The following is a 57,671-nucleotide window of genomic DNA, read 5'->3' as shown; positions in this document are numbered from 1 at the left end:
CGCGGCGACGACGACGGCGTGCTCGAACGCCGCGTCACCGCCCATGTCGGAGAGCTCGGCGAGCGTGTCGCGATCGAGCTGCTGGTACGAGGCACGGCGGACGTCGAGGAGCACGGCGGCCTCCGGCGGCTGGGCCTGGGTGGTCTGCCGGACGTGGAGCTCGCCGCGGCGCGCGCTCTGCCCCCAGTGCACCCGGCGCATCGGGTCGCCGGGGCGGTAGACGCGGAGCTCGCTGTCGTCGGCGGATCCGCCCTGCCCCGTCCTGCCCTCCTCCGCGGACACCGCCCCCGCGAGCACACCCGTGTCGATCGCGGACAGGGGTGTCGTGCGCGGGACGACCACGACCTCCTCGGCCGGAGCCACCATCCGGTCGATGCGGAGCAGGCCGAACGGGTCCTCGACGCGCACCGACGTCGGTCCCACCACCGGACGTCCACGACGGACCGCGATCGCCTCGACCTCGAGCCGGGCCGGCGGGAGGTGCGCGCCGACCTCGACGATGGCGACGGGGTCGGAGACCGCGGCGAAGTGGTCGTCGAGCCGTTCGCGGACGAGGAGCCTCGACGACCCGGGGAGTCCGACCATCCGACCGGTCACCTCGACGGTCTCGCGGAACACCTCGCCGGTCTGCACGACGGTGCGACCGCCGCGACGCCGTGCCCGGATCGGGGCGGCTCCGGCGAGCGCGACGACGATGCCGAGCATCAGCACCACGACGAGCAGCAGCCCCGCGGTGACGGCGATGCTCGTGGTGGCGACGAGCCCGGCACCGACGAGACCGATGCCGACCGCGAGGACCGTCCATCCGCGGGTCGTCGGACGTGGGAACGGGGTCGTGCGGACAGCTCGGAGCACCCGCCACACGAGGTCCGTCGACAGCCCGTTCGGCGAGACGTTCGGCCGTGCACTCGGCGGCGTGGTCGAGCGCGGCCCGGGGCCGTGCGTCGGTCGATCGGTCACCGGGGGCCCCAGCCGTTCAGGAACGCACGGGGGCGGCGCCGAACGGGACCGCGGTGTCGGCGACGAGGCGGAACACGACGTCCTTGGCGGTCTCGTCCGCACCCGCGGCGAGGCCGCGCGCGAGTGGCACGAGTCGATGCGCCAGGACGATCGGCGCGAGCGCAGCGACGTCGTCCGGCGTGACGAACCCGCGCCCCTCGAGTGCGGCACGGGCGCGCGCGGCCGATGCGAGGTGCAGCGTCGCGCGGGGACTCGCGCCGAGGAGCAGGTCCGGGTGGCTGCGCGTCGCCCGGACGAGCTCGACGATGTACGCCTCCACGTCCGGCGCGACGTGGATGTTCCGGACGGCATGCGTGATCGCGGTGAGCGTCTCGACGTCGACGATCGGTCGGAGCACCGCGAGCGGGTCTCCACCCCCGCGCGTGCTGAGCATCTCGCGCTCGGCGTCGACCGACGGGTACCCCATCGCGATGCGTGCCATGAAGCGGTCGCGCTGCGCCTCCGGGAGGGGGTAGGTCCCCTCCATGTCGATCGGGTTCTGGGTGGCGACGATCATGAACGGGGACTCGAGGCGCCGCGTCACGCCGTCGACCGTCACCTGGGACTCGGCCATCGCCTCGAGCAGCGCGGACTGCGTCTTCGGGCTCGTCCGGTTGATCTCGTCCCCGATGACGACGTTGGCGAACACCGGGCCGGGCGAGAACCGGAACGATCCCGTGGCCTGGTCGTAGATGTTCACGCCGGTGACGTCCGAGGGCAGCATGTCGGAGGTGAACTGGATCCGGCTCACCGTCCCGCCGACGGACGCGGCGAGCGCCTTCGCGAGGACGGTCTTGCCGACGCCAGGGACGTCCTCGACCAGCAGGTGGCCCTCGGCGAGCATCACTGTCAGGGCGGTGCGGATGGCCTCGGTCTTGCCGTCGATGACCGTGCCGACGGCCGCGACGATGTCGGCACCGATCGCGCGGATGCGGTCGACGGGGAACGGTGTCGATTTTGGCACCGAGCAACCTCCAGGCTGATGATCGTCGGCCCGGAGCGCGCGTGGCCGCGGCAGCTCCGGCCCGGACGGGGACGTGTCCGCGAATGCTACCTCGGCGGGGTGGAGGGGTCCCGAGGATGCGTCTGCTGGCCCGTCTCGGCCGTGGTGCAGCCGTCGACTCGAGCGGCCGATCGGGTCAGCGGTGTTCGACGCCGCTGAAGTCCGGGCTGCCGTCCGGTCCTGCCGGGAGTGGCGTGCCGTCGACGTACCGCGGCCACGCGAGGACCCGGAGTCGCGGCGGTTCGGGCTCGTACCGGTGATCGTCCGACGCGCGTCCGCTCGAGGTCGCGGACGGAGCGGAGGGGTCCTGTCTTGTCGCGGAGGGGTTCGGCGCGGGTGTCGCACCCCAGCCGTGACCGACCGGAGTCGATGGGCGGACGGAGGTCGGGCCTCCCGTCCGGTCGTGCTCGCCCGGCTGCCATGCGATCGGTGGCGTCGCCACGTCCTGCGGCGTCGCCGCGGACTGCGTCCCCACGTACAGCGGCGTCGGGACGTACCGCGGATCGACGGTCCCGCCCTGCGGCCAGGTCGGACGCGGCCCGAAGAGCGCGTTCGAGAGCGGGACGAGCACGGTCCCGAGGACGACCAGGATCGCGACGACCCAGAGCAACCGCCAGAAGGACTCGCCGAAGTGCGTGTTCGGGAACAGCAGCGGGATCGACACCAGGGCCGCGAGGAGCGCGATGAGCCCGACGGTGACCTTCGCCACCACCTGGAGCACGGGCTTCCGGAACCGTCGGTGGATGTTCAGCAGCAGATGCACCAGCAGGAGCGCCGCCCGTGCCACGACCACCAGCCCGATCCACTGCCAGAACTGCGTCCCGATCGTCCAGATGGGGTCCTCGTACCGGGCGGAGATGCTGTCCGGACGCAGGATCCAGATCTTCACGAGGCCGACGACGAGCAGGTACATCGACGTCACGACGCTGGCGAGGGCGAACGTGCTCGACCGTCGTGACGACACGTCGGCGTCGTACCAGGACAACAGCGCGAAGACCACGACGACCAGGATCATCAGGAGCAGCTGGAGACCGACCGTCCCGAAGTCCCCGATCAGGACCGCGACCACCCCGACGAGTCCGGCGGCGATCACCGCGCCGATGATCGTGCGGAACACGAGCGGACGGACGCGCGCCCAGACGTCCGGGCGGTGAGAGTCGGCGGGCTGCGTCGGCGGATCCTGCGTGGGTGCGTTCTGTGACGTCGGCGTCGACATCGGCTGGTGTTCGTTCACGGCGGGTTCCTCCTGCGTCGTCGTGGTCCTGGAACGCTACCGTGCGGCGGGCTGCGGGCTGCGGGACGGGGTTCTCCACAGACCGGCCGTGGATCGACATCGGAACACTGATGCACAGGGATCGACCGCGGAATGCGGACCTCGGCGCACGACGACCATCCCCGGTGCGAGGATCGCCTGCATGACCACCCACGAACTCGACAGCACCCGCGCGACCACGATCGACGTCCTCACGGCCGAACGAGCACCGGTCCTGCGGGTCGAGGACGGCGACACCATCACGGTGCGGACGCTCAGTGCGGCCGGCTACACCGAGCCACTCTCCGAACCAGGCGGGGACGCCCCCACCCTCATCGAGAGTCGTCGCGGCCACTGCCTGGTCGGCCCGCTCGCCGTGGCCGGAGCCCGCCCCGGCCAGGTCCTCGCCGTCCGCTTCGACGCACTCGTCCCCGACACCTGGGGCTACACGGGATCCGGCGGCGTCGACACGATCGTGAACCGCGCGCTCGGACTCGTCGACGACGCCGACCGCGGGCCACTCCTCTGGACGATCGACGACCAGGGCGGCACGGCGACGAGCCAGGTCGGCATCGGGGTCCGGACCGCGCCGTTCCTCGGCCTCGTCGGGCTGCCGCCGGAGTCGACCGGCGAGCACTCGACGATCCCGCCCCGCACCGTGGGCGGCGGGAACATCGACTGTCGGGAGCTCGTGGCCGGCTCGACCCTGTACGTGCCGATCACGGTGCCGGAGGCGTTCCTCCACGTGGGCGACGGACATGCGGCACAGGGCGACGGCGAGGTGTCCGGCACCGCCGTGGAGTGCGGCATGACGACCACGATGACGGTGTCGCTCGTGGACGACCCTCCCGTCGCCGGCATCCACGCGGAGACCCCCGCTGGCCGGATCACGTTCGGCTTCGATGCCGACCTGAACGTCGCGACCACGACGGCGCTCGACGCGATGACCCGGTGGATCCAGGCGCTGCACGGCGTGACGAAGGGGCAGGCTCTCGCCCTCGCGAGCGTCGCGGTGAGCATGCGGGTGACCCAGGTCGCGAACGGCACGTGGGGCGTGCATGCCCTCCTCCCCCTGGACGCGCTGATCGCGCGCTGACCAGCGGCGCGCACGCGCGGCCACCGGAGCCGACCCGCAGACGGACTGGAGGCACGGCACCAGGCCGCCCCGATCCTCCCGTCCGCCACCGGTTCCGGTGGTGCGGCATGATCGTTTTGCACAATTCGTGATCCACTCTTGCGCGCTTCTGATCATTCGGCGTACCGTTCCACCACATTCACGCATCGGTGGCGGCGATCAGGGCTCGTCGGGACTATCGGTGCACCACGAGGGGATCTCCATGTTCCGCCGTTCCGCAACGATCGTGCTCGCTGCAGCCGCAGCGATCGCACTCGGCGTCCCGACCTCCGCGTCGGCCGCCACCGACCTCCATCACGGCCCCGGCCCGGGCCCGAGTCCCTCGACCACGACGGTCTCCTACGCCGCGAGCGACGCGGTCATCGCGAACCCCGAGCGCGGGTTCGACCACACCACGGAGACGCACTACCGCGCCGACGGATCCGGGTACACCCCCCTCGACCTCGCGACGCTCCGGTCGTACCGTGCGGACGGCATCACGCAGATCGTCCGTGTGTTCTACATGGAGAAGTTCGCGAACCAGGCGCAGCTCGATCCCGCGTGGCTCCGACTGGTCCAGCGCGACTACGACACTGCGCGGCAGGCCGGCGTCGGGGTCATCACACGCTTCGCCTACGTGCAGGGCGGGGACTACCCCTACTCAGCGCCGTACGGCGATGCCGATCTACCGACCGTGCTCGGTCACATCCGACAGCTCACCCCGATCCTCCGACGGAACGCGGATGTCATCCCCACCCTCCAGGAGGGCTTCATCGGGCTCTGGGGAGAGGGCTACTACACCGACCACTTCGCAAGTGACCCCACCAACCCCGGCGTCCTGACCGACGCCGACCAGGCCGCGCGCCGGCAGGTACTGCAGGCGGAGCTCGCGGCACTGCCGTCGAGCAGGTCGGTGCAGGTCCGCACGATGGCGATGAAGCAGGCCGCCCTCGGTGTGCCGTCCGGGACCGCGGGCGCACTCACTCCCGCTGAGGCGCACGACGGATCGGCGAAGTCGCGGATCGGACACCACAACGACTGCTTCCTCGCCTCCCCCGACGACTTCGGGACCTTCCTGACCGACCCGCTCTCGCTCGACCAGGACTACCTGGCCGCCGACTCCCGGTACGTGCCGGTCGGTGGTGAGACCTGCGCGGTCGATGCGCCCCGATCCGAGTTCCCGTCCGCGTCCGCAGAGATGGCGAAGTACCACTACAGCTACCTGAACAGCGACTACAACCAGGACGTGCTGAACACCTGGGGCACCGCAGGACTCACCGAGACCGCGAAGCGCCTCGGCTACCGGTTCACGATGACCTCGAGCACCGTCGAGAATCGCGGACGGACCCCGTCTGTCTCGGTGTCCGTGCGGAACGACGGCTGGGCAGCGCCGTACAACGCACGCCCGGTCGACCTCGTCCTGACGAACGGTCGCCGGAGCGTCACGGTGCCGGTCCGGACCGACGTGCGCTCGTGGCAGCCCGGTCAGACCGTGACGGTCGCTGCGCAGCTGCCGCACCTCTCGCGCGGCAGCTGGTCGGTCTCGCTCGCGCTCCCGGCGGCCGAGCGGAGCGTCTCCGGCGACCCGGACTTCGCCATCCAGACGGCGAACGTCGGAACGTGGGACGCACGCACCGGGCTCAACCGCCTGAACCAGACGGTGACGGTGCGGTAGGTGTGGACCATCGGCCCCGAGCTGCTGCCGCGGCTCGGGGCCGATGTCGTCGGTCGGTGTGGGCGTGCGCGGTCGGTGTGGGCGTGCGCGGTCGGTGTGGGCGTGAGCGGTCGGTGTGGGCGTGAGCGGTCGGTGGGGGCGTGAGCGGTCGGTGGGGGCGTCCCTTGGGGTCCGCGTCGGCGGTCCCCCGTACGGTTGTCCCGTGCCGACGACCAGCGACCAGCTCACCCGCCGTCTGCGAGCTGCGACACCGATCGACCGTGAGTCCGTGCTCCTCATGCTCCGGAACCACGCCATCCCCGGCGCCGAACGACTCGAGCACGACGGCACCCGACTGACGCGACTGCTCACGGTCGACGGCGTGGATCGTGCGGTCACGGTCGTGGTCGACACGGGTCACATCGACGTCGAGATCGACGACGGCGACGACGGCGACATGGACGGCGACGCTCTCGATTCCGTCGCGGCGAGAGTGTCCGCGTGGTTCGATCTCGACACGGACCTCGATGCGGTCTCGGCCGCGTTCGACGACGATCCGACAATCGGCCCACTCGTCCGAGAACGACCGGATCTCCGGGTGACCGGGTTCCCCGACGGCGCCGAGTCCGCGATCATGCACGTCCTCGGCCAGCAGGTTTCGATGGGGGCCGCGCGGACGTTCGGCGGGCGACTCGTGGCGGCGTTCGGGTCCCCCGGCCCGGCGGGCCTCACGCGGTTCCCGACGCCACAGGTGCTCGCCGGACTGCCGCTCGAGGAACTCCGCGCGGCAGTCGGCATCACGAACGCGCGGGCGCGAACGGTGCAGGAGCTGGCGCGGGCCCTCGCGGCGGGTCTCCGACTCGACCCGATCGGCTCGGACGGTCGACGGCTCGATGCCGGCACGCTGGCCGCAACCCGTCGGACGCTCCTCGCTCTGCCGGGCATCGGTCCGTGGACGGCGGACTCGATCGCGGTCCGGGTCCTCGGCGATCGCGATGGGTTCCCGTCCGGCGATCTCGTCCTCCGCCGGGCGATGGGTGTCCGGACTGCGCGCGAGGCGGACGCGCTGGCCGAGCGATGGCGTCCGTGGCGTGCCTACGCGCTCTTCCACCTGTGGATGCACGCGATCGCTCCGACACCGGTCCCCGCGCCGGCACTCACACCGGCACCGGCACCGGCACCGGCACCGGCACCGGCAGCGGCACTCACACCGGCACCCGCGCCCGCGCCCGCGCCTGCGCCGTAGGCTCGCACGGTGGCATCCACCCTCTCCTGCATCGGTCTCGGCGCCGCCACCCGCGAGCAGTTCGGCGAACTCATCGCCCGCATCGGCGCAGCCTCTGACGCCTCGACCACCGTCGACGGCGTCACGGTCCACCGGTGGCGCGACGCATCGGGTGCCGAGGTGTCGCTCGCGCTCGACCAGGACAACGAGCTCGCAGAGATCGTGCCGACGCTCGACGTCACGAGCGTGCCGCGACTGCCCGTCGCGCACCTCGGCGACCTCGGACGCGGACCAGCCCCGCTCTGCCACGCCGCCGTGTTCGAGGACGGCGAGCAGGTCACGGCGCTGGCGTTCGACACGGCCCAGTCCTGGGACCTCGGCATCCGAACCATCGCGCCCAGGTTCGACGCCCATGTCGTCGCGCTCGGAGTCGCCATGACCGCGTACGCGGATGAAGCCGACTTCCTGGCGGCCTCGTCATCCGGAGCGAGCGCCGCAGCCCGCTTCGCGCCCGAGTCGTTCATCCCCTCCGGCATGTTCGGGAACACCCCGTCCGCGCAGAGTGTCCTGAGCGGCACCGTCCTCAGTGCCGAGCGCCGGACGAACACCCTGTCGGGGCAGGACTTCATCGTCGTCGAGGTCCGGACCGTGGGCTTCACAGCCGCGGTCTGCCTGCCGATCGACGACTTCCCCGAGCTCCCCACCGTCGGCGGGATCCTCTCCGGTGGATCGCACATGACGGCCACGCTCGTCTGAGCCCGAGGCGGACGAATCCGACAACGGATGAACCCGACTACAGGCGAGCCCGACAACGAAAAGCCCCGGCGGACCATGTCGGTCCTGACCGGGGCTTTTCGCAATGTTCACGATGTCCGCGGAGACGGAGGGATTTGAACCCTCGGTTCCCTTGCGGGAACTCCACCTTAGCAGGGTGGTGCACTAGGCCGAACTATGCGACGTCTCCATGCGCGTCCGCAGGCGAACGCGCGACAACCATCATACGGGAGGCACGGGGCGGGCCGAAACCACCGCCTCCCGTCCGGCGCGCCGCGCCCGACGAGACCCAGTCTCCGGCCCCGCCCCGCCCCGCCGTCAGTACTTGAACGCGACGCTGCAGGTCTGCTCGTCCGCCGACTGCCCCTGCAGTCCGGTGATCGTGTCGGACGTCGCGGACGGACTCGGCGCGGCGGTCGCGTCCCCGGATCCTGCCGCGGTCTCCCCGCCGGATGCCGAACCACTACCAGCGGACGCCGACGCTGACGCAGCACCGGATGCCGAACCCGAGGCAGAACTGGACGCGGACGCGGACGCCGACGCGGACCCCTGACCCGCGGCCGACGAGCTCTCCGAACCGATCCCGGTGCTCCCCGCCGCGAGGCTGAACGACTCGTCCGCGCGGATCCGGTCGAAGAGCTGCTCGGCGAGGAACGTCGTGGGCTGCACCTTCCCCGCGAACACCCCTGTTCCGTCGGTCGTGCCCGGGTACTGCACGAAGTTCACCTGATCGAGCGACAGGTGTTCGAGCGCCCGGCCCATCTGCACCATCGTCTGCACGTTGTTGAGACTCTCGGACAGCTTCATGTTCGACGTCGCCGCACGCGCGAGCTTGTACAGCCGCGGGAGCGAGCCGAGCGTGTCGTTGCTCTTCACGGTGCGGAGGAGCGACGACAGGAACACCTGCTGGCTCGAGATCCGGCCGAGGTCGCTGCCGTCGCCGACACCGTGCCGCGTGCGCAGGAAGGCGAGCGCGTCGGCCCCCTCGAGCGTCGAGGTGCCCGCGGGCAGGTTCAGTCCGGTGTATCGATCGTGGATCGGCGACGCGACACAGACCGGCACACCGCCGATCGCGTTCGACATCTCGATGACGCCGTTGAAGGACACCGCGGCGGAGTACTGGACGTCGAGCCCGGTCAGCGACTGGACGGTCTGCACGACACAGTTCAGACCGCCGTAGGTCCACGCGTTGTTGATGGGCTGCGCAGACATCGCCGGATACGACCCTGACCCGTCCGCCTTCTGGCACGAGGGGATCGGCACGACCATGTCGCGCGGGATGCTGACCGCCGTGGCGTTCGTGTGGTCCGCGGAGACGTGGATCAGGATGTTGACGTCGTTGAGCGTCGCATCGCGCTCACCGAACGAGCCGTTCTGGTCCTGACCGGGATCGTTGTCCGTCCCGACGACGAGCATGTTGAAGCCGCCCTGGTAGTCGGCGAGCGAGACCCGGTTCGCGGTGCCATGCGGCTGCCCCTGGATCCGGACGCCCGGTCCGAGATCGGTCGTCACCTGCCCCGCGGCGATCGCCGCGATGGATGCGGAGCTCACCAGCGCGACGGCGGCGACCCCGGCCACGACCTTGACGGCTGTGCGGATCGGGTGCCGCTGCCGGAGCCGTCCGTGCCGGGCGATGCCCGCGACGCGGTTCAGGCGGTGGGATCGGTCTCGCACGTCGTTCACGGGCGCTCCTCGCTTGGTCGGTCAGGGGTCCGGCGCTTGGTCGGTCAGGGGTCCGGCGCGCCCCCGGAGCACTGCCGGACGACACGGACACGGGCGCGAGAGCCCTGTCGCGGACGGGCCGCGCGAGGCCTGGATCCCCGATCCGGCCGGTCGCGACGACCCCGAACAGACTCCCACAGATTCCCCGGGCACCCGTTGTGCTCGACATGCCACATGTGGACTGCCCCCAGTCTGCGAGACGCAGCGCTGCCGCGGAAGCCCGAGAACGGGGGCCTTCCGGAGCGCCGGCAGCGCCGTCGTGCGGGCCGGTCAGCCGGCCGCGGCGACCGCGCAGGTCTTCTGCTCGGCGGTCTGACCGGTCACGCCCGGAATGGTCTCCGGAGACGCACTGGAGGCACGACCTGCATCGTCCGCACCGCCGTCGGTCGAGCCGGAGTCACCCCGTGTGCTCGCGGCCGAACCGCCACCGCCGGCGTCTCCGCCGGCCTCGTCGGTGCCGCCCTGGTCGGTGCCGCCGGTGGCGGTGTCGCCGGTGGCGGTGTCCGTCGCGGTCGTCGAACCGCGCCCGATGGCATCGCTGTCGAGGCCGATGGGACGGTCGTGCGCGACGGCCCGCATCAGTTGGTCGGCAGTCGCGGCGATCGGGACGACCTTGCCGGGGTAGGACGGATCAGTCGTCGTGCCCGGGTACTGCACGAACGTGATGCGGTCGAGCCCGATCCCCTGGAACGTCCGCGCGATCCCGACCAGGGTGTCGGGCTTGGCCAGCGAGGTGGAGAGCACCACGGACTTCGATGCCACCCTCGCGAGCCGGTAGAGCTTCGTCGGGTCCTCGAGCGTCCCGTCGCTCTTGACCTTGCGGACGAGCGAGGACAGGAACTGCTGGAGGCTCGAGATCCGCGAGAGGTCGCTGCCGTCGCCGACGCCGTGCCGGTCGCGGAGGAACGCGAGCGCCGTCGCGCCGGACACCGTGTGGTTGCCCGCCTTGAGCTTCAGGCCCGTGAACGGGTCGTCGACACGGTCGGTCACGCAGACCGGGACGCCGCCGATCGCGTCCGAGAGTCCGATGATCCCGCTGAAGCTCATCTGCGCCGCGAAGGGGATCGACAGCCCGCTCACGTGCTCGATCGTCGACACGACGCACGCGAGACCACCGCGTCCGTACGCCTGGTTGAGCGGCGTGTTCGTGACCGCGGGACTCATCGTCCCGCGCGCGGAACACGCAGGCTGATCGACGATGAGGTCCCGCGGGAAGCTCACCGCGACGGCCTGCGTGTGGTCGGCCGACACGTGCAACAGGACGTTCGAGTCGTTGAGGGTGGCTCCCCGGACCCCGTAGGCATCGCCCTGCGCAGGGTCGTTGTCCGCCGCGACGGCGAGGACGTTGAACGCTCCGTCGATCGAGTCCGCGGCGCCACCGACATCGACCGAGTTCTCCGCCAGGCCGTGCCCCACGTCGTAGGCGGCGTACGCGGTGAGCGAGCCGGCACTGGCGATGGCGACCGCGGCCGTGATCCCGATGCCGGCGAGCAGACGGTGCATGCCGAGGTCCGGGCGCCGACGACCGTGTCGACCGCCACTCACTCGGTGGCCGGGACCGGCGAAGATCGTCGGCTGTCGTCGCGGATCGGTCAGATCATCGAACTCGGACACCACCCACCCTTTCCGACGTCCGCGGGCTCGGCCGTCGCGGGGACGATACCCGACCGGGACACCACCCTCGGGGACGCCGACTCCTCGGGCGCGGCGACCCCTGTTCGGGGGCCAGGCCGACCGCCACGCGCCGAGCCGGGTCGGAACGCGCCGAGCCGGGTCAGGACTCGCGGAGGCGGCCGCTCTGGATCCGATCGGCGCCGGCCCGGATTGCCCCAACGAGCTCGGTCATCGCCACACTCGGCGGCCCGGCCCTCGACACGAGGGTGAACTCGGTCGGACCGGGATCCGGCAGCCCCGCGACCGGCTCGAGGCCGGCCGGGAGGATCGACCCCGGATGCACCGTCACGCCGAGTCCGGCATGGACGGCGGCGCGGATACCCTGCTGGCTGGCCGAGACACAGGTGATCCGGTACGGCAGCCCGGCGCCCTCGAGTGCCGCGATCGCCGCGTCCCGCGTGATGCTCGTGCCCGGGTAGGTGACGAGATGGACCGGGGCATCGGGGACGATCTCCTCCCCGGGCCGACCGGCCCACACGAGGGGGTCGCGGAACACCAGGTCACCGATCTCCTCGGACGGCCGACGCTTCACGAGCGCCAGGTCGAGACGGTTGCTCCGGACTTCCTCGCGCAACTCCGTCGTCAGCCCGACACGGAGGTCGAGGTCGACCGCGGGGTAGGCGTTCCGGAAGTCGAGCAGGATGTCCGGCAGCCCGGTCGCGACGATGTCCTCCGACGCCCCGAACCGGATGTGACCGGCCAGTCCGACATCGGTGAACCAGGCGGCTGCCTGTCCCTGCGCGGCGAGGATCTCACGCGCGAACCGCACCATCGCCTCGCCGTCGGGCGTGAGCGCGACGGCGTGCGTGTCGCGGCGGAACAGCAGCCGCCCGGTCTGCCGTTCAAGGCGCGCGATGTGCCCGCTGATCGTGGACTGCCGGAGCGACAGGTCCTTCGCCGCGGCGGTGAACCCGCCCGTGCGCTCGACGGCCAGGAAGCTCGTCAGCAGTGCCGTCTCGAACACGTCGCTCCGATCGGTCTCCGTGGTCATCATGTGCCACGATCACCATACCGATCCATCACGGAATCCGTGATGACACCACGGGGCGGAAGCGGTCTCCGACACGCACGACGTCGTCGGCGAACGCGTCCAGCGCCACCGCCGCTCGACGCAGGTCGAGCGCCAGCACGGCCGCCTGCGCGTCGATGAGCAGCGCTCCGCGCTCTGCCGCTCCGACGCTGATGTCGATCCCGTGCACGGACGCGACGTCCATCGAGTAGAAGAGGTCGAGCACCGGCCGCTGGGATGCGACCCAGTCCGCGCTGACCGGGTGCCCGAACCGGCGAAGGACCCACTCCGCGAGCGCGGCGAACAGTCCGACCTGCGATGCGCACCGCTCCAGCTCTGCCGGGTCCCAGACGTCGGCCGACGGGATCGAGGCCCGCTCGGACGCCGGGACGTCGAGCATGTTCTGCACGATCCGGAGCCGCTCGACCATGTTCTCGACGCCCCACGGCGCGATGACCACGCCGACGTACCGCTGCACGCTCACGAGTCGCAGGGTCTCGAGCGGTACGAGCGCCTCGCGCACCGGGGTCCTCGAGACGCCCATGTCCGCGGCGATCGCATCGAGACGCAAGCGCTGTCCGCGGCGGTAGTCCAGTCGCAGGATCCGGGTGAGGAGCCGCTGGAACACCGCGTCACGCAGCAGGTTGCGGCGGAGGATCCCGTCCGATGCCGCGTGGTCGGCCATGGTGTCGATGCTGTGCATCACCACACTCTCACCGCCGAGGGACTCGTGGACAGGTTGCCCACCGTCGGCATCGGGATCGATCGTCGGGTCCGCCGTGTGGGGAGGACCAGCACTGACGTGTGGCGATCAGGTCGGACGTGCAATGGTGCCTCCCGGTGGGTCGAGTACGGGCGGCGATGCCTGAACGCGCCCGTGCGACAGAGAGTCGCAGCGGACGCGTTCCGGAGCCAAACATGTTCAATCCGACATACCGGACAGCGCTCAGCGTTTCGACTTCGCCCGTCGATCGGACGACCCGTCGGTCAACACGGACAAGGGCTGCGTCACGGACTCCAGGCCCTTCCGAGCAGCGTCGACCCCGAAGATCAAGGCGACCACCCCGCCGAGGATCATGATCGCGGCACCCATCAGGTACCCCCAGAACAGCGGTTCGCGGCTCGATCCGTCACCGATGAACGCACCGTAGATGAGCGGCGCGACCGACCCGAAGATCTGCCCGAGTGCGAAGAAGTACGAGATCGCCTGGGACCGCATCTCGAGCGGGAAGATCTCGCTGACGGTGAGGTACGCCGAGGACGCGCCCGCCGATGCGAAGAAGAACGAGATGCACCAGAACACCGTCTGCGTCGTCGCGGACAGCACGTCCGCCTGGAACAGGAAGGCCGACACCGCGAGCACGACCCCGGACACCAGGTACGTCAGGAAGATCATCTGCCGACGACCCCACGTGTCGAAGAACCGGCCGAGCACGAGCGGCCCGAGCAGGTTCCCGATCGCGAACGGGAAGAAGTAGATCGACGTCTGGGCGGTGCTCAGCCCGTAGAAGTTCGTCAGGACGAGTGCGTAGGTGAAGAAGATCGCGTTGTAGAGGAACGACTGCGTGATCATCATCGTCGCGCCGACGAGTGTCCTGGTCGGGTACTGCGAGAACAGCACCTTGACGATCTTCAGGAACCCGACGCGGTCGGTCGGGGTCACCGACATCGCCAGCGACTTGTCGACGTCCGGGAGCCGCTGCCCGGTGTCCTTCTCGACCTTCGCCTCGATCTCCGAGACCGTCGCCTCGGCCTGCTGCTCGTACCCGTGGGTCATCAGCCACCGCGGACTCTCCGGGATGTGCCGTCGCAGGAAGATGATCGCGATGCCGAGCACCGGGCCGAGGAAGAAGCCGATCCGCCAGCCGACGTTCTCGGCGAAGTAGTCGGTGTTGAGCAGGAAGACGTTCGCGAATGCACCGAGCGCGGCACCGCCCCAGTAGGTGCCGTTGATCGCGATGTCGACGTGGCCGCGGTACTTCGACGGGATGAGCTCGTCGATCGCGGAGTTGATCGCCGCGTACTCGCCGCCGATGCCGAGTCCGGCGATGAACCGGAACACCGCAAGGAACCAGAAGTCCTGCGCGAACCCCGCGACGCCGGAGCCGACCAGGTAGATGATGAGCGTCAGGATGAAGAGCTTCCGCCGCCCGAGACGGTCCGACAGACGCCCGAAGACCAGTGCGCCGACGACCTGTCCGACGAGGTAGATGGTCCCGAGGCTCGTGACCTGCTGCGTGACGAGTCCCAGGTCCTTCTGGAACCCGGCGTTCGACACGATCTGGATCTCGAGGCCGTCGAGGATCCAGGACACGCCGAGCCCCACCACGACCGACCAGTGGAACTTGGTCCACGGCAGTCGGTCCATCCGGGCCGGTACCAGGCTCTCGACCGGCTTCTCACCGACCGCGCTCGCACTGCTCATCGCGGGTGTCCCTTCCGTGACCGCGCACCCTCGGCAGCGGCACGCTGAGCGACGGTACGCCCGGACCCGCGATCCTGTCCGCGACGGAGGCGTAGCGTTGCAGGAGTGACCCGACCTACCATCGCTTCGGTCGGCGAGCTCCGGGCCTCTGGACACGTCCAGAAGTCGCTGCGCGTCGAGATCCGCGACAACCTCCTGTCCGCACTCCGCGAGGGCCGTGACCCCTGGCCCGGCCTCCACGGCTTCGAGAGCACCGTCATCCCGCAGCTCGAACGCGCGCTCATCGCCGGGCACGACATCGTGCTCCTCGGCGAGCGCGGGCAGGGCAAGACCCGGCTGCTCCGGACCCTGGCCGGACTCCTCGACGAGTGGTCGCCGGTGATCGCGGGGTCCGAGCTCGGTGAGCATCCCTACGAGCCGATCACGGCCTCCAGTCAGCGCCGCGCCGCCGATCTCGGCGACGCGATGCCGATCGACTGGCGCCCGCGCGCCGAGCGGTACGTCGAGAAGCTGGCGACCCCGGACACCTCGGTGGCCGACCTCATCGGTGACGTCGACCCGATGAAGGTCGCGGAGGGGCGGAGCCTCGGCGACCCGGAGACGATCCACTTCGGCCTGATCCCGCGGAGCCACCGCGGCATCGTCGCGATCAACGAGCTCCCCGACCTCGCCGAGCGCATCCAGGTCGCGATGCTCAACGTGATGGAGGAGCGGGACATCCAGATCCGCGGGTACGTCCTGCGGCTCCCGCTCGACGTCCTCGTCGTGGCGAGCGCGAACCCTGAGGACTACACGAACCGCGGTCGGATCATCACGCCGCTCAAGGACCGCTTCGGTGCCGAGATCCGGACGCACTACCCGACGGAGCTCGCCGACGAGATCGCCGTGATCCGGCAGGAGGCCGAGCTCACCGCCGAGGTCCCCGACGCGCTTGTGGAGATCCTCGCGCGCTTCACGCGGGCACTCCGCGAGTCGAGTTCCGTCGACCAGCGGAGCGGCGTGAGCGCGCGGTTCGCCATCGCCGGCGCCGAGACGATCGCCGCCGCGGCGATCCACCGGGCGACCCGGCAGGGCGAGGAGCAGGCGGTCGCGAGGCCGATCGACCTCGAGACCGCGGTCGACGTGCTCGGCGGCAAGATCGAGTTCGAGTCGGGGGAAGAGGACCGGGCCGAGGAGATCCTCGAGCACCTGCTCCGGACGGCCACCGCCGAGACGGTCCGTGCGCACTTCCGGGGCCTCGACTTCGGCGTGCTCGTCGACGCGCTCGAGGGCGGCGTCCTCGTCACGACCGGCGAACAGGTCACCGCGCGCGACTTCCTGACCGGCCTGCCGTCACTCGGCGAGAGCGGACTCTACGACGAGGTCGCCGAGCGGCTCGGTGCGACCACCGACGGTCAGCGCGCGGGTGCGATCGAGCTGGCGCTCGAGGGACTCTTCCTCGCCCGCCGGGTCAGCAAGGAGTCCGGAGATGGCGAAGCGGCGTACGGGATCTGACTGCCGCGCCGCCGGCGGCGGGAGCAGCACCAGACGCAGGAGCACCAGACGCAGCAGCACCGGACGCAGCGGATGCGGACGCATCGGACTGGAGGCACGCAATGGCTAGGACGAATCGTCGCCTGCACCGCGACTCACGCTATTCGAGGTACGCGGGCGGTCCGGACCCCCTCGCGCCACCGGTCGACGTGTCCGAGGCGATGGAGGCCATCGGACAGGACGTCATGGCGGGGTACTCCCCCGAGCGTGCCATGCGGGAGTTCCTCCGCCGTGGGAGTCGCGACCAGGCGGGCCTCGACGACCTGGCACGCCGCGTCGCCGAGAAGCGTCGCGAACTGACCCGGCAGCACAACCTCGACGGCACCCTGCAGGAGATCCGGGCCCTCCTCGACGAGGCGGTGCTCGAGGAACGGAAGCAGCTCGCCCGCGATGCGCTCATGGACGACGGGGACCGGGCCCTCGCCGAGATGCAGCTCGACAGCCTGCCGCCCTCGCCCGCCGGTGCCGTCGCGGAGCTGAACGACTACCGCTGGCAGAGCCAGAAGGGCCGCGAGGACTTCGAGAAGATCAAGGACCTCCTCGGTCGCGAGATGCTCGACCAGCGGTTCGCCGGCATGAAGCAGGCGCTCGAGGGCGCCACCGACGCCGACCGGGCCGCGATCACGGAGATGCTCGGCGACCTCAACGAGCTCCTCGAGGCACACGCCGCCGGGACGGACACCCCGGAGGACTTCGACGACTTCATGGGCAAGCACGGCGACTTCTTCCCCGAGGGGCCGGAGAACGTCGACGAGCTCATCGACGCGATGGCCGCCCGCGCCGCCGCAGCCCAGCGCATGCGGAACTCGATGACCCAGGAGCAGCGGGACGAGCTCGACGCCCTCGCACAGCAGGCGTTCGGCTCGCCCGACCTGATGGGCGCACTCGGGCAGCTCGACGAGACCCTCCGCGGGCTCCGTCCGGGCGAGGACTGGGGCGGGGGCGAGGGCATGGACGGCGAGCAGGGCCTCGGGCTCGGCGACGGGACCGGGGTGTTCCAGGACCTCGCCGACCTCGATGCCCTCGCCGAACAGCTCGCACAGGACCGGCAGGGGTCACAGCTCGACGACCTCGACCTCGACACCATCACGAAGCAACTCGGCGACCAGGCCGGGGTCGATGCCCGGACGCTGCAGGAACTCGAGCGCGCACTCCGGGACTCGGGTTCGATGCGCCGGGGCGCCGACGGTCAGCTCCAGCTCACCCCGAAGGCGATGCGGCAGCTCGGCAAGGCCCTGCTCCGCGACGTCGCCGAGAAGATGTCCGGTCGGCAGGGCAACCGCGACCTCCGTCGTGCCGGTGCCGCGGGTGAACTGTCCGGGGCGACGCGCGAGTGGGCCTTCGGCGACACCGAGCCGTGGGACGTCACGAGGAGCATCACCAACGCCATCGTCCGCACGGCAGGCGCCGGCGGCTCGACGGCCTCGGGCGTCCGCATCGAGATCGGGGACGTCGAGGTGCAGGAGACCGAGGCGCGGACCCAGGCCTGCGTCGCACTGCTCGTCGACACCTCGTTCTCGATGGCGATGGAGGACCGCTGGGTGCCGATGAAGCGCACGGCCCTCGCCCTCCACACGCTCATCACGAGCCGGTTCCGCGGTGACGAGCTCCAGCTCATCCAGTTCGGTCGGTCGGCATCGGTGATGGACATCGAGGAGCTCGTCGGCCTCGACGCGCAGTGGGACAAGGGCACGAACCTGCACCACGCGCTCCTCCTCGCGAACCGGCACTTCCGGAAGCACCCGAACGCGCAGCCGGTGCTCCTCATCGTCACCGACGGCGAGCCGACCTCGCACCTGGAGTCCGACGGCGAGGTGTTCTTCAGCTACCCGCCGCACCCCCTGACGGTCGCGTACGCCGTCCGTGAGCTCGACAACTCCGCCCGGCTCGGCGCACACACGAGCTTCTTCCGGCTCGGCGACGACCCCGGGCTCGCACGGTTCATCGACGCGATGGCCAAGCGGGTCGGCGGCACGGTCGTCGCTCCCGAGGCCGACGACCTCGGGGCCGCGGTCGTCGGCTCGTACCTCGGCTCCCGCCGCGGTGGCGGAGCCGCCTTCGGTGGCGCCGCGGACATCGACGGCATGTTCGGCCGAGGCTGGTACTGACCCCACTCCCCTTCCGCAAGACACCAGGTTGGCCGCTTCTCGCAGAGATATCTCCCTGCGAGAAGCGGCCAGGGTGGCGTTGTGCGGTGGGAACCGCCGGACTGTGGGCCCACGCCGCCGGTTCCGGAGCGACGCGCCAGCGGCCGTCCGGCCGTGTCGGTGGGGAGGGACGGTGCCAGGACGACCCGGGCCTCCCGGCCGTCAGGTGGTCACGTGACCGACGGGACGGTCAGAAGAGGGGCCACGGCACGGCCGGCATGCGGCCGCGCGGGCGCGGGAACCGGGCCTCGGCGTACAGGACCTCGGCTCGCTCCATGAGCGCGAGGATCTCGATGTCGGTGAGCAGCGGTGCGAGCTCGTCCGCGAGCCCGGTGTCGAGCGCGGTCCGCACCCGCTCGACACCCGCCAGCTCCTGCTGCGAGAGGGGTGACCCGACCCAGCCCCAGAGGACCGTCCGCAGCTTGTGGTCGGTGTGGAAGGTCAGACCGTGGTCGACCCCGAAGCGGTGGCCGTCCTCCATCGCGAGGACGTGCGCACCCTTGCGGTCGGCGTTGTTCGCCAGCACGTCGAACACCGCCATCCGACGGAGGACGTCGGTGTCCTCGTGCACGAGTGCGACCGGGCGGTCCCGCTCGTCCGAACCTTCGAGGACCTGCAGCCAGCCCTCGTCGGGGACGTCCCCGACGGGCAGCAGGTCGACGGGGTCCTGCTCCTCGTCGATGTCCTGCCAGAGCTGCACCATGCCCTCGCCGTACGGGCCGTCACGGAGCCACGTCCTCGGGACGACGTTCCAGCCGAGCACCTCGGAGAGCAGGTGCGCAGCCACCTCGCGGTCCGCGAGGCGGCCGTCTGGGAAGTCCCAGAGCGGCTGCTCCCCCGCGACCGGCTTGTAGACGACGGCCGTGTCGCCGATCGCACCGAGGAACGTCGCGTTCGAGGCGGTGGTGATGCGGCCTTCGACGACGAGTTCGTCGTCGAGTTCTGCGCCCGGGTCGTCAGGCCCGGCGGATCCCGGCTCGGACGCCATCAGTCGTCGTCGAGGGACGACAGGTCATCGGGGATCTCGTCGGCGGGCATCGTGCCGCCGTCGGGGAAGGTGTGCTCGTGTCCGTCGGGGTCGATCGGGTACCCGCAGACGTCGCAGATCGGACGACCGGCCCCGACGACCTCGAGCGTGCGCTTGGCGAAGGCCCTCGCCGTGCCGACCGGTATCCGAACCACGAGGATCTCCGGCGGCTCCCAGGCGAGCGCCTCGGGGTCGTCGTCGGACTCGGAGACGTCCTCCTCGTCGACGATGGGGAGCACCTCGATCACGATCTGCGCCGTCGCCCGGTCCCAGCCGAGGCTCATCGCGCCGGTGCGGAACTCCTCGGCGACCGGCTGGTCCAACGGGTCGTTGTCGACGAGCTCCACCGGGGTGCTCGTGGGCACGTGCGCCGGGTTCCCGTCCTCGCGCATGAGGTCGTCGAGGATCTCCTCGACCTTCTCGGCGAGGGCAGCGGACTGCTGCTTCTCGAGACCGACGCTGACGACACGACGGCCGTCGCGGGCCTGCAGGTAGAACGAACGCGATCCTGGCTGGCCGACGGTGCCGACGACGACCCGATCCGGCCAGTCGAACCCGTGGACGATTGTGGGCATGGATCCATCCTAGGTTCGGGCGTCTGGACGGCGTTCAGGCGGATGCGGTTCCCGCACTGCCTGCTGGCTCGTGCCCTGCGCCACCGCCGACCGCCGCGTCCGCCTCGGGCTTCGCGGTCCGGAGCCACGACAGGTCGCCCGAGTCGGTGTTCGTCGCGACGACGTCGGGGCGCTGCTCCCCGTAGTGGATGATCGACACGCTCGCGGGCCCGACGGTGATGCGCTGGAACAGGTCGAGGTGCATGCCGAGGGCGTCCGCGAGGATCGCCTTGATGACGTCGCCGTGGCTGACCGCCGCCCACACCGCCCCGGCCCCGTGCTCGGCCTCGACCGCTGCGTCGTGCCGCCGGATGGCAGCGACGGCCCGCGACTGCATGAACTGCATCGACTCGCCGCCCGGGAACACCGCGGCGGACGGCTGGGACTGCACGACCTTCCACATGGGCTCCTGCGCGAGGTCCTTGAGCGGTCGGCCCTGCCACTCCCCGTAGTCGCACTCGGTGATCGCGCGGTCGATGCTCGTCGGGGTGCCGTCCGGCTGCAGGTCGAGGATCGCCCTCGACGTCTGGCGGCAGCGCTCGAGCGGGCTCGACACCACCTCGACGAGCGGGACGACGGCCAGCCGCTCCGCGGTGCGCTTGGCCTGCTGGCGGCCGACGTCGTCGAGTCGGACCCCCGCGGTCCGCCCGGCGAGCACCCCGGTCGCGTTCGCGGTGGTGCGGCCGTGGCGGACGAGGATGAGTGTGGCCATGCGCAGCAGCCTACGGTCTCGCGAGCCGCGCGTCGGGAGACCTTCGTCGTGTTCGAGAGTCGCGGGAAGAACGAGGACAAGGAGCTCGAGCTCGAGTTCCGCAGGATCATGGACTCGACCCGCATGCGTGGGATGGCGGAGACCTTCCGGTTCCGGATCGCGAGCAAACAGGCGAACAGCGCGGGTCTCCAGCTCGCAGACCTCGTCGCGAGACCGATCGGCACGCATCTGTTGAAACCCGACCAGTCGAACCGCGCATGGGACCTCATCGAACCGAGAATGCCCAAGTCACCGCGAGGAGACATTCGCGGGTATGGACTCAAGGTGTATCCCTGACACTCGATGTCGCAACCGGACTCCCGGGCAGAAAGCGAAGTGCCCCCTGGCAGTCCAAGGGGCACGACGCCGATCGGGCATTCCCAATCCACTTACAGCGAGCTTAACACGGCGGGCGCTCCCGTGAGTGCGATCCACAGGTCGGATGCGCACCGCTGTCTGACCCGGCACACTGCGGTCCGACACGCAGGCCGTGACCGGGCTCACCGGAACCGGGGGAGCGCCTCGGCCAGCATCCGGTGACCGTGCTCCTCGAACCGCTCGTCACCGACCTCGTACGCCCACACGGCGGTGCCGATCGCCTCGCGGAGCCGGGCGATCCGCCACAGGTCCGGCTCACGGGGATCGGTGCCGTACCCGGCGAAGAACGCGTCGGCGAGCTCCGGATGCCCGGCCCACTGCTTCGAGTCCAACCGCACGAGGTCGGCGGACGCCGGCCGGAAGCCGAACCGTCCGAAGTCGATGACGCGCACGACTCCGTGGTCGACCAGCCAGTTCCGCGGTTGCCAGTCGCCGTGCGTCGGGACGAGGACGACCGGCCGAGGCGTGTCGCGCTCGAGGACGGACCGGGCCTCCGCCACCGAGGCCGCATCGATCCGGTGCTCACCGTCGAGTGACCGCAGGGACCGCGCCGTCTCCCGCGCCTCGTGATCGTCGCTCGGCTCGGATCGCTGCGCGTGGAATGCGCGGAGCAGCCGGCCCGCCTGCTCGTACGTGTCGGGATGGTGTTCGGCTGGCATCCCCTCGACGAGCTCCCCCGGCAGGTACTCCAGCACGAGCACACCCTGCTCGCGGTCGGCGGCCACCATCCGCGAGGTCAGCCCCCGCCCCGCGAGCTCCGCCGTCCACGACTCGTGCGCCAGGATCTCCCGGCGGATGTGGTGGTTGGCCGGCCCGCCCGCCTTGACCACGAACGTGGCACCGTGTGCGAGGACCTCGGCGACGTGGTTGTCGAACAGCCCCCATGACAGGTCCCGGACGAGCCGCGCACCCGGCAGGCGCTGCTCGACGAACGACACCTGCGCTGCCGACAGCCCGACGTCCGCCCACCCCAGCATGGTCAGAACGATACCGAGACCGCGGTCGGTACGGTGGCGGCATGACGCCGCGACCCCGATCGGACGGTCTGGAGGCGCGGAGCGGGACGAGCAGGGCCGTCCCGTTCCATGGACTCGACCGCTGGAACCGCGCGCACCCCTGGTTGATGCTCAGACGTGCGCGGCGGCCACCGGGTGGTTGCGGAACCACATCAGCATCGCCGCGACCTTCGACGCACGGTCGTCCGTCGGCAGCGCTCCCGCGTCGGAGAAGAAGTCGTTGTAGCCCGGCAGCTCGTGGGCGAGTGCGTCGGTCAGCGGTTGGTACCCCATCGACCAGGCGCCGAACCGTCGTTCGGGAAGCGTCTCCTCCGCGAGGATCTGCACCCGGCCGTGCCGCGGATCCCGCTCGATCACGGCGTACCGGCGGCGCACGACCTCATCCGGGCCCTCGAGCACCTGCATGAAGCGGCCCATGCGGTGGAGCAGGAGACCAGACAGGCCGTCACGCGCGTTGTTCGCGCGGCTCCCGAGGAGCAGCACGGCGAGCTGGTCGTCGTCGAACGGGGTCGTGGCGTCACTGAGGTAGGTGATCGAGAGCACAGAGGTCCTTCCGGAGGCGGCCCCCCGATCCTCCCGCACGCCACCGACGTCGCTTCAGCCCCAGTCCGGGCGACATGCGTCTCCTGGACAACGGCGGAGGGTAAGGGATTCGAACCCTTGAGACATCGCTGCCCACTTGTTTTCAAGACAAGCTCCATCGGCCACTCGGACAACCCTCCCGATCGGTGCGCACCCGCGGGAGTGCACCGGACCGCCTCCGAGTGTACCGACAGCCGGGCCGAGGACGACCGGCCGAGGGCTATCGATGGAGCGCTACCGGTCGAGGGTCGCGAGCGCTGCGGCGAGACCGTCTGCCTGCACGGTCCCCGTGAGCTCGCTCCCGGCATCGACGACGTCCTCGGGTGCCTGCCCCATCACGACACCGCGCCCGGAGGTCCCCGCCCAGCGGAGCATGTCGATGTCGTTGCGGCCGTCACCGGCAGCGAACACCCGCGACCGCGGGATGTCGAGCAGCTCGCGGACGCGTTCCATCGCGGTCGCCTTCGTCACGCCCTCGGGTGCGATGTCGAGCCATGCGGTCCAGCCGACGTTGTACGACACCCGTGCGAGGCCCATCCGGTCCATGATCTGGAGGAACTCCTCGAGCCCGTGGTCCGGGGAGATGACGACGACACGGCACGCGTTCACCCCGAAGAGCTCGTCGAAGTCGACGTGGTCCATCGTGGCGTTCAGGCTCTCGCGCGGGAAGGTGCCGGACACGCGGTAGTGGCCGGTCGCGTCCTCGACGCCGTACGCCGCGTCGTCCAGGTGCCCGCGGATCGTCTGCAGCACCTCCGTCGGGTCGAACGACTCCACGAAGGCCCGGCGGTACCCGTCGAGGGGCTCGGCGCCGGTGACGTCGACGGCGACGTCCTGACCGTTCGGGACCTCGTCGATCCGCTCGAGCGTGATCGCACCGTTCGCGCACACCAGGAACCGCGGACGGATCCCGAGCCGGGCGAGCAGCGGCACCGTCATCGAGGCGCTGCGCCCCGTGGAGAGCATGATGTCGTGCCCCGCCTCGGCCACGGCCTGGACCGCGGCGACGACCGGCTCGGTGATCACACCGTCCTCGCGCATCACGGTGCCGTCGACGTCGAGGGCGACGAGCCAGCGCTTGGCCCGGAGCGCGTGGGTCCCGGCAGCGGCACCTGCGGCAGGAGCGCTCATCGGGGTTCGATCACCTCGACGCCGCCGAGGTACGGCCGGAGCACCTCGGGCACCACGACCGATCCGTCGGCCTGCTGGTGCGTCTCGAGGATCGCGACGAGCCACCTGGTGGTCGCGAGTGTGCCGTTCAGCGTGGCGACGGGCGCGGTCTTGCCGGACTCCGTGCGGTACCGGATGTCGAGGCGTCGCGCCTGGAACGTCGTGCAGTTCGAGGTCGAGGTGAGCTCGCGGAACGTGTCCTGCGTCGGCACCCACGCCTCGATGTCGAACTTCCGGGCGGCGCTCTGGCCGAGGTCCCCGGCGGCGACGTCGATCACCCGGTAGTGCAGCCCGAGGTCCCCGAGCATGCTCTCCTGGTACGACACGAGCTTCTCGTGCTCGGCCGCTGCGAGGTCGGGGTGCACGTAGGAGAACATCTCGAGCTTGTTGAACTGGTGCACCCGGAGGATCCCGCGGTTGTCCTTGCCCGCGGACCCGGCCTCGCGCCGGTAGCACGTCGACCAGCCGGCGTAGCGGATCGGTCCGTCGGAGACGTCGAGGATCTCGTCGCTGTGGAAACCGGCGAGTGCGACCTCGCTCGTGCCGGTCAGGTAGAGGTCGTCGGCCGGCAGGTGGTAGATCTCGTCGGCGTGCTCGCCGAGGAAACCGGTACCGGCCATGGTCTCCGGGCGCACGAGCGTCGGCGTGATGAGCGGCTCGAAGCCGTGCTCGATCGCGCGGTCGAGTCCGAGGTTCATGAGCGCGATCTCGAGCCGGGCTCCGAGCCCGCGCAGGAAGTAGAAGCGCGATCCGGAGACCTTCGTCCCACGGGGGATGTCGATGATGCCGAGGTGCTCGCCGAGGTCCGCGTGGTCCTTCGGCTCGAAGTCGAACGTCGGCTTCGTGCCGATGGTCCGCAGGGTGTCGAACGCCTCCTCGCCACCGGCCGGCACGCCGTCGATGATCGGGTTCGCGAGTGCCCCGACGACCCGCCGGAAGGTCTCGTCGGTCTCGGTGACGGTGGCCTGCGCCTCCTTCACCTGGCTCGCGAGCGCCTGCGCCTGCAGGACGAGGGCCTTCTTCTGCTCCTTGGGCGCGGTCGCGACGGTCCGACCGAAGGCGTTCTGCTGGGCACGCAGCGCTTCGAACGCGGAGATCGCGGTCCGCTTGGCGGTGTCGGCGGCGAGTGCGTCGTCGACGAGGCTCACGGAGTCCCCGCGGGCTTCCTGCGATGCCTTGATGACGTCCGGGTGGTCGCGGAGGAGCTGTGGGTCGATCACCGGGTCATCCTACCCAGGGCAGGTGGACCGGAGCATCGGTCCGGACCACCGCCGGAGGGGAGGGACGGTGCGGCCTGGCACCGTCCCTCCCCTCCGACCGTGGCGCCGGACCGCACGGGCGACCAGTAGCGTTGTCGGCATGACGACGCCCACCGACTCCGCGGCCGCGGAGGCGCCGGCGACCACCCAGCGGACCGCCGCCATCGTCTACAACCCGGTCAAGGTGCACCTGCCCACCCTGCAGCGCACGATCGCGCGGTACGAGCAGGACGCGGGGTGGAACGAGAGCCTCTGGTTCGCGACCACCGTCGACGACCCCGGCGGCGGCATGGCACGGGCAGCTCTCGCGGCGGGTGCGGACGTCGTCGCGGCCGCGGGCGGGGACGGCACCACGCGGCTCGTCGCCGAGGTCGTGCACGGCTCCGACGCAGCGCTCGCTCTCCTGCCGTCGGGCACCGGCAACCTGCTGGCCCGGAACATGCGGCTGCCGATCGACGACCTCGGCGAGAGCGCGCGCGCCATGTTCCACGGCGAGGACCGCGAGATCGACTTCGGACAGATCGGCATCGAGCGCGAGGACGGGTCCCGCGAGCGCCACGGCTTCCTCGTGATGGCCGGGCTCGGGCTCGACGCGCGGATGCTCGCGAACACCAGGCCGCAGCTCAAGAAGCGCGTCGGATGGCTCGCCTACGTCGACGCGGTCGCCCGATCCCTCCGCGACCTCGACGCCGTCGACTTCCGCTACCGTCTCGACGACGAGGGTGCGAAGTCCCTCCGCGCGCACGCGCTCATCGTCGGGAACTGCGGCACCCTGCAGGCGAACATGCTCCTGCTCCCGGAGGCCTCGATCGACGACGGCGTGTTCGACATCGTCGCGATGCGGCCCCGGAGCGTGTGGGGGTGGATGCGCATCGGGGCACGGTTGTTCTGGGAGAACGCGGCCCTCCGGCGGGTCAGTCGGACGAAGCTCGGCAAGACCGTGGTCGGGCAGCGGATCATCTCCCGCGCGGGCTCCGAGCGCCCGCTCCGCTACATGCGCGGGCAGGAGCTCACGGTGCGCCTCGACAAGCCCGACGAGTTCGAGATCGACGGCGACTCGGTCGGCCGGATCAGTGCGTTCCGTGCGCAGGTCGAGGCTGCGTCGCTCCGCGTGCGGGTGCCGGTCGGCCACGTGCTGCACGTCTGACCCCGCCCGTCCGCCCGGCTCGATTCCCCGAGGCCATCGCATCGCACCGCTCTCCGGACGGGACACCGCACTGGGGAGCGGTTTCCCGTACGGACGACGGTGCGGTGCCGACCGGCGGCGCCGCTACTCCTCGCCCGGCTCGCCGGCCAGGATCGCGCGGAGCCAGCCCCTGGCCTCGATGAAGTCCTCGTCGCGGTACCGGGTCCGCACCACCGACGAGACACCGTCGGCCCGCGGGTAGGACCCGAGGAAGGTCACCCGGGGGCTGAACCGTCGGAGCCCGAGCAGCGCGTCAGCGACCCGTTCGTCGTGGATGTGCCCGTCGAGGTCGATGACGAACCGGTACCGGCCGAGCTCGTCCCCGATCGGCCGCGAGGACAGCAGCCCCATGTTGATCCCGCGCGTCGCGAACTGCTCGAGCATGTCGACGAGCGCGCCGGATCGGTCGTCCGGCAGCTCGACCACGACGCTCGTCTTGTCGGCACCGGTGCGCTCTGGCAGCGCGAGGCTCCTGGTGACGAGCACGAACCGGGTGACCGCCGAGGCGTTGTCGCCGATGTGCTCGGCGAGCACGGCGAGGTCGTGATGGTCCGTGATCCCCGGGGGTGCGATCGCGGCGTCCGCGACGGCACCGGCGACGGGGTCGAGCAGGGAGGCCGCCGCGGCGACGTTCGACGACGACGGGATGTGTCCGTGCCCACGGACGTTCGCCTCGAGCCAGCGGTGGCTCTGCGCGTAGGCGACGGGGTGCGCGTTGATGGTCCGGACGTCGGCGAGGGCCGTGCCGTGCCGGGCGACGAGCACGAAGTCCACGGGGACGAGGTACTCGCCGATGATCCGGACCCCGGGGATCCGCGCCAGGGCGTCCTGCGTCGCGCTGACGCCGCCGTCGACGCTGTTCTCGATCGCGATCACGGCGCCGACGCTCCGGCCGGTCATCACGTCGTCGAGGGCCTCGCCGACGTTGTTGACGCTCCGCCACGGCTTGCCGGCCGCCGCCTCGACCTGCTTGAGGGCGGCCTCGGTGAACGTGCCGGCGGGGCCGAGGTAGCTGTACGTCTCGGACGGGGCGTCGGCAGGGCTGGGCATGCCGCCGAGCCTATTGGACGGGAGGGACGGGGCGGCCTGGCACCGTCCCTCCAGTCCGTCGGTCCGTCAGCGGGCGCGCCGCGCCTGGTTGTGTGCGATCGCGGCGCGGATCAGGGCGCGGAGCGCGTCCTCGTCGACGACGGCGTCCTCCGGGAAGTCGATCGCCCGGCGCTGGTTGCCGTTCAGCTCCGCGTTGAACAGCCCCGTCGGATCCTCGAGGGCGGCGCCACGGTGGAAGGTCAGCTTCACCTTGCCCTGGTAGATGCCGCCGACGCAGATGATCCCGTCGCGCTCCCACACCGGCGAGCCCATCCACTTCCACGTCTCCTCGATGCCGGGGTCGACGCCGAGGATGAGCGCACGGAGCGTCGTCATCCGGTCGGTGCGCCAGTCCCCGGGCCCCGCGATCCAGGCGTCGATCTCCGCGGCGGCTCCGATGTCGGTCTCAGGCATGGCCCGACGGTAGCGCGGCCGGGGTCAGAACTCCATGAGCATCGTGTCGCTGCCGCCGTTCCGACCGACCACGCGGAAGCCGGCGCGCTCGTACAGGTGCCGTGCTCCGGCGTTCCCGTCCTCGACGCTGAGGCTGATCCCCCGCCACGACGCCTCCCGCCCCGCGGCGAGCACGGCCGCCAGCAGTGCCGAGCCGATCCCGCGACCGCGACCACGGGCCTCCAGTGCGAGCGTCAGCTCCGGGACGTCCTCGGCGACGAATCCGTAGCCGGGGTCGCTCGCCGGGAGGAACACGGTCCAGGCCGCGCCGACCGGTCCGTCGCCGTCGTCCGCGATGACGCCGCGGTCCCGGACGGGGTCGAAGCCGGCGAACCCGTGGGCGAACTCGGGGCGGTCGACGTCGGCGTCCGCGAACCGGTCGCCGCCGTCGTCGCCCGGGGTCCAGTTGAGCGCGAGGAGCGTCGCCCGGCGGAGGGTCGGCAGATCGTCGATCGTGGCCGGCCGGATCGTCGTGCCGTCGCACGCGATCGCGGCACCCGGGCCGTCGGCGTCGGCGAGGGCGGTCAGCGCGGCGAGGCGTCCGTCGGGGTCGAGGCGTCCCAGCAGCGCGCGCGTGATCGCGTCGAGCTGCCCGACCTGCTCATCGGTCAGCGCGTCGATCACGTACTGCCTGGCCGTCCGGACGTGTCCGGGTGCCGCCCCGACGATGGCGTCCCAGCCCGCGTCGGTGAGTCGGACGTCGGTGGCGCGGCGGTCCTCGGGCGCGGCGCACCGGCTGACGTACCCGCGCTTCTCCAGGCGGGACACCACGTGGGACAGCCGCGGGAGCGACGCGTTCGTCCTGGACGCCAGTGCGGACATCCGGAGCGTCCGACCCTCGGTCTCGGACAGCATCGCGACGACCATGTAGTCGAAGTGCGTGAGGTCGGCGTCCCGCTGCAGCTGCGAGTCGAGCGCCGACGGCAGGAGCTCGATGACCGCGACGAGCTTCAACCACGCACGGAGCTGCGGCCGGGTGAGCCAGGGCACGTCGTCGGTCATGGGATCGATCCTACGGAGAAGTTGTCGCTGCAACCACTGTCGGGGGGCGTGCAGCTGCGCGGCATGGATGCGCTGGTGCCAGGATGGTGCAATGAACGACCGCGCAGGAACACCGGCAGAGGCATCCGACCTCGTCGACCTCGAAGAACTCACCCAGGCGTACCACGACCGGGTCCCCGACGTGACGGACCCCGAGCAGATGGTCGTCTTCGGCACCTCCGGGCACCGCGGCTCGTCGCTCGACTCGGCGTTCAACGACACCCACATCGCCGCGATCACGCAGGCGATCGTCGAGTACCGGGCGACGCAGGGCACCACCGGCCCGCTCTTCATCGGCCGCGACACACACGCGCTCAGCGGCCCGGCGGAACGCACGGCGCTCGAGGTCCTCGCCGCGAACGGTGTGCGCGTGCTCGCCGACGCCGAGAACGGGTACGTGCCGACACCGGCGCTCAGCCACGCGATCATCCGGTACAACCGCGAGGGCCACGACGACACCGCCGACGGCATCGTCATCACCCCCAGCCACAACCCGCCCCGCGACGGCGGCTTCAAGTACAACCCGCCGCACGGTGGACCCGCGGACAGCGACGCCACGAAGTGGATCGCCGACCGGGCGAACGCGATCATCGCCGACGGCAACGCGGCCGTGCAGCGGCAGGAGCAGGCGACCCCCGACCGGTACGACTTCCTGCACACCTACGTCGACGACCTCGTGAACATCATCGACATCCCCGCGATCAAGCGCGCCGGTGTGAAGATCGGCGCCGACCCGCTCGGTGGCGCGTCCCTGCCCTACTGGAACGCCATCCGCGACACGTACGGCCTCGACCTGACGGTCGTGAACCCGGACGTCGACCCGACCTGGTCATTCATGACGCTCGACTGGGACGGCAAGATCCGGATGGACCCGTCGAGCCCGTCCGCGATGGCATCGGTGCTCGCACACAAGGACGAGTTCGACGTGCTGACCGGCAACGACGCGGACTCGGACCGGCACGGGATCGTCACGCCCGACGGCGGTCTGATGAACCCGAACCACTACCTGGCCGTCGCGATCGAGTACCTCTACGCGCACCGTCCGCACTGGCGCGAGGACGCGGCCATCGGCAAGACCCTGGTGTCGTCGAGCATCATCGACCGCGTCGCCGAGTCGCTCGGCCGGGCCCTGTGGGAGGTCCCGGTCGGCTTCAAGTGGTTCGTCCCCGGGCTCATCGACGGCTCGGTGGCCTTCGGTGGCGAGGAGTCCGCGGGGGCGTCGTTCCTCCGGATGGACGGCACCGCGTGGACGACGGACAAGGACGGCATCATCTTGGCGCTGCTGGCGTCCGAGATCGTCGCCGTGACCGGCAAGACCCCGTCGCAGCTCTACGACGAGCTGACCGCACGGTTCGGGGCGCCGGTCTACCAGCGCGTCGACGCCGCAGCCACCAAGACGCAGAAGGCCGCCCTCGGCAAGCTCGACGGTGCGGCGATCACCGCGGACACCCTCGCCGGGGACCCGATCACCGCGAAGCTGTCGAAGGCTCCGGGGAACGATGCGGCGGTCGGCGGGGTGAAGGTCGTCACCGACCGGGCCTGGTTCGCCGCCCGGCCCTCCGGCACCGAGGACGTCTACAAGATCTACGCCGAGTCGTTCGTGTCGCAGGAGCACCTCGAGCAGGTGCAGCGCGAGGCGAAGGAGATCGTGGACGCGGCGCTCGGCGCCTGACGCCCCCCCACCCCCGCCGCCCCCGCAAAACACCGACTTGGCCGCTTCTCGCAGAGGTATTTCTCTGCGAGAAGCGGCCAAGCTCGCGTTCCGTGGACGGTCACCGGCGTACCGGACGGGAGGCGCGCCTCCCGTCCGTCAGTCCAGCATCCGCTGGTACCGCAACCAGTTCTCGGCCAGGCGCGTCCACTGTCCGGTGTGCGGCTCGCGCACCGCGGTGCCGAGACCGTGCCGGCCGTGCGGGAAGACGTGGCACTCCACGTCGACCTCCATCCGGACCAGGGCGTCGACGTAGGTCAGGGCGTTCGATGCGCGGACGACGCGGTCGTCCGCGGTGGTCCAGACGAACGTCGGGGGCGTGCGTGCGTCGACCCTGGTCTCCATCGACAGCGCTCGGCGCAGCTGCCATGACGCGTCCTCGCCGAGCAGGTTCACCATCGGGCGCGGTCTCGTCGGGTGCTCCATCGAGATGACGGGGTAGCTGAGGATGCAGAACGCGGGACGGTCCGCCGCCGGGTCGTCGATGCCGTTCGCCAGGCACGCGGCGAGGTGCCCACCCGCGCTCGAGCCGACGACGCCGATGCGGTCCGTGTCGACGTCGAGGCCGTGTTCGGCGGCACCCCCTCCGCGGAGCCAGCTGAACGCGGCACGTGCCGCGAGGACCGGCTCGGGGTGCCGGTGCGGGGCGACGGGGTACCGGAGCACGACGCCATGCACACCGATGCTCGCGAACCACTCCGCCAGGAGCTCCGAACTCGGGCGGCCGTACTCCTCGTAGCCACCGCCCGGGAGGACGAGCACCGTCGGCCGCGGACCGGGCTCGGTCGTCGGTCGGAACGTGAGACCATCGGGCATCCGCATGGCGGGGAGCCTACCGATCGCGCGCCGTGTTCCTGGCGTTTTCCACAGGAAGGTCCGCGGTGGATCAAGCCTTGCTGCGAAGGAATACCCTTGCGGTCTCGCGACTTGTCACGACGGTTGCGGTAGATGTAACTTTGCACGCAACGCAATCTTTTCAGCCACCGTCGGCTGCGGCGGCAGGTTCCCCCCGGATCTCTCTTCCCGCTCGGCGACCGGCACCCAGACGGAGAACCTCCTCATGACACAGACCGCGACCGCGTCGGCTCGCTCCTCGGCGAACCCGACCACGTCATCGAACGCGGTGATGAGCCACAAGCAGATCCTGCTCGTCATCTACGGGCTGATGGCCGGCATGTTCCTCAGCTCGCTCGACCAGACCATCGTCGGCACGGCGATCCGGACCATCGGCGATGACCTGCACGGGCTCGATCAGCAGGCGTGGGTCACCACCGCGTACCTCATCGCGTCGACGATCATGACGCCGATCTACGGCAAGCTCTCCGACATCTTCGGCCGTCGTCCGCTGTTCATCATCGCGATCGCGATCTTCCTCGTCGGCTCGCTCCTGGCGACACTCTCCCAGTCGATGATCGAGCTCGCCGCCTTCCGGGCGATCCAGGGCCTCGGCGCCGGTGGCCTCATGTCACTGCCGCTCGCGATCATGGGCGACATGCTCGCGCCCCGCGAGCGTGCGAAGTACCAGGGGTACTTCCTCGCCGTCTTCGGCGTCTCGTCGGTCATCGGCCCGCTCATCGGTGGGTTTTTCGCCGGTGCGAGCTCGATCCTGTTCGTCACCGGATGGCGCTGGGTCTTCCTCGTCAACCTGCCGATCGGCGTCGCGGCGCTCATCATGGTGTTCACGTTCCTGCACCTGCCGAAGGTCGGCGAGAAGCGCAAGGTCCGCATCGACTACTGGGGCGCGTCGCTCGTCGTCATCACCCTCGCACCGCTGCTGCTCGTCGCCGAGCAGGGCCGCGACTGGGGCTGGACCTCGGTCGGCTCGTGGGCCTGCTACATCATCGGTGCCGTCGGCCTCGTGTCGTTCATCCTCGTCGAGCGCGCCATGAAGGACGACGCAATCATCCCGATGAAGCTGTTCCGCTCCCCCGTGTTCTCGATGTCCACCGTGCTCGGCGTCCTCGTCGGCTTCGGGATGTTCGGCGCACTCCTCACGCTGCCGCTCTACCTGCAGATCGTGAAGGGCCTCTCGCCGACCGAGTCCGGGTTCGCGACGCTCCCCATGGTCCTCGGCCTGATGATCGCCTCGATCGCCTCCGGCCAGATCATCTCGCGCACCGGCAAGTACCGGATCTTCCCGGTCACCGGCACCGCGATCACCTCCATCGGCTACGTCGTCCTGACGTTCATCACGGTCGACAAGCCCCTCTGGTTCCTGCTCATCGCGATGTTCTGCATCGGCCTCGGGCTCGGGCAGCTGATGCAGACGCTCACCCTCGCGTCGCAGAACTCGGTCGGCCCGCGTGACATCGGTGTGGCGACGAGCGCGTCGACGTTCTTCCGCCAGATCGGCGGAACGCTCGGCACGGCGATCCTGCTCTCGGTGCTGTTCGCGAGCATGCCCGCGAACATCTCCACCGCGATGCAGAACAAGGGCGACCTGGAGTCCGGGTTGAACGCGGCACTCACCCCGTCGGTGGCGAACGCCTCGAAGAACGCCGGCGTGATGCAGCAGATCTGGACGCCGGTCGTCAACCCGATCAAGAAGAACATCCAGGACGGTCTCGACCAGGCGGTCGCCACGGCCACCCAGGGTGTTCCGGATGCCGCTCGGTCGCAGGTGCTCGAGGCCGTCGCGAGCAAGGCGAACGCCTCGGTGAACGGCGACACGGTCTCGGTGGACTACTCGAACGCCGCGCAGCGCCGGAACGTCGTCGACGAGGTCGCCCCGAACATCATCAAGCAGCTCGAGAAGGGGTCCTCGAACGCCAGCGGGTCGACGTCCGACACGAGCGACACCTCGTTCCTGAACGGCGCGGATCCGCGACTGACGCGTGCGTTCCTCACCGGGTTCAACAACTCGGCGGTCGGCATCTACTACGTCGGTCTGGGCGTCCTGCTGCTGGCGTTCATCCTCACCTGGTTCTTCCGCACGCCGCCGCTCCGCAAGGTCTCGGCGCTGCAGGAGCAGGCGAACGACAAGCGCGACTCCGACGCGGCCTCGGCGTCGGCCACGGCCGATCGCCTGTCGGCCGACGCCGGGGCAGCAGCCGCGAACGCGGGAGCGCTCGTCGGGCCGGACACCGGGTCGATGCGGGCCGTCGCGCCGACCTCGCCCGACGTCTCGATCGACACCGGTGAGACACGGACCGCGCCTCGAGCTGCCACCCGGGCCCCGCTGAACGACGCTCCGACGCACGGCGCGCACTCGGCGGCGGCGATGATCGACTCACCGACGCAGGTGCACACCGACTCGGAGCAGCCGAAGCATGCCGCTGCGGTGCTCGAGGCCGAGCGCGATTCCGTCGCGGACAGCACCCCAGCGGCGGCGACGCCAGCCGACGAGCACCACGGCAAGCACAGCGCCTGACGCTCGACACGCAACGACGAACGCCCCGAGGACACCCTCGGGGCGTTCGTCGTTGCGGCAACAGTTCCTTCGTGTCCGGCAGTGCGGTAGACCAGAGTTCTGCATGTTGCATACACAACGACCGAAGGGAACCTCATGTCATCTGCCACCACCTCACTCGCCGGCCTCACCGCGGCTGCCCTGTTCGCGAGCATCGCCGTCCTCGGATCGGCGACCGCTGCCGGAGCGGCTCCGGCACGCCTCCCCGAATCGCCCGGCTGCATCGTGAACGACTTCGAGGCCGACCACACCACGGGCGTCGTCTGGTGGGACATCGCCTGCCAGGACCCGCGGTTCGTCCTGGTCGACGCGACGGCGTTCTCCGGCACTCCCGACGACCACACGATCGTCGACGAGCAGCAGCGGTTCGGCCGGGTCGACGCCGGCGAGACGTGGCACGGCGTCCTGGTCTTCGAGACGGACACCGTGCCGTCGATCGACCAGATCCGCGCGCAGGCCGTCTCGTTCGCGACCGAGGACCCGACGGAGTCGCCGGCCTTCCTCGGTCAGACGAACGGCTGACGCACGGCTGACGAACGGCTGACGAGGCACGCCTCACCGGTTCGGGACATCCCGCCCAGAGCGCACGACGGAGCGCAGGTGTCCCGAACCGGCCAGACGGCGATCCACGCGACCGAGGGGCCCGTCACCCCGCAGCGCGCCGACAGGCGCACGCCGATCCGCAGCGTGCATGATCTGCAGCCCGCGGGCCCCTCGAGGCTCAGACGGCCGGGGGCTCCACCGCCACGGCGCCGGGCTCGACCCGCTCGAACGACGCCCCGGGCAGCCGTCCGCGCATCACCGCGATCGCCGCCGGGTTGTCGTCCACCAGCACGAACCGCCGTCCGAGCGCGCCGGCCACCGCGCCGGTGGTCCCGCTCCCGGCGAAGAAGTCGAGCACCCAGTCCCCCTCACGCGAGGACGCCTGCACGATCCGCCGGAGTATCCCCTCGGGCTTCTGCGTCGGGTACCCGGTCTTCTCGTGCCCCGTTGGCGAGACGATCGTGTGCCACCAGACGTCGGTCGGGAGCTTGCCACGCTCGCGCTTCTCCGGCGTCACCAGCCCCGGCGCCATGTACGGCTCCCGATCGACGGCGTCCGAGTCGAAGAAGTAGCGCGACGGGTCCTTGACGTACACCAGGATCGTGTCGTGCTTCGTCGGCCAGCGGGTTCGGGACTTCGCGCCGTAGTCGTACGCCCAGACGATCTCGTTCAGGAACGACTCCCGCCCGAACAGCGCGTCGAGGAGCACCTTCGCGTAGTGCGACTCGCGGTAGTCGAGGTGCACGTAGAGCGTGCCGTCCGTCGCGAGGACCCGCCACGCCTCGACCAGTCGTGGCTCGAGGAAGGACCAGTAGTCCTCGAACCGGTCGTCGTACCGCATGAGGTCCCCGCGGATCCGCTCGTACGTCCGCCCCTGGAACCCGAGCACCGGCCCGTCGACGGCGCGGATCGCGGTGGAGCTCCTGCGCGTCTGCGTCCGCCCCGTGTTGAACGGGGGATCGAGGTACACGAGCGTGAACGACGCATCGGGGATGGTCGCGAGGACGTCGAGGTTGTCACCGTGGACGACCCGGTCGGGCACGAGGTCGGGGACGGGCTGCACCCGTTCATTGTGGCGTGGGCTCCAGCCGGGAGGCCCGCCCCGCGCCGCACAGGTCGGTCACCGTCGCGGTCCACGGGACACAGCGCCCTTCCAGGGCGAGGGATCGTCGCTGGCGTAGGTTCGCCGGATGAGCATCGACGTCCGGAACGACACCGACCAGAACCAGTACTCACTCGTCGAGGACGGGGCCGTCATCGGGCTCGCGGCCTACGAGTTGGGGGACGACGAGATCCGGTTCGTGCACACCGAGGTCGACCCGGAGCACCGCGGCGGCGGGCACGCCTCGATCCTCGTGCAGGCGGCACTCGACGACGTCCGCGCGAACTCGGAGCGGCGAGTGGTGCCCCAGTGCTCGTACGTGCGCGCCTGGATCGAGCGGCACCCGGATTACCAGGAGCTCATCGAGCGCTGAGCGGCGGCCGCTCCGCTGGACTCAGTAGCTGCGGTCGTGGGTGCCGATGCGTGCGGGTCCGCGGTCCTCGGTGCGGAGGCTCGGGATCCGGATGAGCACACGCCCACTCAGCAGGTCGTGGTCGTCATCGGCCGGGGTCGGAGCCGGCGCCGGGAGTGCGGTCTGACGCTCGAACTCCGCCTGGGTCTCCTGCCGCGTGGGCGCGAAGACCTCGTCCATCATCGAGATGACGCCCCCGGACGATCCCCCACGGTTCGCCTTGTTCGACAGGTCCACGACGCCGAGACGATCGAGCACCCACGTCACGACGACCGCCGCAGCCGCCACCCCCAGCAGGATCAACCAGTTCACGCTGATGAGGCTACGTGGCACCCGGCGGATACGGATCATCCGCACGGGTGATTCTCGCGATCGTCAGACGTCGTTCATCGACTCGGTCGACACACTCGATCCGCGGCGGTCGAGTTCCCCCAGCTCGGCCGTCGCACCGGGGCGAGCCGCCCGGCGCGAGCCGCCCGGGCTCAGGGGACGCGCTCGAGCCACTCCCTCGTCGCGAACTTCGTCTCGACCAGCTCCTGTGCCCGCTGCCGTTCGATGTCCGACACGTGCCCCTCGTGCGCTCCGTAGAGCCGCGTGAACGTGCCGATGAGTCGATCGATGATCTCGGCACGGGAGAGCCCCGTCTGCGAGCGGAGGGGGTCGACGCGCTTCGCGGCGGACACCGTGCCCTTGTCGCTCATCTTCTCGCGACCGATCCGGAGGACCTCCACCATCTTCTCGCCGTCCATGTCGTAGCTCAGGGTCGCGTGGTGGAGGATCGCGCCGGTCCCGAGCCGTTTCTGAGCCGCACCGCCGATCTTGCCCTTGGCCGAGGTGATGTCGTTGAGCGGTTGGTAGTACGCGTCGATGCCGAGGGACTTGAGTGCCTCGATCACCCACTCGTCGAGGTAGGCGTACGAATCCGCGAACGTCATGCCCTGCACGAGGTCGGCGGGGACGTAGAGGGAGTAGCTGATCACGGCACCGGCATCCATGAACATCGCGCCGCCACCCGAGATGCGCCGGACGACGTCGACGCCGTACTTCGCAGCACCGGCGGGGTCGACCTCGTTCTTCAGCGACTGGAAGCTCCCGATCACGACGGCCGGCTCGTCCCACTCCCAGATGCGGAGCGTCGGACCACGGCGGCCGGCCCCGACCTCCTCGGTGAGGACCTGGTCGAGCGCCAGGTGCTCGTTGGGCGGGATCGGGCCCTCGTGGACGACCTCCCAGTCGTGGTCGCGCCAGCTGCTCGCCCGCGCGAGGGACCGGCGGACCGCGACCCCGACGGCCTCGGGGGTGAACCCGAGGAGGACCGCTCCCTCGGGGAGGGCGCCCCGGACAGCGGCGGCGACCCCCGCGGCGTCGGTGTCCGCCCGCAGCCCGTTCACGGCGGCGTCGATGAGCGGGAGTGCATCGTCCGGCTCGAGGAAGAAGTCGCCCGCGAGGTGGAAGTCCTGGATCACCCCGTCCACGAGCTCGAGGTCGACGACGACCAGCTTGCCTCCTGGGACCTTGTACTCACCGTGCACGCGCCCAGCCTAGGCCGGTCCGCCGGACCCGGCCCGTCCCTCCAGTCCGCCCCCGGCCCAGCCCGCCCGCGGCCCCGGCGAGGCGTCCCATCTGCGCCCTCTCGCCGAGCGAGGCGTCCCATCTGCGCCCTCTCGCCGCGAGCGTCACGACCGAATGGCAACGAGCCGACCGTTCCGACGACGCTCCTCGAGGTGATCGCCCCGACCGACACGACTGTCCACGACGTCCGACAACCTGCGCCGCACCGTGTCGGAGCGTCGCGCGAGATCGTCCTGCGTCATCTGGAAGACCCGCCATCCGGCGTCTTCGAAGCCCCTCCTTCGCGCGATGTCGTTCCGGAACACCCTGCGGTCCGTGCGGTGGTGATCGCCTTCGTACTCGAGCGTCACCATCGCGCGGACGAAGACCAGGTCGGGCCGCCCCAGGAACACACCCCGGTCGTACACCTCCACGTTCAGCTCGACCTCCTGCGCAAGTGCTGCCGGGAGCCAGAGTCGGGCTTCGGTCTCCTTCGGTGATTCGGAACCGGCGCGGACGAGCCCGACGGCATCCCTCGCTCGTTCGACCCCGCGCGCACCCGCAGCCTCGGTGACGACGGTGCGGAGGCGGACCAGGTCGGTCACCGTGCCGGTCCCGTTGCCGACCAGTGCGTCACCGGCGACGACCAGTTCGCGGACTGACAGCTCGCGCGCTGCGTGCAGCCACGCGAGCTCGGCGGACTCGACCGGGAGCCCGCCCCGCATGAGGATCGTGACCGGTCCCGACGTGTGGCCGACGACACCGGGCCGTCGGGTGCGGATCGTGGGTCGGATGCTCGTCACGTGGAGGGGGCCGTTCTCCGTGAGCCGTCTGGGCAGCGGTGCGCCCCAGATCGCGAGAGCCGTCACGGAGCTGAAGTATCGATGGGGTCCGAGTGCAGGGACCAGCCCACGAGCCCGTCCGGGGATCGAGTCCGACGTCCCAGCGGGCACCCGCACGCCGTGGTGCGGTGCTTCGAGGAGGGGACTGCCGAGCTGCGTCCGTGTCATGCCGAAGCGTCGAGCCGTCGTCGTGTCGAACGCCCGGTTGCGGAGGGCTTGAGGCACAGGTCCGTTCGCGGTCATGTGTCGATGGTCGCGCCTCGTCGGTGTCCGTGGTGGGCCTCGGCCGCAGCTGTGGACAACCGGTCAGGCAGGCGGCACCGAGGCGTCTCATCTGCGACCGCTCGGGAGACGAGGAGTCTCGAATGAGACCTCTCGACGGGCGGACGAGGGACTCGACGGGACGGACACGCACGCACGCACGCACGGGATCCGCGCCCAGAGCCCCGACCGCGACCTCAGCCGGGGAACCGCGCGTCGAGCCACCCCGTCAGGTCCCCGACCACCTCGGCCCGGTTCGTCTCGTTGTAGATCTCGTGCCGGGCCCCGTCGTAGACCTCGACCGTCACGTCGGACAGCCCACCCCGCCCCCGGTAGGCCCGTGCGAGCCGGGCGATGGACCGCGGACCGCCGAGCGGATCGTCCCCGCCGACCTGCAGCAGCATCGGCAGGTCGTGCGGGATCCCCCGACGCGGCACCCCGAGCAGCCGGAGCGTGTCCGCGAGTCCGAACAGGCCGATGACGTCGGCCTCGACCGCGAGGGGATCCGCAGCGAGCAGCTCGATCTGCGCCCGGTCCCGCGTCAGCCACTCGAACTTCGTCGGCCCGAGCGACGCGTGCCGCCTGTTGAGGTCACCGCCCCGCATGGACCCCGGCACCCGGTACGCCGAACCCGACAGCACCACGCCGTCGTACGCCTCGCTGTGCGTGTTGACGATCCGTTGCGCCATGAGCGATCCCCACGAGTGCCCGAGCAGCACGAGCGGCACGCCGGGATCGTCGGAACGCGCGACCGCGGACATCATCCGCACGGCGTCGATCGCGGCTCGGAGGCCACCAGGACCGAGGTGCCCGAGCTGCGACCGGTCGTCACCGTACTGTCGCATCCCGGTCCGGCCGTGGCCACGGTGGTCGTTCGCGTACACGGTGTACCCGGCGCGGACGAGGTCCTCGGCGAGCGGTGCGTAGCGCAGTCCGTGCTCGCCGACGCCGTGTGCGATCTGCACGACGGCCCGCGGGCGCGCGGCGCGCCAGGTCGAGTAGACGATCTCGACGCCGTGCGCGTCGACGAACGAGGAGTCCCCTCGGGCGGCGGAGAAGGTCGGCACGCGGCCATCCTGACAGTCCGGCCGCCGCCCGGCAATCGATCGGACCGGCGGACGGGAGGCACGGGTGGCGACGAGCGCGACCGTCGCCACCCGTGCCTCCCGTCCTCGCGCGCTTGTTCACCCGCCGTTCACCCGCGGGGTCCCACCGCGGGCCTAGCGTTGCGCTCGTCCGGCCCCGAGCCGGCACCCGAGCCGGGTCGGCGCCCGCGCCGGCACGGGAGCTGGGCCGGCGCCCGAGCCGGCACGAGTGGAGGCAGCATGAGCGTGTTCGTCATCGTGGTCCTCGTGATCGTCGTGGCACTGGTCTTCGACTTCACGAACGGGTTCCACGACACCGCCAACGCGATGGCCACGTCCGTCGCGACCGGGGCCCTGAAGCCCCGCACCGCAGTGCTCATCTCAGCCGTCCTGAACCTGGTCGGGGCGTTCCTCTCGACCGAGGTCGCGAGCACCGTCTCGCAGGGCATCATCAAGGAGGGCGGCGGCGGCGTGCAGATCACGCCGACGATGATCTTCGCCGGCCTCGTCGGCGCGGTGCTCTGGAACCTCGCGACCTGGTACTTCGGCCTCCCGTCGAGCTCGACGCACGCCCTGTTCGGCGGCCTCATCGGCGCGGCCATCATCGGCTCCGGCTTCGCCTCGGTGTCCTGGACGACCGTGCTGTCGAAGATCGTCCTCCCCGCGCTGTTCTCGCCGGTCATCGCGGGCGTGATCGCTCTCGTGGCCACGTACCTGGCCTACCGGATGACCCGCAACGCGACGACGCACGGCGCAGCGACGGGCTTCCGGCACGGGCAGACGATCTCCGCCTCGCTCGTCTCGCTGGCGCACGGCACGAACGACGCGCAGAAGACGATGGGTGTCATCACGCTGACCCTCATCGCCGCGGGGTACCAGAAGTCCGGCACCGGCCCCGACCTCTGGGTGATCCTGGCGTGCGGGTTGGCGATCGGTCTCGGCACCTACCTCGGCGGCTGGCGGATCATGCAGACGGTCGGCAAGCGCATCTCGGACGTGCAGTCCCCGCAGGGGTTCGCAGCCGAGACCTCGAGCGCCGCGACGATCCTCATCTCGAGTCACCTCGGCTTCGCGCTCTCCACGACGCACGTCACGAGCGGCTCGGTCATCGGCTCCGGTCTCGGCAAGAAGCTCGCCGACGTGCACTGGAACGTCGTGAGCCGCATCGTCGTGGCGTGGGTCGTCACCCTGCCGGCAGCAGCCCTCGTCGGTGGCCTCGCGACCTGGATCGCGTCCGGGTCCACCCTCGGCCTGGTCGTCGTCGCGGTCCTCGCGCTCGCGGCCGGCCTGACCTTCTGGTGGCTGTCGCGCCGGAAGCCGATCACGGGCGCGGACGTCGCGGCCCAGGACGACGAGCGCGAGCCCGTCGGAGCAGGAGCGGCCGGCGCAGCAGCGTCGTCCGGAACCGCGGGACAGGAGCGCTGACATGGACGGGTTCTCGATCGACTGGGGCGCCATCGCCGAGGTCTTCTTCGTCGGCTTCGTCGCCGCCGTCGGACTCGTGGTGGTCTACACGCTCGGGCTCCGACTCCTCGGAGCGGGGCAGCCGGCGGACGCGAACGGCGAGCACACGCAGTACTCCGAGGAGACCGCGCGCACCGGGAAGACACCGCCCGTCGCACTCGCCGGTGCGGGGCTCTGCTTCGCGGTGGGGGCCGCCGCCGTGCTGTTCGGCATCTGGCTGACGATCCCGCAGTTCCACTGACGCGGGCGCGGCCGGGCCGCGAGCAGACGGACTGGAGGCCCGGATCACGCGAGCGCATCGGCGCACCTGATCCGGGCCTCCAGTCCGTCTCCGCGCGGCGCGCGGCACCGCACGAACGGGCGGGTCGAGGCACCGCGTACTACCCGAACGTGCGGGGTGACCCTCGCGCTCCGACTCAGTGCGCGGAGTACCCGCCGTCGACCAGGTGGTAGCTGCCGCTGATGAACGACGCCCGGTCGGAGAGCAGGAAGAGCACGAGCGCGGCGACCTCGGCGTCGGTGCCGAGCCGTCCGGACGCGTGCTGGTGCTCGAGCGCGGTGAGCTCGTCCGAGCTCATGGAGGAGCGGACCAGCGGCGTGTCGATGAAGCCCGGTCCGACGGCGTTCGTCCGGACACCCTTGGCGGTGTACTCGAGCGCCGCGACCTTGGTGAGACCGACGAGCGCGTGCTTCGCGGCGACGTACGCGGCGTTGTTCGCGATGCCGACCGAGCCGAGGACCGAGCTCATGTTGACGATCGATCCCCCACCGGCGGCGAGGATCGCGGGGATCTCGTAGCGCAGGCCGTAGAAGACGCCGTCGAGGTCGACCGAGCGCACCCGGTCCCACGCGGCGACGTCGTACTCGCCGATCGGGGCCGGCGCGGCGCCGATGCCGGCGTTGTTCACCGCGAGGTGCAGCGCGCCGTAGGTGTCGACCGCGAACTGGACGGCCCGCTCGTTGTCCGACGCGACGCTCGAGTTCTGCTCGAACGCGCTGGCGGTCCCGCCCGCGGCCGTGATCTCGTCGACGACCCGTCGCGCTGCGTCGAGCTTGATGTCGGTGACGACGACCGACGCACCCTCTGTTGCGAGCTCCTTGGCGATGGCCTCGCCGATGCCGCTCCCGCCGCCGGTGACGATGGCGACCCTGCCTCCGAATTCGGACACGATGACTTCTTCCTGTCGATGGCTCGGCAACACGTGTTGCCAATTGACGGGAACGATACACCCGCATGGAAGATTCCCGTTCGGACGACATCGTTCACCAAACTAATTTGTTAGGCTAACGATGTGTCCGACTCCCTGCCCACCGACCTGCGGATCGCCGTCAACCGGCTCTCCCGCACGCTCCGAAACCAGAAGGCCGACACCGCCGTCACCGATGCGCAGTTCGCCGCGCTCGCCCAGCTCCACCGGCACGGGCCGATGACGCTCGCCGCGCTGAGCGAGGTCGAGGGCGTCACGCCGCCGTCGATGACCAAGACCGTCAACGGCCTGCTCGCCCGGAGCCTGGTCGCCAAGACCGAGCACGAGGTCGACAAGCGAAAGGTCGTGCTCACCGCGACGGAGGCCGGGAGCGCGTTCGTGCTCGAGACCCGACGCCGCCGCGACGGCTGGCTGGCACCGCGCCTGGCAGCACTGAGCGCCCGAGAGCGCACCACGCTCGCCGACGCCACCGAGATCATGAGGAGCCTCGCCCAACAGTGACAGCCATGTTCCGGTCCCTCTCGGGACGCAACTACCGCATCTGGTTCGCCGGCGCCCTCGTCTCCAACGTCGGCACGTGGATGCAGCGCACCGCCCAGGACTGGATCGTCCTGACGCAGCTCACCCACGAGAGCGCGGTCGCCGTCGGTGTGACCATGGCCCTGCAGTTCGGCCCGCAGCTCGTCCTGCTCCCCTGGACCGGCCTCGTCGCCGACCGCTTCGACCGGCGCCGGATGCTCATGCTGACGCAGACGCTCATGGGGCTGCTCGGCATGGGGCTCGCGATCGTCGTGCTGACCGGGGACGCGAACCTCTGGAACGTGTACGGCTTCGCGCTCGCCCTCGGCATCGTCGCCGCGTTCGACGCCCCCGTGCGCCAGGCGTTCGTGTCCGACGTCGTGACGGGCGAGCACGTCGCGAACGCCGTCGCCCTGAACTCCGCCTCGTTCAACGCCGCGCGGCTGATCGGCCCCGCGGTGGCCGGGGTGCTCATCACCGTGGTCGGCACGGGCTGGGTGTTCTTCATCAACGCGCTGACGTTCGCGGCCGTGCTCATCGCGCTGAAGTACGTCGATCCGGCGCAGCTCGGGCAACGGGTCAGGGCACCGCGCGAGAAGGGCCAGATCCAGGAGGGCTTCCGCTACGTCCGGAACCGCCCGGACATCGTCGTGATCCTCTGCATGATCTTCGTCGTCGGGACCTTCGGGGTGAACTTCCCGATCTTCACCTCCACCATGGCGCGCGTCGAGTTCCATCGCGGCGCCAGCGAGTTCGGGCTGCTCAACACCGTGATGGCGGTCGGCTCGGTGGCCGGAGCGCTGCTCTCCGCCCGTCGCGAGAAGCCCAGGATGGGGCTGCTCGTCCTCGCGTCCGCCGGGTTCGGAGCCGCGTGCGCGGTGGCCGCCGTGATGCCGACCTACTGGTCGTTCGCCGCGGTCCTGACCCTGGTCGGGCTGTGCTCGCTGACCTTCATGACGACCGCGAACGCCATCGTGCAGACCACCACCGCCCCGGCGATGCGCGGGCGGGTGATGGCGCTGTACATGGCGATCTTCGCGGGCGGCACCCCGATCGGCGCACCGATCGTCGGCTGGGTGGCCGATGCGTTCGGGCCGCGCTGGGCACTCGGTGTCGGGGCGCTGTCCGGGTTCGTCGCACTGGCGATCGCGATCGTGTGGCTGGTCCACTGGGAGCACGTGCGGCTCCGGTACGAGCCGGACAGCCGCCTGCACGTCGCGATCACGCACGCGATCCCGGTCGTCGGTTCGGCGGAGTCCCGCGATGAGATCCGCACGGACCTGGAGCGCGACGAGGTGGTCGCGAACCGCACCCGCTGACGCGGCCACCGCCGGACGGGAGGGACGGTGCGGGCTGGCACCGCGCCTCCCGTCCGCCGCGGTGCGGCTCCGTTGCGGACGGGAGGGACGGTGCGGGCTGGCACCGCGCCTCCCGTCCGCCGCGGTGCGGGTCAGTCGCTTTGCCCGGAAAGCGACCGATCCACGCGGGATCTGCCGCGATCTCGTCGTTCTGGCGGGAAAGCGACAGCCCGCGCCGCCGGGGCCGGTCAGGACTCGCGGGTCAGTTCCACGCTGACGAACAGCTCGGCGGACCCCGCACCCGCGTACACCCCGCGGAGCGGCGGCACGTCGGTGTAGTCCCTCCCGCGGCCGACCACCACGTGCCGGTCCCCGATCGGGATGCCGTTCGTCGGGTCGAAGCCGGTCCAGCAGCCGACGAACCGGTCGTCGTCGTCGGCGGCCGCGTCCGTGAGCCACTCGACCCACGCGTGCGACTCCCCGAGCACGGTCTCCCCCACGGCCGCCGACGGTCGCGGGTGCAGGTAGCCGGACACGTACCGCGCCGGCACGTCGATCGACCGGAGCGCGGCGATGGTGACGTGCGCGATGTCCTGGCAGACGCCGGCCCCGGCCTCCCACGCATGCACCGCCGTGCTCCGCACCGACGTCACACCCTGCCGGTACTCCATCCGCTCGCCGATCTCGGTCGCGATCGCGAGCGCCGCCTCGGCCGGCGAACGGTGTCGGTCCCTGATGCGCTCAGCCAGGGCGACGAGGTCCGCGGACGCCGTCGTCGACGGTGTCGGGCGGAGCTGCTCGACGAACGCGGTGGCGGTGGCGGCGAGACGTGCGAGCCCCGCGGCGTCGATCGGTCGCGACGGCTGCGGACGCTCCCCGACCTCGACCACGCTCGTCGCCGTGAGGGACAGCTGACGGTGCGGCCCGAGCACCTCGAAGGACGCGACGCGGGTGCCCCAGTAGTCGGTGTACTCGTGCGACACCGCGACGGGCTCCACCCGGAGGCGTGCGGAGAGCACGACCTGGGCGTCCTCGTGCACCGGGAGCATCCGTGCCTCGTTGTAGGACGCGGAGACCTCGCCGGGGTACGAGAACCCGGTGACGTGCCGCACACGGAGCCGCGTCATGAGCGTTCCCCGACCGTCGTCACGAGCGCTCTCCGACCCACGTGGGTGCCGCGTTCGACGGGAAGTACCGCGCGCGGATCGCCTCGGACGCGTCGCTCGTGGCACGCTGCACCTGCTCCATCCGCGCCGTGAGGTCGTCGAGGATCCCCTCGGTCGACGAGAACTCCAGGTCGGCACGGACCTGGCCGAGCAGCCGTTGGGCGAGGTCGGGACCGGCGAGGCGCTCGGACGGGGGTTCGACGTCGCGGAGGCACTGCTCGGCACGGCTGATCGAGAAGAGCACCGAGCGCGGGAACAACCGGTCGAGGAGCAGGAACTCCGCCGCGTTCCTGGCCGACGGGACGCCGCGGTGGGTCCGGAGGTACGGCTCGTACGCCCCGCACGAGCGCAGGATGGTCGTCCACGACGGTCCCGACACCTCGGTCAACGCTCGGGTCGCCAGGAGCCGTGCGGTCATGTCGGCCCGTTCGATCGACCGGCCGAGCGTGAAGAAGCTCCACACCTCGTCGCGGCTCGTCGCGGACTCGATGATGCCGACGGCGAGCGCCGACCGTTCCCGTACCCACGCGAAGAACTCGTGCACCTTGTCCTCGGCGACCTTCCGCGGCATCCGGGCGCGCGTGGTGTTGAGGCACTCCCAGAGCTCCGTCGACACGATCTCCCGCGCGCGCCGGGCGTTCTCGCGGGCGGCACCGAGGGAGTACGCGATCGAGGCGGCGTTGTGCCGGTCGACCGCGAGCATGCCGAGGACGTCGGCCCTGGTGAGCTGGCGGTCGTCAGGGGCGGCCGAGCCCATCACGCCGAGGAGGCTCCGGCAGGCGACGTCCTCCTCGATCCACGGATCCTCGAGGAGGAGCTGGAGGTGGACGTCGAGGATCCTCGCCGTGCCGTCGGACCGTTCGATGTACCGACCGATCCAGAAGATGCTCTCGGCGATCCTGCTCAGCACGGGGGTGCCCCTTCCGGGTGCGGTTCGGGCAGCGCGCGACGTGCGCGCGACTGCTGCTGTTGCTGCTGCTGGTGGCCCCGGCCGGGCGGCCCGATCGCGTCGACGTCGACGTCCACGGGCGCCGCCTGCACCCCGACCAGCTCCGGGGCACCGAGCGGCAGGGCGACCTGCCCGTCCGGCGACGGCGACGACGACGGCCCACCGAGGACCCAGGTGTCCTTCGACCCACCGCCCTGGCTCGAGTTCACGACGAGCTGCCCCTCGGGGAGCGCGACCCGGGTCAGACCGCCGGGGAGCACCCACACGTCGTCGCCGTCGTGCACCGCGAACGGTCGGAGGTCGGCGTGCCGGGGTCGCAGTCCGCCGTCGCAGAGGGTCGGGATCGTGGACAGCTGCACGACGGGCTGGGCGATCCACCCGCGCGGGTCGGCGACGAGCGTCCGGCGGAGTGCGTCGAGCTCGGCGCGCGACGCCTGCGGGCCGATGCAGAGCCCCGCGCCGCCGGACCCGTTCACCGGCTTCACGACGAGCTCGTCGAGGCGGTCGAGCACCTCGGCGAGCGAGTCCGGGTCCTCGAGCCGCCACGTGTCGACGTTCGGCAGCAGCGGCTCCTCGCCGAGGTAGTACCGGATGAGCGCCGGCAGGTAGGTGTACACGAGCTTGTCGTCCGCGATCCCGTTCCCGACGGCGTTCGCGATCGTGACGGTGCCGAGCCTCGCGGCGAGCAGGATCCCCGGCGACCCGAGGACACTGTCGGCACGGAACACCAGCGGGTCGAGGAACTCGTCGTCCACGCGGCGGTAGATCACGTCGACGCGTTCGGGGCCCTTCGTCGTGTGCATGAACACCCGGCCGCCGGCGCAGAACAGGTCACGTCCCTCGACGAGCTCGACGCCCATCAGCCGCGCGAGCAGGGTGTGCTCGTAGTACGCCGAGTTGAACACCCCGGGGGTGAGGACCACCACGGTCGGCTCGTCGACCCCGGGCGGCGCGGTCTTCCGGAGGGCGCGGAGCAGCCGGTTCGGGTACTCCCCCACCGGGCGGATCCGCATGCTCTGGAACAGCTCGGGCAGGGTCTGCGCCATCACCCGGCGGTTCGAGATGACGTAGCTCACCCCGGACGGCACCCGCACGTTGTCCTCGAGCACCCGCCACACGCCGAGTTCGTCACGGATCAGGTCGATCCCGGCCACGTGCACGCGGACACCGCCCACCGGGTCGATCCCCGCGACCTCCCGGTGGAACTCGGGACTCGAGGAGATCACCTGCGCCGGGACGACACCGTCGCGCACCGCCTCCTGCGGTCCGTACACGTCCGCGAGGAACGCCTCGAGCGCCCGCACCCGCTGGACGACGCCGGACTCGATGCCCGCCCACTCCTGCTGCCCGACCACCCGCGGGACGGGGTCGATCGGGAACGGCCGTTCCTCGCCCGCGAAGTCGAACGTGACGCCCTGCGCCAGGTAGGAGTCGGCGAGCGCTCCGGTCCGCCCGCGGAGCTCCTCCTGCGTCATCCGGGCGAGCGCCGCGTGGACCTCGCCGTACACCGGCCGGACGTCACGGTCACCGACGGGTCCGCGCCCGACGGGTCCGCCCCCGATCGCACCGCGGAGTCCTCCGGCGCCCCTGGCGAACATCTCGTCCCAGGCATCCGGGCTGCGTCGGCGGAGCCGCGCCGTCCCCGCGTACCCGTCGAACAGATCGCCCATGGGGAGAACCTAACGAGCGCGCGTTGCCGGGGTGTTTCCGCGCGGGGTCCCCGGTGTTGCCGGATGTGCGGAGTGTCCGGCGAACGGGCCGCCCGCTCCTCGCGCGCCCCCTCGGTGCCGGTGCCAGGACGGTGCTCGTGTCCACCCGGTGCTGGCATCCACCCGGCGGCGGTATCGTCGCGGCATGCCCGATGAACCCGCGGACGCGACGCCGCACGCGGAGCACGCGTCGCCGCACCCGGAGCGCGCGACGCCGCACCCGGAGGACGGGATGCCGCACGCCGAACTCGACGCACGGGCACGGGCGGACGCCGCCATCCGTCGCATCGCCGCGGGTGGGGACCCCGGCCGCGAGGCGTTCGACCTGGCGAACGAGTTCACCGACGAGTCGGTGTCACGGATCCGCGCGACCCTCGCGCGCTGGTTCCGGCGCGGCTGAGACGGTCCTGCGAGTCACCGGACGTCGTGCTGCGGCGTGCCGGACGGGAGGCGCGGTGCCAGGCCGACCCGTCCCTCCAGTCCGTCCGTTGGACCGTCCGCCCGTCCGCCCGTCCGCCCGTCCGGCGACACGACACGACACGACACGACCGTCGGGCCGGCGGCCGGGAATCGGACAGCTGCTCCGTCAGGCCGACGGCCGGAACGCCGTGACGACGGCGGCGATGTCCTCGTTCCCGTGACCGTCCGCGCTCGCGGACCCGTAGACGGCCGCCAGGGCGTCGAGGAGCGTCGTCGACATGCCCGACGCGGACGCCGCATCGACCATCAGGCGGATGTCCTTGCGGAGTCCGTCGAGGGCGAACTGCGGCGCGAATGAGTCCTCGTTCATCGCCGCGCCCTTGGTGTGCGCGTAGGGCGAGTCCGAGGCCGTGCCGTCGATCGCCTCGAGGAAGAGCGACGGATCGAGCCCGAGTGTCTGCGCGAGGGTCAGCGACTGGGCAGTGGCAGCCGTGATCGACGCGATCCAGGCGTTCGCCGCGAGCTTCAGGGCGCTCCCGGCTCCGACCTCGGGACCCGCGACGACCGTCTTCACGGCGATCGCCTCGAACACCGGCCGGACAGCGTCGATCGTCGTCGACGGTCCCGCGGCGAGGAGGGTCAGCTTGCCCTGTTCCGCCGGGCCCTTCGTCCCGAGCATCATCGCCTCGATGAGTGTGATCCCGTACTTGCCGGCGAGCTGAACGACGGTCGCGGTGCCCTCGAGGCCGATCGTCGACGCCTGGACCCAGATCGCGGACTCGGGGGCTTCGCCGGCCGCGTGCTCGAGGACGTCGATCACCGCGTCCACGTCGAACAGCGTGAGGAGGACTGCCTCCGCGTGCTCGACGGCGTCGGCCGCGGTCTCGGCGACCGTCGCGCCCGCGTCGCCGAGGGGCGCTGCCCGCTCGGAGCTCCGGTTCCAGACCGTCACCTCGTGCCCTGCTCGCAGCAGGGACCCGGCGACGCCGGCACCCATCGCGCCCGTTCCCAGCACCGTCACACGCATGCGTTCTCCTCGATCGACCGTGGGGACGCGCACCGCGTCCACGTCCGATCCACGCTAGTCCGGGCTAGGCGATGCCGCGGACCCGCAGCCACGGCACGGGGTCGATCGCGCGGCCGTCGATGATGACCTCGAAGTGCAGGTGCGACCCCGTCGACACCCCGGTGCTCCCGACAGCACCGAGCCGCGTGCCCGCCTGGACCTGCTGGCCGGTACGGACATCGATGGCGGACATGTGGCCGTAGCGCGTCTGGAGTCCGTTCGCGTGCCGGACGAGCACCATGTTGCCGTAGCCACCGCTCGGGCCGGCGGTGACGACGACGCCGTCGAGCACGGAAACGATCGCGGTGCCCGTCGGTGCGGCGAAGTCGGTGCCCTGGTGCGACGTCGAGCACGCCGAACACCCGCGCACTGAACGCCCGCCGAAGTTGCCCTGGTCAGGGATCGAGCCGTCCACCGGTCGGACCGCCGGACGGGTCCTGGCGGGCAGCGTCACCGCGAAGTCGTTGCGGTCGACGGAGGACAGTTGCCCGGCACCGATCGACCCGCCGCGGATGGCCTGTGCGGCCGGCGTCGGTGCGGACTCGATCCGCTCGCTCCCCGGAACCGCGACGGCGGCCTGCGGGGAGGCGACCGTCACGACGAGGCACGCGGAGACGGCGATGGCGAGGGATGCACCCGACCGGACGGTGCTGCGGCTCGGGCTGAACCATGCTGCACCCCGGGTCAGCGCCGTCGTCACGGAGGGGCGGGAGCTCCAGCCGGCCGAGCGTCTGCCACGCTCGCGCCGCTCGGAGGTCGCGGGCTCGTGACGGAGGTCGGAGGACGGGAGGCTCCGGTGCCTAGGCACCCGGGATCTCGAGGTCGCGGTCGATCCGGTCGAGCTCGTCGGCGATGGTGTCGACCACGAGCTGGGTGATGCGGTCGCCCAGCACCTCCACCACCGCGCGACGACGGTCGATGGTCCCGAGCTCCTGCTCGATGCTGTCGACCACGCGACGGATGAGGATGTCGCCGATCGCGGCGACGACCTCGCGATCCTGTCCGGCGACCCTGACGGTCGAGACGCTGTGATCGGCGAGGTCGAACGTGCGACGGGCATCCGGGCATCCGATGGCTGCAGGGATCGCGTCGATCACCGCGACGAGGGCCGGCGGGACGATCCGCGCAGCTCCAACGGGTTCGGCGTCCGGGGCGGACTTCGGGACGGCGGTCAGCCTGGCGACCGGCCGTGCCGAGTACCCCGTGGGGACGATCGGCGGCACGACGGACCGCTCGGCACGGCGGGCGATGGAGTCGAAGAGCGGTGTGGTGGTCATGGCGGATCCTTCTGATCAAGTCTGTGGTTCGGGGAGGGCTTCGGACTGCCCATGACCGATGCTACATACTTGATATTCCAGATGCAAGATGTTTGTCGATGAATCTGGGGCGATCTCGTTCCACGAGCACCGGACACGTCCACGTGCGTCGGGGACGTGCGCCGAGCGTCAGCCGCGCTCCTCGTGCGGCAGCAGTCGCTTCACCCGCTCCACCAGCGAGGTCGCCGGCGGGTTGTTGTACGTGCCCGCGAGCTCCTGTCCGCTCAGCGCCTGGATCGCCGTCATGACCGCGTCCGTCGCATGGCGTCGCGCCCGCCCGGACGAGGCGTCACCGAACGAGGACAGGTCCATCGGTGCGCCGAACTCGATCCTCACCCTGGCGAGCTTCGGCACGCGTGAGCCCACGGGTTGGACGTCCTCACTGCCGGTGATCGCGACCGGGACGACCGGTGCACCACTCGTCATCGCGAGCCACGCCACCCCCGTCTTGCCCCGGTACAGCCGGCCGTCGAGCGAGCGGGTGCCCTCGGGGTAGATCGCGAACGCCCCACCGGCCTGCAGGCGCTCGAGCCCCAGGTCGAGCGCCTGCTGGGCCGCCGCACCCGCGCCCCGTTCGACCGCGATCGCACCGATCCCGGTGAAGAACCCACGCGAGATCGCACCCTTGACTCCCGTGCCCGTGAAGTAGTCGCTCTTCGCGAGGAACGACACCTGGCGGGGTGCGACGAGGGTGATCGCGGGGCTGTCGATGAACGAGCGGTGGTTGCTCGCGAGGATCACCGGACCGCGCTTCGGCACGTTCCGGCGACCCACGACCTCAGGGCGCCAGAGGCCCCTGGCGAGCGGTGCGATGAACGCACGGCTGAGCGAGGTCGTGATCATGGTGGTGTTCCTCCTGTCGTCCGGACCATCCGTGGCCCGGCGTGGAGAACGAGTGTAGTGAGGCGCTCCTGAGGTCCATGCCCGCGGCGGCATGGACCCGACGAACCGCTGCGCAGCGCCGTCACGCAGCCGCTGCGCCGTCAAGCAGCCGCTGCGCCGTCAAGCAGCCGCTGCGCCGTCAAGCAGCCGCTGCGCCGTCAAGCGGCCGCTGCGACGACCTCGAGCACGAGCTCGCCGTAGGTCTCGAGCTTGGCGGCACCGACCCCGCTGACCTCGGCCAGCTGTTCGATCGAGTCCGGTCTCGTGGCGGCGATGCCCCGCAGGGTCGCGTCGCTGAACACCACGTACGCCGGCACGCTCCGTTCCTTGGCCTGGGTGCTCCGCCAGACGCGCAGCGCCTCGAACAGCGGGACCGCCTCGGTCGGCATGTCCGGCTGCGCGGCGGCCCGACGTGTTGCCCGTGCCGGACGGGAGGCACGGATCGGCTCCCGTCGCATCCGCACGCTGGTCCGCCCACCGAGCACGTCGGCACTCGTCGGGCTGAGCACGAGCGTGCCGTAGCCGTCGCCGGCGACCGCGACGAACCCCTGGGCGAGGAGCTGCCGCACGACGGCACGCCACTCCTGCTCACCGAGGTCGGCGCCGATGCCGAAGGTGCTCAGGGCGTCGTGCCCGAGCTCGGCGACACGGGGAGAGCGCTTGCCGACCAGGATGTCGACGAGGTGCCCCGCGCCGTAGCGCTGTCGGTGTTCGCGCTCGAGCCGGACGATCGTGGAGAGGAGCTTCTGTGCGGGGACCGTGCCGTCCCAGGCCTCGGGCGGAGCGATGCAGGTGTCGCAGTTGCCACACGCCGTGGACTCCCGGCCACCGGGCGCGAACTCCTGCCCGAAGTACGCCAGGAGCCGCACGCGACGGCACTCGATGGTCTCGCAGAGGGCGAGCATGGCGTCGAGGTGGGCGCTCAGCTGCCGTCGGTGCGCGGCGTCTCCGTCCGACTGGTCGATCATCCGGCGCTGCTGCACGACGTCGTTCAGCCCGTAGGCCAGCCACGCGGTTGACGGCAGACCGTCACGACCCGCACGACCGGTCTCCTGGTAATAGCCCTCGACCGACTTCGGCAGGTCGAGGTGGGCCACGAACCGGACGTCCGGCTTGTCGATGCCCATGCCGAACGCGATCGTGGCGACCATCACGATGCCGTCCTCGCGCAGGAACCGGGACTGGTTCCGCGCGCGGATCCCGGCGTCGAGACCCGCGTGGTACGGCAGGGCCGCGATCCCCTGGTCGGCGAGGGCCGCCGCGGTCCGCTCGACCGAGTTCCTGGACAGGCAGTAGACGATCCCGGCATCCCCGGCGTGCTCGGTGCGGATGAACTTGAGGAGCTGCTGGAGAGCCGCGGCCTTCGGCTCGATCCGGTACTGGATGTTCGGACGATCGAAGTCGGCCACGAAGTGTGCGGCGTCGTCGAGCCCGAGCCGGGCGGAGATCTCGCGGTGCGTCTGGGGGGTCGCCGTCGCGGTGAGCGCGATCCGCGGGATGGTCGGCCAGCGCTCGTGCAGGACACTCAGCTCGAGGTAGTCCGGCCGGAAGTCGTGCCCCCACTGCGCGACGCAGTGTGCCTCGTCGATCGCGAACAGGCTGACGGTCGCCCGGTCGAGCAGCGCGCGTGTCGACTCGAGCTTCAGCCGCTCGGGCGCGAGGTAGAGCATGTCGACCTGCCCCGCGAGGACCGCCTGCTCGACGCGACGTCGCTCGTCGGGACCCTGGGTGGAGTTCAGGAACTCCGCGCGGACACCGTTCGCCGCGAGGGCGTCCACCTGGTCCTGCATGAGCGCGATGAGCGGCGAGACGACGACCCCGATGCCGCTGCGGACGAGTGCCGGCACCTGGTAGCAGAGGGACTTGCCGCCGCCGGTCGGCATGAGCACGAGCGCGTCGCCGCCCTGCACGACCTGGTCGATGATCGCCGCCTGCTGCCCGCGGAAGGCGTCGTACCCGAACACACGGTGCAGGACGTCGAGCGCAGCGGGTGCCGCGCCGGTGGTGGCCGGAGCAGGTGTGTCGACGGGCGTGCTCATGCCACGAGCCTACGGGTGGGCACCGACCCCGTGGTCCCGCCGCGGAGATCTGTGGAGAGCGCTCAGGAGGTGTGGATCGAGGCCTCGCCCGCGCGCGGGACCGGCGAACCGGAGGCCGGTCCACTGAGTGCGGGAGCCGCCTCCCATCCGTCCGACGCGGAGTCCGCCCACGGCGGGACCGTCCCGGTGAACCGGGGCGCCTCGGTCCCCGGCCGCCGGCGTTCGAGGTGCGTCCACCTGGCCATGCCCTCGACCATCAGCCAGTAGAGCCCGAGCGTGACGATCGTCACGGCGGCGCCCTGCCAACTCCCGTTGCTCGACGACGTGTCGACCTTCGACCACCCGGGAGCCTGCAGCACGAAGATGACGGTGTTGTTGAGGGCGTGCGCGAGGATGCCCGCCTCGAGGCCACCGGTCCGCCAGACCAGGAGCGCCGAGATGAGGCCGAACGAGCCGACGTCCACGATGCCCCAGATGTTGTAGCCGTTCGGCACGTGCAGGACGGCGAACACCAGGGTCGAGACGCCGATGCCCACCCACGGGGTCCGGATCCACGACCCGATCATCTGCATGAGGAACCCGCGGAAGATGTACTCCTCGGCCGCCGCCTGGAACGGCACGAGCAGGATCACCATGACGATCGTGATGACGAGCGTCTGCATCGTGACGGTGGACTGGCCGATCGCCGCGTGGTTCCAGGCGAGTCCCCCGCCGGACACCGAGAAGGTCCCCCACGACTGGATCCCGACCGTGATGATCGCGAGCACCAGGAGCGGCAGGAGGCACTTCGCCATCCACCCCCAGCGGAGCCGGAGCCGGATCGACGAGAGCTGCCCGTACGGGCCGAGTCGAGCGAGCTTGACCGACCACATGATCGCCGGCAGCAGCAGGATCAGCGACACGAGCGTAAGCGCGAGGACCACCGGGTCCGTCGACGAGAGTGCGTCGTCCTGGAGCTCGCGCGCGAACTTCGACAGGCCGGCCGCCCCGGAGGTCGCAAGGATGGGCACGAAGAAGCCGATCGCGATGAGGACCTGGCTGACCAGGTACAGCCCCGCGAAGATCGCCAGCGCGACGAGCGGACGCCACCAGCGGTGTCGAGGACTGACCCGGAAGAGGCGGTGGTAGGGAACGCTCACGGTCGGAGCGTACCGGGGTGCGACGCGGAGCACCTGAACCAGTTCGGGGCACGCGGGTGCGCACGGCAGGATGGACCGCGTGCTCACCGTCGTCCTCGGACTCGCCGGCGCGGTCGTCTACGGCTTCGCGGACTTCCTCGGCGGCCTCGCGGCCCGCCGCATCCGTGCCATCACCGTCACCGCACTCGCAGCGGTCGTCGGCATCGTGCCGCTCCTCGTCGGTCTCGCCGTGGTGCCGAGCGCGTTCTCCGCGTCCGCGCTGACCTGGGGACTCGTCGGCGGTGCGTGCGGGGCCCTCGGGGTCCTGCTGCTCTACGCGGCACTCGCGGTCGGCCCGATGAGCGTGCTGTCACCGCTCACCGCCGTGTTCTCCGCGATCGTCCCGGTCGCGGTCGGCCTGGCTCGCGGCGTCCCCCTGTCGCCGCTCGGGGTCGTTGCCGTGGTCGTCGCCGTCCTCGCGGTGGTGCTCGTCGCGGCGGTACGGGACACCTCCGGAGCACGTCTGACGGTGCGCGGCGTGCTCAGCGCCGCCGTCGCCGGGTCGGCCTTCGGCGGGCTCGTCCTGGCCTTCAACGAGACGCCCGCGTCGTCCGGCGTGGCACCGCTCGTGGTCGCGCGGGTCGTGCAGGCGGTGCTGATGGGCGGTGCGGCGGCCGCCACGTGGATGCTCGCGCGACGCCGGGGGCGGCCGGGAGGCACGGCAGACCCCGTGACGTCGGCCGCTGTTGCGGGGTCTGCCGCGCCTCCAGACCGTGTCGCGGGGATCCATCCGAGGTGGGCCCCAGCGCTCGTGGTGACCGTCGTGCTCTGCGGGATCTGCGATGCCGGCGCCAACGTGTTCATCCAGGCGGGACTGCACTCGAGTACCGACCCGTCGACGCTCCCGACCATGAGCGTGCTCAACGCGCTCTACCCCATCGGCACCGTCGTGCTCGCCGGCATCGTGCTCCGGGAGCGCCTGACGCGCGTGCAGCTCGCGGGCATCGTGCTGGCGGTGGCCGCGTCGGTCGGGCTCGCGCTGTCGTGACGGCGGTCCGGCCCGGACGGTCGACGCCGGACGAGAGGATGCCCGTCGAGCCGGAGGATGCCCGTCGAGCCGCTGCATCCAGCGGTTCGACGGGCATCCGGTGGTTCAGCTCAGGCGCGGTGCCGGGATGCGGTGCCGGCCGTGCGACGCCGGAGGACCAGCAGCAGGCCGCCGAGGAGCACCATGGCCAGGGCTCCCGCTGCCGGGAGGACCACCTCGGCACCGGTGAACGCGAGCACCTTCGGAGCCGGCGCGACGACGATCTCGGCGGATCCGGCGGCGAGCTGGATGTACTCGCCCGTGTGGGTCACGGCACGGCCGCCGACGCGCACGGTCGTGGTGCCCTCGCGCATCGCGTCGAGGGTGAAGGAGCACGACGCCGTCGCGTTCGGCGCGAGCCGGCCCGACCCGCACGCGAGCGGCTGCGGGAGCACGTCGCTGCGGAGCTCGACCGACCGGAGCGTCTTCCCGCCGGTGTTCGTCACCGTGGCGCGGACCTCCACCGATCCACCGACCTGCGGGTGCTCGGTCATGACCTCGAGCTCGACCTCGGCACGGGCGGTGTCGATGCCGGCGATGTCGCGCTCCGCCGCCGGGAACTCGTAGGCGGAACCGTTCGGCGTCGTGGCACCGGCACTGACCGTCATGGAGATCACACCCGCGTCGACGTCCTCCTGGGTCGGCGTGACGACGAGTGTGCCGTGCACCGACTGACCAGGCGCGAGGTCGAGGGACACCGTTCCGGATGTCTCCGGCCGGACCGGGTCCGTCGGGTCGATGGTCAGCGTGCCGACGGTCGTGACGGGCCGCACGTCGTGCAGGGTCACGTTGCCGGAGTTGCTGAGGGTGACCGCCGTCGAGACGTCCTCGCCGAGACGGAAGGGATCGCTGGCGTCGACCTCCAGGAGACCGGCGGGAGCACTCGGAGCCTCGTCGTGCATCTCGACCTCGTCGATCGAGACGGCGGCGCCGGACGGCGAGACCGCGAGAGCCCCGATGACGGTCGACATCCCGCCGTTGTCGACGTCGGCCTGGTCGACGACGTGGACCGCGGCGCAGTCGACCGAGGCGCCGGGAGCGAGGGACACCGGCTCGCAGGCGAACCCGTCCGTGGTGCTGGCGCTGGTGCTCTGCAGCACCACGTCGTGGAGTGTCACCCGACCCGTGTTCTCGATCGTCGCGGTGTGCGTGACCTCGTCACCGACGGCGATCGCGGCACCGGCGTCCGACACGACCCGGAGTGTGGCGCTGGCGCGCTCGGCGCCGCGGTCGTCCTGCACCGTCGCGGTCGGGAAGGCCACCGCGRCATCCGACGGGCTCGTCGCCGTSGCGGACACGGACTGCACGATCGAGCCGTGGTCGACATCAGCCTGCGTGACCCGGTACGAGCCGGTGCACGTCGCATCCGCACCCGGCGCCAGCGTCGCGACCGAGCACGACGGCTTCGCCCCGAGGG

52 protein-coding genes, 2 tRNA genes and 1 pseudogene (1 of these 55 running past the window's edge) are annotated in these 57,671 nt (G+C 71.0%); 18 read left to right on the top strand and 37 right to left on the bottom strand.

Annotation, left to right across the window (positions count from 1 at the left end; genetic code table 11):
* The 3 genes from ASF23_RS15545 to ASF23_RS15535 all read right to left on the bottom strand — a co-directional run.
* On the bottom strand, window positions 1–960 hold the 5' portion of the coding sequence (locus ASF23_RS15545) for a DUF58 domain-containing protein (RefSeq protein WP_055955737.1). It extends 369 nt beyond the left edge of the window; the window shows 960 of its 1,329 coding nt (coding positions 1–960); the start codon lies at window positions 958–960; the stop codon falls past the left edge of the window.
* Between the two features lie 16 nt (window positions 961–976).
* A complete protein-coding gene (locus ASF23_RS15540; RefSeq protein WP_055955734.1) occupies window positions 977–1,963 on the bottom strand; it encodes an AAA family ATPase in 987 nt (328 codons plus the stop codon).
* A gap of 175 nt (window positions 1,964–2,138) precedes the next feature.
* Window positions 2,139–3,236, bottom strand: coding sequence for a hypothetical protein (locus tag ASF23_RS15535; protein WP_055955731.1), 1,098 nt, complete (start codon window positions 3,234–3,236; stop codon window positions 2,139–2,141).
* Window positions 3,237–3,417: 181 nt separating this feature from the next.
* On the opposite strand from ASF23_RS15535, the gene ASF23_RS15530 reads away from it, so the two are divergent.
* The 4 genes from ASF23_RS15530 (at window position 3,418) to ASF23_RS15515 (ending at window position 8,003) form a co-directional block, all read left to right on the top strand.
* A complete protein-coding gene (locus ASF23_RS15530) occupies window positions 3,418–4,350 on the top strand; it encodes an acetamidase/formamidase family protein (protein ID WP_055955729.1) in 933 nt (310 codons plus the stop codon).
* Between the two features lie 241 nt (window positions 4,351–4,591).
* Window positions 4,592–6,043, top strand: coding sequence for a DUF4832 domain-containing protein (locus ASF23_RS15525; RefSeq protein WP_055955930.1), 1,452 nt, complete (start codon window positions 4,592–4,594; stop codon window positions 6,041–6,043).
* A gap of 202 nt (window positions 6,044–6,245) precedes the next feature.
* Window positions 6,246–7,268, top strand: a complete 1,023-nt coding sequence (locus ASF23_RS15520; protein WP_200919380.1) for a DNA-3-methyladenine glycosylase 2 — start codon at window positions 6,246–6,248, stop codon at window positions 7,266–7,268.
* A 9-nt stretch (window positions 7,269–7,277) separates the two neighbouring features.
* Window positions 7,278–8,003 (top strand): hypothetical protein, encoded by a 726-nt coding sequence (locus ASF23_RS15515; RefSeq protein ID WP_055955726.1) that lies wholly within the window; start codon window positions 7,278–7,280, stop codon window positions 8,001–8,003.
* 119 nt (window positions 8,004–8,122) lie between these two features.
* Here ASF23_RS15515 and ASF23_RS15510 read toward each other — a convergent pair.
* The 6 genes from ASF23_RS15510 to ASF23_RS15485 form a co-directional block, all read right to left on the bottom strand.
* A tRNA-Ser gene (locus ASF23_RS15510) sits at window positions 8,123–8,211 on the bottom strand.
* A gap of 128 nt (window positions 8,212–8,339) precedes the next feature.
* Window positions 8,340–9,704, bottom strand: a complete 1,365-nt coding sequence (locus tag ASF23_RS15505; protein ID WP_055955719.1) for an LCP family protein — start codon at window positions 9,702–9,704, stop codon at window positions 8,340–8,342.
* 309 nt (window positions 9,705–10,013) lie between these two features.
* Complete coding sequence (locus ASF23_RS15500; protein WP_156364562.1) at window positions 10,014–11,357, bottom strand: LCP family protein; 1,344 nt, start codon at window positions 11,355–11,357, stop codon at window positions 10,014–10,016.
* 160 nt (window positions 11,358–11,517) lie between these two features.
* Window positions 11,518–12,408, bottom strand: coding sequence for a LysR family transcriptional regulator (locus ASF23_RS15495; RefSeq protein WP_055955927.1), 891 nt, complete (start codon window positions 12,406–12,408; stop codon window positions 11,518–11,520).
* 28 nt (window positions 12,409–12,436) lie between these two features.
* The gene (locus ASF23_RS15490) at window positions 12,437–13,129 is read right to left on the bottom strand and encodes a GntR family transcriptional regulator (RefSeq protein ID WP_200919379.1); all 693 of its coding nucleotides are present in this window, start codon (window positions 13,127–13,129) and stop codon (window positions 12,437–12,439) included.
* Between the two features lie 243 nt (window positions 13,130–13,372).
* Window positions 13,373–14,851 carry an MFS transporter gene (locus tag ASF23_RS15485; protein WP_055955711.1) on the bottom strand — a complete coding sequence of 493 codons (1,479 nt, stop codon included), beginning with the start codon at window positions 14,849–14,851 and terminating at the stop codon, window positions 13,373–13,375.
* Between the two features lie 105 nt (window positions 14,852–14,956).
* On the opposite strand from ASF23_RS15485, the gene ASF23_RS15480 reads away from it, so the two are divergent.
* Together ASF23_RS15480 and ASF23_RS15475 are read left to right on the top strand one after the other, a co-directional pair.
* A complete protein-coding gene (locus tag ASF23_RS15480; RefSeq protein ID WP_055955709.1) occupies window positions 14,957–16,345 on the top strand; it encodes an AAA family ATPase in 1,389 nt (462 codons plus the stop codon).
* Window positions 16,346–16,446: 101 nt separating this feature from the next.
* Window positions 16,447–18,492: a vWA domain-containing protein gene (locus ASF23_RS15475; protein WP_055955706.1), complete on the top strand. Its 2,046-nt coding sequence runs from the start codon at window positions 16,447–16,449 to the stop codon at window positions 18,490–18,492.
* 229 nt (window positions 18,493–18,721) lie between these two features.
* Here ASF23_RS15475 and ASF23_RS15470 read toward each other — a convergent pair whose 3' ends face one another.
* From ASF23_RS15470 to ASF23_RS15460, 3 genes are read right to left on the bottom strand one after another with little or no spacing between them, the layout of a single operon-like run.
* The gene (locus ASF23_RS15470; RefSeq protein WP_055955703.1) at window positions 18,722–19,519 is read right to left on the bottom strand and encodes an SCO1664 family protein; all 798 of its coding nucleotides are present in this window, start codon (window positions 19,517–19,519) and stop codon (window positions 18,722–18,724) included.
* On the bottom strand, window positions 19,519–20,133 hold the full coding sequence (locus ASF23_RS15465) for a DUF3090 domain-containing protein (protein WP_055955699.1): 615 nt from the start codon (window positions 20,131–20,133) through the stop codon (window positions 19,519–19,521). Before ASF23_RS15465 ends, ASF23_RS15470 begins: the two co-directional genes overlap by 1 nt.
* A gap of 34 nt (window positions 20,134–20,167) precedes the next feature.
* Window positions 20,168–20,872: a histidine phosphatase family protein gene (locus ASF23_RS15460; RefSeq protein WP_442855038.1), complete on the bottom strand. Its 705-nt coding sequence runs from the start codon at window positions 20,870–20,872 to the stop codon at window positions 20,168–20,170.
* Here ASF23_RS15460 and ASF23_RS19035 point away from each other — a divergent pair.
* Window positions 20,762–21,220: pseudogene (locus ASF23_RS19035) on the top strand (DUF3800 domain-containing protein); the annotation flags it as partial. The gene ASF23_RS15460 and the pseudogene ASF23_RS19035 overlap by 111 nt on opposite strands.
* Window positions 21,221–21,423: 203 nt before the next feature.
* Here the strand turns inward: ASF23_RS19035 and ASF23_RS15450 are convergent.
* The 5 genes from ASF23_RS15450 to serS form a co-directional block, all read right to left on the bottom strand.
* Window positions 21,424–22,278: a phosphotransferase gene (locus ASF23_RS15450; RefSeq protein ID WP_055955691.1), complete on the bottom strand. Its 855-nt coding sequence runs from the start codon at window positions 22,276–22,278 to the stop codon at window positions 21,424–21,426.
* 150 nt (window positions 22,279–22,428) lie between these two features.
* Window positions 22,429–22,860: a BLUF domain-containing protein gene (locus ASF23_RS15445; RefSeq protein ID WP_055955688.1), complete on the bottom strand. Its 432-nt coding sequence runs from the start codon at window positions 22,858–22,860 to the stop codon at window positions 22,429–22,431.
* 94 nt (window positions 22,861–22,954) lie between these two features.
* Window positions 22,955–23,039: transfer RNA gene (locus ASF23_RS15440), tRNA-Ser, on the bottom strand.
* A 94-nt stretch (window positions 23,040–23,133) separates the two neighbouring features.
* The gene (locus ASF23_RS15435; RefSeq protein WP_055955686.1) at window positions 23,134–24,030 is read right to left on the bottom strand and encodes an HAD family hydrolase; all 897 of its coding nucleotides are present in this window, start codon (window positions 24,028–24,030) and stop codon (window positions 23,134–23,136) included.
* The gene (gene serS / locus ASF23_RS15430; RefSeq protein WP_055955682.1) at window positions 24,027–25,289 is read right to left on the bottom strand and encodes a serine--tRNA ligase; all 1,263 of its coding nucleotides are present in this window, start codon (window positions 25,287–25,289) and stop codon (window positions 24,027–24,029) included. The genes ASF23_RS15435 and serS overlap by 4 nt, the downstream gene beginning before the upstream one ends.
* A gap of 139 nt (window positions 25,290–25,428) precedes the next feature.
* On the opposite strand from serS, the gene ASF23_RS15425 reads away from it, so the two are divergent.
* The gene (locus tag ASF23_RS15425; RefSeq protein WP_055955679.1) at window positions 25,429–26,475 is read left to right on the top strand and encodes a diacylglycerol/lipid kinase family protein; all 1,047 of its coding nucleotides are present in this window, start codon (window positions 25,429–25,431) and stop codon (window positions 26,473–26,475) included.
* 123 nt (window positions 26,476–26,598) lie between these two features.
* Here ASF23_RS15425 and pheA read toward each other — a convergent pair whose 3' ends face one another.
* From pheA to ASF23_RS19030, 3 genes are all read right to left on the bottom strand, one after another.
* Entirely contained in the window at window positions 26,599–27,564 is a 966-nt protein-coding gene (gene pheA / locus ASF23_RS15420; RefSeq protein WP_055955676.1) for a prephenate dehydratase, read from the bottom strand.
* A gap of 66 nt (window positions 27,565–27,630) precedes the next feature.
* Window positions 27,631–28,017, bottom strand: coding sequence for a DUF1801 domain-containing protein (locus ASF23_RS15415; RefSeq protein ID WP_055955673.1), 387 nt, complete (start codon window positions 28,015–28,017; stop codon window positions 27,631–27,633).
* Between the two features lie 24 nt (window positions 28,018–28,041).
* Window positions 28,042–29,058, bottom strand: a complete 1,017-nt coding sequence (locus ASF23_RS19030; protein WP_326999010.1) for a GNAT family N-acetyltransferase — start codon at window positions 29,056–29,058, stop codon at window positions 28,042–28,044.
* Between the two features lie 91 nt (window positions 29,059–29,149).
* Between ASF23_RS19030 and pgm the strand changes: the two genes are divergently transcribed.
* Complete coding sequence (pgm, locus tag ASF23_RS15405) at window positions 29,150–30,769, top strand: phosphoglucomutase (alpha-D-glucose-1,6-bisphosphate-dependent) (protein WP_055955671.1); 1,620 nt, start codon at window positions 29,150–29,152, stop codon at window positions 30,767–30,769.
* 138 nt (window positions 30,770–30,907) lie between these two features.
* On the opposite strand, the gene ASF23_RS15400 is transcribed toward pgm, so the two are convergent.
* Window positions 30,908–31,630, bottom strand: coding sequence for an alpha/beta hydrolase (locus ASF23_RS15400; RefSeq protein WP_055955668.1), 723 nt, complete (start codon window positions 31,628–31,630; stop codon window positions 30,908–30,910).
* A 238-nt stretch (window positions 31,631–31,868) separates the two neighbouring features.
* On the opposite strand from ASF23_RS15400, the gene ASF23_RS15395 reads away from it, so the two are divergent.
* A complete protein-coding gene (locus ASF23_RS15395; protein ID WP_055955665.1) occupies window positions 31,869–34,178 on the top strand; it encodes an MDR family MFS transporter in 2,310 nt (769 codons plus the stop codon).
* Between the two features lie 135 nt (window positions 34,179–34,313).
* Window positions 34,314–34,739 carry a hypothetical protein gene (locus ASF23_RS15390; RefSeq protein ID WP_055955662.1) on the top strand — a complete coding sequence of 142 codons (426 nt, stop codon included), beginning with the start codon at window positions 34,314–34,316 and terminating at the stop codon, window positions 34,737–34,739.
* Window positions 34,740–34,938: 199 nt separating this feature from the next.
* On the opposite strand, the gene ASF23_RS15385 is transcribed toward ASF23_RS15390, so the two are convergent.
* The gene (locus ASF23_RS15385) at window positions 34,939–35,823 is read right to left on the bottom strand and encodes a DNA-methyltransferase (RefSeq protein WP_055955660.1); all 885 of its coding nucleotides are present in this window, start codon (window positions 35,821–35,823) and stop codon (window positions 34,939–34,941) included.
* A gap of 127 nt (window positions 35,824–35,950) precedes the next feature.
* On the opposite strand from ASF23_RS15385, the gene ASF23_RS15380 reads away from it, so the two are divergent.
* Entirely contained in the window at window positions 35,951–36,235 is a 285-nt protein-coding gene (locus ASF23_RS15380) for a GNAT family N-acetyltransferase (protein WP_055955656.1), read from the top strand.
* 21 nt (window positions 36,236–36,256) lie between these two features.
* On the opposite strand, the gene ASF23_RS15375 is transcribed toward ASF23_RS15380, so the two are convergent.
* The 4 genes from ASF23_RS15375 to ASF23_RS15360 all read right to left on the bottom strand — a co-directional run bounded on the left by ASF23_RS15375 (window position 36,257) and on the right by ASF23_RS15360 (window position 39,995).
* Window positions 36,257–36,586, bottom strand: a complete 330-nt coding sequence (locus tag ASF23_RS15375) for a hypothetical protein (RefSeq protein WP_156364560.1) — start codon at window positions 36,584–36,586, stop codon at window positions 36,257–36,259.
* A 170-nt stretch (window positions 36,587–36,756) separates the two neighbouring features.
* Complete coding sequence (locus ASF23_RS15370; protein ID WP_055955650.1) at window positions 36,757–37,806, bottom strand: lipoate--protein ligase family protein; 1,050 nt, start codon at window positions 37,804–37,806, stop codon at window positions 36,757–36,759.
* A gap of 144 nt (window positions 37,807–37,950) precedes the next feature.
* Complete coding sequence (locus ASF23_RS15365) at window positions 37,951–38,910, bottom strand: hypothetical protein (protein WP_055955647.1); 960 nt, start codon at window positions 38,908–38,910, stop codon at window positions 37,951–37,953.
* A gap of 215 nt (window positions 38,911–39,125) precedes the next feature.
* Window positions 39,126–39,995 carry an alpha/beta fold hydrolase gene (locus ASF23_RS15360; protein ID WP_055955644.1) on the bottom strand — a complete coding sequence of 290 codons (870 nt, stop codon included), beginning with the start codon at window positions 39,993–39,995 and terminating at the stop codon, window positions 39,126–39,128.
* A gap of 258 nt (window positions 39,996–40,253) precedes the next feature.
* Between ASF23_RS15360 and ASF23_RS15355 the strand changes: the two genes are divergently transcribed.
* Entirely contained in the window at window positions 40,254–41,438 is a 1,185-nt protein-coding gene (locus tag ASF23_RS15355; RefSeq protein ID WP_055955641.1) for an inorganic phosphate transporter, read from the top strand.
* A 1-nt stretch (window position 41,439) separates the two neighbouring features.
* The gene (locus tag ASF23_RS15350) at window positions 41,440–41,718 is read left to right on the top strand and encodes a hypothetical protein (RefSeq protein ID WP_055955638.1); all 279 of its coding nucleotides are present in this window, start codon (window positions 41,440–41,442) and stop codon (window positions 41,716–41,718) included.
* 175 nt (window positions 41,719–41,893) lie between these two features.
* Here ASF23_RS15350 and ASF23_RS15345 read toward each other — a convergent pair whose 3' ends face one another.
* Window positions 41,894–42,646: an SDR family NAD(P)-dependent oxidoreductase gene (locus tag ASF23_RS15345; RefSeq protein WP_055955634.1), complete on the bottom strand. Its 753-nt coding sequence runs from the start codon at window positions 42,644–42,646 to the stop codon at window positions 41,894–41,896.
* Between the two features lie 123 nt (window positions 42,647–42,769).
* Here ASF23_RS15345 and ASF23_RS15340 point away from each other — a divergent pair, with 123 nt between their 5' ends.
* Entirely contained in the window at window positions 42,770–43,186 is a 417-nt protein-coding gene (locus tag ASF23_RS15340) for a MarR family winged helix-turn-helix transcriptional regulator (RefSeq protein ID WP_055955631.1), read from the top strand.
* A complete protein-coding gene (locus ASF23_RS15335; RefSeq protein WP_055955628.1) occupies window positions 43,183–44,523 on the top strand; it encodes an MFS transporter in 1,341 nt (446 codons plus the stop codon). Before ASF23_RS15340 ends, ASF23_RS15335 begins: the two co-directional genes overlap by 4 nt.
* Before the next feature lie 227 nt (window positions 44,524–44,750).
* Here the strand turns inward: ASF23_RS15335 and ASF23_RS15330 are convergent, their stop codons facing one another.
* Genes ASF23_RS15330 through ASF23_RS15320 form a run of 3 tightly spaced genes read right to left on the bottom strand, consistent with a single transcriptional unit; the run spans window position 44,751 to window position 48,287 of the window.
* The gene (locus tag ASF23_RS15330; RefSeq protein WP_055955625.1) at window positions 44,751–45,629 is read right to left on the bottom strand and encodes a transglutaminase family protein; all 879 of its coding nucleotides are present in this window, start codon (window positions 45,627–45,629) and stop codon (window positions 44,751–44,753) included.
* Window positions 45,630–45,648: 19 nt separating this feature from the next.
* Window positions 45,649–46,578, bottom strand: coding sequence for an alpha-E domain-containing protein (locus tag ASF23_RS15325; protein ID WP_055955623.1), 930 nt, complete (start codon window positions 46,576–46,578; stop codon window positions 45,649–45,651).
* Window positions 46,572–48,287, bottom strand: a complete 1,716-nt coding sequence (locus ASF23_RS15320; RefSeq protein WP_055955620.1) for a circularly permuted type 2 ATP-grasp protein — start codon at window positions 48,285–48,287, stop codon at window positions 46,572–46,574. Before ASF23_RS15320 ends, ASF23_RS15325 begins: the two co-directional genes overlap by 7 nt.
* A gap of 184 nt (window positions 48,288–48,471) precedes the next feature.
* On the opposite strand from ASF23_RS15320, the gene ASF23_RS15315 reads away from it, so the two are divergent.
* Entirely contained in the window at window positions 48,472–48,726 is a 255-nt protein-coding gene (locus tag ASF23_RS15315; protein ID WP_055955618.1) for a hypothetical protein, read from the top strand.
* Between the two features lie 186 nt (window positions 48,727–48,912).
* Here the strand turns inward: ASF23_RS15315 and ASF23_RS15310 are convergent, their stop codons facing one another.
* From ASF23_RS15310 to ASF23_RS15285, 6 genes are all read right to left on the bottom strand, one after another.
* On the bottom strand, window positions 48,913–49,773 hold the full coding sequence (locus tag ASF23_RS15310; protein WP_162236778.1) for an NAD(P)-dependent oxidoreductase: 861 nt from the start codon (window positions 49,771–49,773) through the stop codon (window positions 48,913–48,915).
* A gap of 64 nt (window positions 49,774–49,837) precedes the next feature.
* Complete coding sequence (locus ASF23_RS15305) at window positions 49,838–50,512, bottom strand: M23 family metallopeptidase (protein ID WP_055955615.1); 675 nt, start codon at window positions 50,510–50,512, stop codon at window positions 49,838–49,840.
* A gap of 100 nt (window positions 50,513–50,612) precedes the next feature.
* Window positions 50,613–51,089, bottom strand: coding sequence for a hypothetical protein (locus ASF23_RS18715; protein ID WP_055955612.1), 477 nt, complete (start codon window positions 51,087–51,089; stop codon window positions 50,613–50,615).
* 168 nt (window positions 51,090–51,257) lie between these two features.
* Window positions 51,258–51,971 (bottom strand): lysophospholipid acyltransferase family protein, encoded by a 714-nt coding sequence (locus tag ASF23_RS15295; protein ID WP_082474229.1) that lies wholly within the window; start codon window positions 51,969–51,971, stop codon window positions 51,258–51,260.
* A 197-nt stretch (window positions 51,972–52,168) separates the two neighbouring features.
* Window positions 52,169–54,049 carry a DNA helicase RecQ gene (gene recQ, locus ASF23_RS15290; protein ID WP_055955610.1) on the bottom strand — a complete coding sequence of 627 codons (1,881 nt, stop codon included), beginning with the start codon at window positions 54,047–54,049 and terminating at the stop codon, window positions 52,169–52,171.
* A gap of 62 nt (window positions 54,050–54,111) precedes the next feature.
* A complete protein-coding gene (locus ASF23_RS15285) occupies window positions 54,112–55,188 on the bottom strand; it encodes a CPBP family intramembrane glutamic endopeptidase (RefSeq protein WP_156364559.1) in 1,077 nt (358 codons plus the stop codon).
* 79 nt (window positions 55,189–55,267) lie between these two features.
* Between ASF23_RS15285 and ASF23_RS15280 the strand changes: the two genes are divergently transcribed.
* On the top strand, window positions 55,268–56,215 hold the full coding sequence (locus tag ASF23_RS15280; RefSeq protein WP_162236777.1) for an EamA family transporter: 948 nt from the start codon (window positions 55,268–55,270) through the stop codon (window positions 56,213–56,215).
* A gap of 110 nt (window positions 56,216–56,325) precedes the next feature.
* Here ASF23_RS15280 and ASF23_RS15275 read toward each other — a convergent pair.
* On the bottom strand, window positions 56,326–57,671 hold a 1,346-nt coding region (locus ASF23_RS15275), incomplete at its 5' end, for a DUF7507 domain-containing protein (protein WP_156364558.1).

The organism is Curtobacterium sp. Leaf261 (assembly GCF_001422205.1).
Taxonomy (GTDB): domain Bacteria; phylum Actinomycetota; class Actinomycetes; order Actinomycetales; family Microbacteriaceae; genus Curtobacterium.
This window is presented reverse-complemented; position numbering and strand designations above follow the sequence as displayed.

Excerpts from the sequence above, each read along its gene's own strand:
- ASF23_RS15365 (WP_055955647.1), bottom strand. The coding sequence starts at position 38,910 with ATGACCGCGAACGGACCTGTGCCTCAAGCCCTCCGCAACCGGGCGTTC.
- ASF23_RS15315 (WP_055955618.1), top strand. The coding sequence starts at position 48,472 with ATGCCCGATGAACCCGCGGACGCGACGCCGCACGCGGAGCACGCGTCG.
- ASF23_RS15330 (WP_055955625.1), bottom strand. The coding sequence starts at position 45,629 with ATGACGCGGCTCCGTGTGCGGCACGTCACCGGGTTCTCGTACCCCGGC.
- ASF23_RS15495 (WP_055955927.1), bottom strand. The coding sequence starts at position 12,408 with ATGACCACGGAGACCGATCGGAGCGACGTGTTCGAGACGGCACTGCTG.
- ASF23_RS15530 (WP_055955729.1), top strand. The coding sequence starts at position 3,418 with ATGACCACCCACGAACTCGACAGCACCCGCGCGACCACGATCGACGTC.
- ASF23_RS15395 (WP_055955665.1), top strand. The coding sequence starts at position 31,869 with ATGACACAGACCGCGACCGCGTCGGCTCGCTCCTCGGCGAACCCGACC.
- pgm (WP_055955671.1), top strand. The coding sequence starts at position 29,150 with ATGAACGACCGCGCAGGAACACCGGCAGAGGCATCCGACCTCGTCGAC.
- ASF23_RS15350 (WP_055955638.1), top strand. The coding sequence starts at position 41,440 with ATGGACGGGTTCTCGATCGACTGGGGCGCCATCGCCGAGGTCTTCTTC.
- ASF23_RS15465 (WP_055955699.1), bottom strand. The coding sequence starts at position 20,133 with ATGCCCACAATCGTCCACGGGTTCGACTGGCCGGATCGGGTCGTCGTC.
- ASF23_RS15380 (WP_055955656.1), top strand. The coding sequence starts at position 35,951 with ATGAGCATCGACGTCCGGAACGACACCGACCAGAACCAGTACTCACTC.
- pheA (WP_055955676.1), bottom strand. The coding sequence starts at position 27,564 with ATGCCCAGCCCTGCCGACGCCCCGTCCGAGACGTACAGCTACCTCGGC.
- ASF23_RS15390 (WP_055955662.1), top strand. The coding sequence starts at position 34,314 with ATGTCATCTGCCACCACCTCACTCGCCGGCCTCACCGCGGCTGCCCTG.
- ASF23_RS15415 (WP_055955673.1), bottom strand. The coding sequence starts at position 28,017 with ATGCCTGAGACCGACATCGGAGCCGCCGCGGAGATCGACGCCTGGATC.
- ASF23_RS15525 (WP_055955930.1), top strand. The coding sequence starts at position 4,592 with ATGTTCCGCCGTTCCGCAACGATCGTGCTCGCTGCAGCCGCAGCGATC.
- ASF23_RS15435 (WP_055955686.1), bottom strand. The coding sequence starts at position 24,030 with ATGAGCGCTCCTGCCGCAGGTGCCGCTGCCGGGACCCACGCGCTCCGG.
- ASF23_RS15485 (WP_055955711.1), bottom strand. The coding sequence starts at position 14,851 with ATGAGCAGTGCGAGCGCGGTCGGTGAGAAGCCGGTCGAGAGCCTGGTA.
- ASF23_RS15320 (WP_055955620.1), bottom strand. The coding sequence starts at position 48,287 with ATGGGCGATCTGTTCGACGGGTACGCGGGGACGGCGCGGCTCCGCCGA.
- ASF23_RS15295 (WP_082474229.1), bottom strand. The coding sequence starts at position 51,971 with ATGATCACGACCTCGCTCAGCCGTGCGTTCATCGCACCGCTCGCCAGG.
- ASF23_RS15355 (WP_055955641.1), top strand. The coding sequence starts at position 40,254 with ATGAGCGTGTTCGTCATCGTGGTCCTCGTGATCGTCGTGGCACTGGTC.
- ASF23_RS15450 (WP_055955691.1), bottom strand. The coding sequence starts at position 22,278 with ATGCTGGGGTGGGCGGACGTCGGGCTGTCGGCAGCGCAGGTGTCGTTC.
- recQ (WP_055955610.1), bottom strand. The coding sequence starts at position 54,049 with ATGAGCACGCCCGTCGACACACCTGCTCCGGCCACCACCGGCGCGGCA.
- ASF23_RS15470 (WP_055955703.1), bottom strand. The coding sequence starts at position 19,519 with ATGGCGTCCGAGCCGGGATCCGCCGGGCCTGACGACCCGGGCGCAGAA.
- ASF23_RS18715 (WP_055955612.1), bottom strand. The coding sequence starts at position 51,089 with ATGACCACCACACCGCTCTTCGACTCCATCGCCCGCCGTGCCGAGCGG.
- ASF23_RS19030 (WP_326999010.1), bottom strand. The coding sequence starts at position 29,058 with ATGACCGACGACGTGCCCTGGCTCACCCGGCCGCAGCTCCGTGCGTGG.
- ASF23_RS15400 (WP_055955668.1), bottom strand. The coding sequence starts at position 31,630 with ATGCGGATGCCCGATGGTCTCACGTTCCGACCGACGACCGAGCCCGGT.
- ASF23_RS15310 (WP_162236778.1), bottom strand. The coding sequence starts at position 49,773 with ATGCGTGTGACGGTGCTGGGAACGGGCGCGATGGGTGCCGGCGTCGCC.
- ASF23_RS15475 (WP_055955706.1), top strand. The coding sequence starts at position 16,447 with ATGGCTAGGACGAATCGTCGCCTGCACCGCGACTCACGCTATTCGAGG.
- ASF23_RS15490 (WP_200919379.1), bottom strand. The coding sequence starts at position 13,129 with ATGCACAGCATCGACACCATGGCCGACCACGCGGCATCGGACGGGATC.
- ASF23_RS15425 (WP_055955679.1), top strand. The coding sequence starts at position 25,429 with ATGACGACGCCCACCGACTCCGCGGCCGCGGAGGCGCCGGCGACCACC.